The sequence below is a fragment of the Pseudomonas sp. DR48 genome (genome assembly GCF_019823085.1).
GTDB lineage: Bacteria > Pseudomonadota > Gammaproteobacteria > Pseudomonadales > Pseudomonadaceae > Aquipseudomonas.
This window is the reverse complement of the sequence record NZ_CP081946.1, coordinates 5,760,177-5,817,847: the sequence shown is the minus strand read 5'-3', so window position 1 is coordinate 5,817,847 and position 57,671 is coordinate 5,760,177. Positions and strand designations below refer to the sequence as shown.

Below are 57,671 nucleotides of genomic sequence, written 5' to 3'. Positions count from 1 at the left end.
TTCTCTGCGTGAGGACAGAGACTTCGTGGGAGGTGGGAGGGGGAGGTTGTGTTCAACTCATTGTGTGCGAGTCATTGCATGCCCATAGCTAAGCAGGAGGGACGTAAATGGATAGGTCGCTTCTTTGGGCCAATGGGCCCGGCTCACCTAATCAGCCGAGCATCTCCTTAACTGTGGATGCAACGTTCCTGGCATCATCGATTCCTCGGTGATAGGTACCATGCCAAACCAAATCCATCTATTTGCGAAGGAAGGGCTACCACCGGATAGCCCCACTTAAGACTGTCGAATGTACTCACGCGCGTCGCTTTCGACAAAACCTCAACCACGAAAAGATTGCTAACCAAGCCAACAAAATGTGAGGGCCGCTAGATTATGTGACTGCCGTTACTCAGCGCATCGGTTCATGCCGAAGGAGCTTCGCAAGAACTTCAGCAACGTGCTCGGGTTCAAGGCCGCTGACGTTGCGTATTTGACCTCTACAGCTAAAGCCGTCGGCCACCACCTGAGCATCCTCAGGAATTGCGTCCAAGTGAGGTTTGAATTCATTAAGCCCAATGGATTTAGCTACTGGCGCAGTTTTTTTGTGGTATCCGTACGCTCCTGCAACTCCACAGCATCCTGTGGCCATAACCTTCCCATCGCCGCCCAGAAGTTTCAATAGATCTTCCTCTGCACCCATACCTCCGCATGCCTTTTGGTGGCAGTGGCCATGAACACGTAGGCTCTGAGCGGACTCAGGAAGCTCGACCTTTTCTCTGACCAAAAACTCGCTGATCGTTTGGATAGACTTTGAAAGCTGTTTAGCTCGCAAGTCAGTCGGAAAGAGATCTGGCATTTCATCTCTGAATACCGATAAACAGCTTGGCTCTAGTACTACAATCGGAAGCTCATCGCTGAGAGCAGGCGCAAGCTGAGTCAAGATCGCCTCAAGATTCAACTTCGCTTGGTCGAGCATTCCCACGTCGTAGTAGGGGCGGCCGCAGCAGACGTGTTTTTCCATGAGCAGAACGGTGAACCCCAACTTTTCCAACACTTCCACTCCGGCCTCCAGCACCTTCGGTGTGAAACCATTGTTGAAGCTATCAACCCAGAGCAGAACCTCTTTTCTTTGACCTTGCTTGCCCTTACGACCCAGCAACCGCTTCGCAGTGGTGCTGGACAAAAAGCTCTGAGAGGCGATCACAGGAAACTTCACATCGGGAGCCAAACCAGCCATGCCCCCAATCATTCGGAAGAGACGGTTTTTCATCGCATAGTTCAATGGCGCAGCAATGTATGTGGCGAGGGGCAGCCATTGCCCGATCCGACCGATCACTGCGTCCATCAACGGGCGGCTTCGTTTGGCGTAATGCCGATACAAGAATTCAGACTTGTAACGAGCAATGTTCACGTTTGTGGGGCAATCGGTCTTGCATCCTTTGCAGCCAAGGCACAGTTCGAGCGAGTCCTTCACCTCTCTGCTGTCCCAGCCGTCTTGAATCACTTCGCCCTTGAGCATTTCAAAAAACAAGCGTGCCCGCCCCCTGGTCGAGTAGCGCTCATCACGGGTGGCTCGGAAGCTGGGACACATAGTCCCACCCTCGAGCGAACGGCATTTTCCCATACCGATGCAGCGTTCAGTCTCTCGGGCAAAGCCTTTTTCTCCCAGCTTTTCGTTGTAAGTAAATAGGCTTGGGATTTCCCGGCGCTGATAGTCTGGGCCCTGCCGAAGATTGCTGTCGACGCTCATAGCATCGATCAGTTTCCCAGGGTTCATCTTGTTCAGCGGATCCCAAATACCTTTGAATTTCCGGAAAGCTTCCATGATGACTGGCGAATACATGATGTGGAGATACTCGCCTTTGGCCTGACCATCACCATGTTCTCCCGAGAGCGAGCCTCCAAATTTCACTACAAGGTGAGCGGCTTCATCCAAAAAGGCGCGCCAGTCAGCGATACCTTTGTCCGACTTCAAGTCGAACGTTATTCGAGAGTGGATACAGCCATCACCAAAATGGCCGTAGAGATTAGTTTTGTATCCGTAACGGGAGACCAGCGCAGAAAACTCTCGCAGGTACGCCCCCAATTGGACGGGTTCGACTGCTGCGTCCTCCCAGCCCACCACCGGATCAGGCTCGTTAGGGTCTAGACCCAATGATGTGGCGGATGCACCTGTTTCTCGGATAGTCCAGATGCGGTTCATCAATCCGCTATCCGTAATTAGTCGTGCAGAAGGCGACCCGGGTAGATTGGCCTGGATAGCCATCAACTTCTGAGCAGCACTTATCGCGGCGTCCGTGGAGTCAGCCCCAAACTCCACCATTAACCAAGCCTGACCCTCAGGGAGCTCTGCGATGTCGTGGAGCTTCATTCCCCTCAGTCGTAATCCCCCCACGATCCCTTCGTCCAGGCCCTCCATTGCGATAGGGCTTAGGGGGAGAAGTTGGGGGACGGAATCGGCAGCGAATACGATGTCGGTGAATCCCAGCACGACGAGCACGCGATGGGTCGGATTTTTAACGAGTGTCGTCTCTGCTTGCAGGATGGTGACGCAGGTGCCCTCGACCCCAACCAGGGCGCGTGCAATATTGAAACCGTTTTCGGGCAGCAACTGGTCGAGGTTATAGCCAGATACCCGGCGCTTCAATTTGGGAAACCCAGCCCGGATTGCCTCTTCGTTTTCGTCAACCAGTGATTTCAGGGATTTGACAATCTCGGCTCTTCGTCCACCTGCTCGCATGTGCTCCGCATAGGCCGCTTCGTCTGTTGGCCCAACCCAAAATCGCGCGCCGTCATAGGTGAGGATTTCCAGACGCTCGATGTTTTCAACCGTCTTGCCGGCCATTACCGAGTGTGCGCCGCAAGAGTTGTTCCCAATCATTCCACCAAGGGTACAGCGGCTATGTGTCGCCGGATCAGGGCCGAAAGTAAGGCCTAACCCGACCGCTGCTCCTTTCAACTGATCGCAAATAACCCCAGGTTCGACTACAGCTGTTCGCCTTGACTGATCCATATGCACGATACGGTTTAGGTATTTAGACGCGTCAATGATTACAGCCGCGTTCACCGACTGCCCACACATTGATGTACCAGCGCCTCTTGGCAAGATGGGCAAATTGGCTTCTTTGCAGAATTTTACCGCTAAAACCAAATCATCCAACGTCTTGGGAATGACAACTGCAATGGGTAATTGGCGATAGTTTGAGGCTTCGGATGCATAAACGGCGCGAGTCGCCGAATCAAACCTAACTTCGCAAGTTGAGCTCTTTTCCAGGCCACCTCTTAGTCCTAGCAAAATATTGAGGTCGGGGCGAGCGGTAGCGGGCGATATCGAACGGGAAACTGGAGTAGTTTCTTCGTCTTTAGTCAGAGAGGCATTGTTTAGCATCTTCAGAACCTACAATCAGGGTAAATTGGCATATACGGCGCTTTATGGATAAGAGCCCGACGTCAATATTTCGCTATCCACCCAATGCAATCACTATGCCTGGATCAAGAGTTAGAAATAATGCGCCAGCTATCGTAAAAATATAATCGCTTGCATGTTGAATTCTCTCACGAGAAGTTCGAGTCTCGGAATCGACGATAGTTTTATGAACTTTAAGTGAAAGGTAGCGCTTGGAATGAGAGTATAAAGATGCAGGTCACCCAACCGGTTTGTGTTGCCGTAGGTCAAGTGACGGCGGGACTATTTACCTAGCAAGGCCATAGTCCCGCCTTGCAACTCAGAAACTAGCGAATACTGCCTCTACGGTTTCCAACAGACGGGTCGCATCTTTCTCTTGGAAGATCAAAGGCGGTCTGATTTTGAGGATGTTGGCATCAGCTCCGGTCGCGGAAATAAGAACGCGATGCTGTCTGAGTCGGTTGACAGCAGCCAGGGCTAGATCCATATCCGGTTGCTTTCCACCCCGATCCTTCACCAGCTCAACGCCGAAGTACAAGCCCGCACCGCGAACATCGCCGATTGCCTCGTAGCGGGTGCCGATATCACGCAGTCCTTCCAGGATGAACTGGCCCATTCTATGGGAGTTCTCCATGAGTTTTTCCTCTTGGATAACATCTAAGGTTGCCTGCGCTGCAGCAATGGCAACGCTATTGCCGCCAAAGGTATTGAAGTAGCGCATGTCACGACCAAATGCGGAGACAACATCCTCTCTGACAACCACGCCTGCTACAGGATAACCATTGCCCATCGGTTTACCCATGGTGACAATGTCCGGATCGACCCCATGGCGCTGGTAACCCCACATGTGGGTACCGCTTCGACCAAAACCGGATTGGACTTCGTCCGCAATGAACAGTCCACCCGCTGCCCGAACTACCTCTGCGACCGGAGCAAGCAGGTCTGTAGGTTCACTGTACAAACCGTCTGACGAGAATAGGGAATCAGCGATGAACGCAGCTAGCCCACCGCCATGACGCTCCATGTCCTCGATTTGACGTTTCACATTTGCCGCCATCCACTCGCCCATTCCCTCACGAGGGATTCGATAAGAGTCCGGCGCGGGTACGACCCTGACGAATGGATCAAGCTTCGACTTGCGGCCCAAGGATGGCGAGAACCCGGCAGTAACCGCCGAGTTACCGTGATATGCCTCAGCTGTGACAATCACGCCAGTCTTGCCGGTATGGTAGCGAGCAATACGCATTGCAAGATCGTTTGCTTCTGAACCCGTACAAGTGAACATAGTACGGCCTTCGCTACCAATACGGCCGTGATGGGTGTTCAGCAGTTGCTCAGCGTAGTTAAGCAAAGGTTTTTGAAGATATCGGGTGTGGGTGCACAGAGTCTGAACTTGCTGAGTTATTGCCTGTACTACACGAGGGTGGCTATGCCCTACAGATACCACGTTGTTGTAAGCATCGAGATATTCGTTACCTTGGCTGTCGTAAAGATAAGCACCTTGACCGCGCGCAATTTCTACAGGGTCAGAGTAGAACAGTCGGTAAGCTGGGCCCAGCAAATCCTTGCGCCGCTCGATGTGCTTCTGAGTGACAGCGTCCAAGTGTTGTACTGCGCTTGGATCCATGCCGTTGGCCATGTCGCCACGGTAGCCTTTCGGAATATTGCTCATGATCATATCTCTTTTGTTGATCTAAAAATTTCAGCTTCGAAGTGCTGAGCACGTTCGGAAGAGGGATGCGTTCTTGGATATCTCCTAGATCTCCAAGCCCGCTACCGTAAGTAATGCGGCTTTCGGATTATTAAATTAGACTTTGACTAATCATAAGCCGGTAGTCCTGGCTGCAGATGTGCTTACTCACGCCATTTGATCGCCCAGTGAAGACTCTAAATGCTTATATTTCTTCGGCTCAAAGACTTTGAGATACCAAGCCCCAATTACTCCAATGGCAAAAGACCCAAGCATCATCGCCTTGAAGATGTAATCCAAGACCCCTTGAACCCCGAGAAGCACATCAAAGCTAGTAAGTGCTACGTAGAGCAAAGGCAACAGCCCGGCGACACTAAGCAGAGGCGCAACGAACGTATGCCAGGGACGGTTATCAACTTTGTTTCGGCGGAAAAATACGAAAATTGCGATACTTGCTAATGTTTGGGTCATGATGATCCCCGCAGCGCCAACTCCTGTAAACCAGGTGAACAAAGTCTCGTATGGGCTCAATTGCATTATCGCAAAGAACGCGACAACTACAGCGACCATCACCGTTTGCACGTAACACGCAATGTGCGGAGAGCGCTGCACCGGATGAGTCAGTGCAAGTGCTTTAGAAATCAGTCCCTGACGCCCAAGTGCAAACAAATAGCGAGCCACGTTGTTGTGGAAGGTGACAATGGCTGCGAACAAACTTGTGATAACCAACACTTGGAAAACCTGTGATGCATATCCTCCAAGTACTTGATTGCTTACATAAAAAATCAGTTCGCCCGATTGCTGCTTCCCAATTTCTACGGCATGTTCTACACCCATTGCGTTGATCAAAAGCCACGCTGTGACGGAGTAAAATACACCCATGAAAATAACGGCCACGTAAGTCGCGATTGGTACTGTTCTTTTGGGATTACGAGCTTCCTCGCCGTAAATGGCAGTCCCCTCAAATCCTATAAAAGATGCGTGAGCAAACATCATAGCAACGCCAATTGCTCCAGAAAACGTTGCATTCAAGCTGAACGGTTCGAACGAGAACGTACTGACAGCAGGTGTGTTGTTGCTCATCAATATCCCAATGTCGAGGACGAGAATTACCGCGGTCTCCAATGTCAGCAATATCGCGAGAACTACAGCGCCAGCATGCAGTCTGCGCAGCCCCAACCATAGACATGCAGCCATTGATGCAAAGGAATATATCCACCATGGTAAATGTATTCCTGCACTTTTACTTAGTAGTTCATTCAAGTAATAGCCAATGCCACCATACAATCCTAATTGAATGGCGTTGTATGAGAAAATCGCCAATGAGGCGGCACCCAAACCAACAGGGCGACCTAGCCCTTTAGTGATATAAGCATAGAAAGCACCAGCATTAGTAATATGACGACTCATGGCGACGTAGCCGAAAGAGAAGAGCAGCAATATTAGGGCTACGGTCAAAAATGCCCCGGCAATGCCGATGCCGTTCCCAGAGCCAATAATGACCGGAAACAAGGCAACCACCACGGTTAGAGGCGCGGCTGCAGCGATAACAAAGAATACTATTCCCATAATGCCGACGCTGTTGCGCTGTAGACCTTGCGCAGAGGCGTTCGCCGATTTTTCGTCTATCGAATGGAGCATCGAGCCCCGATCCGCTTTGTTGCTAATATTGATCGACATGGGTGAAACCTCGTGTGTGATTTTATTGTAAATCGAGGCAGAACTAATTTTTTCTGTAAGGCACTTAAAAAGTGCCTTATCTCTAGTATTTCTTTTTTATAAGGCAATACTTACCCTGAATGTCTTTAGGTGCTAGGGCTCCTCATTAAAAAGTTCTGTTCGAGTGAGTTTTGTGGATACAAACTTAACGTCCATATATTCCTGCAAGCCCCACGGGCCGCCCTCTCGACCAAGCCCGCTGTCCTTCACACCGCCGAACGGGGCCTGTGCGGTAGATGGTGCGCCGTCGTTGATTCCAATCATCCCGTAGTCCAACGCTTCAGCTACTAGGTAGGCCCTGGTGAGGTCACGCGTCCAAAGGTAGGCTGCCAATCCATAGGGAGACGCGTTCGCTTTCCGCACCACCTCTGACTCGCAATCAAAGACGATCAACGGTGCAACTGGCCCGAAAGTTTCTTCGCTCATGATGAGCATTTCTTCGGTAACACCGATGAGCACTGTAGGCTGCACGAATAACCCATCGAGAGCTTTGCCGCCCGCCACCACGGAAGCTCCTTTCCCTATAGCATCTTTGATGTGCGCTAGTGCTTTGTCCCGACCTTGAGCGTCCACCAAAGGCCCGATACGAGTGTCCTCTGAGAGCGGATCACCGACCTTCAAGTCTGATACTGCATGTCCTAGCTTGTCGGCAAACTGATTTGCAATAGAGCGGTGAACGTATATTCGGTTGGTGCAAACGCAGGTCTGCCCCGCATTGCGGAATTTACAAGAAATGACTTCCGCGACGGCAGCATCCAGATCAGCGTCTTCAAAGATGATGAAGGGTGCATGCCCCCCTAGCTCCAGCGACACACGTTTCAGCGTGTTTGCCGACTGCCGATAGAGTGCTTTGCCGACCTCAGTGCTGCCTGTAAATGTGAGCTTCCGAATACGGGCATCATCAAACATGACTTTTGAAACCGCCACAGGGTCATTAGTTGTAATGACCTGTAATGTCCCGGCTGGGCCTCCGACTTTTTCCCAAAGCCAAGCTAGGTACAGTGCAGTCAAAGGTGACTGCTCTGCCGGCTTCACTATTGCGGTGCAACCGGCCCCGAGCGCAGGGGCGAGTTTGCGAGTGATCATCGCTGCTGGGAAATTCCAAGGAGTGATCGCGTAGACTGGGCCTACCGGTTGGTGCCAGCTAGCCAATCTCTTGTCGCCCGCGTGGCTAGGGATTACATCGCCTGCAGTACGTAGTACTTCACGAGCATAAAGCTCAATGAACGAAGCCGCGTACCGCACCTCACCGCGCGCTTCCTGGATAGGCTTCCCCATCTCCATGGAGATCGTGAGTGCCAGTCCCTCGATGTGTTCGAGCATTGCAGCATGCCATGCTTTCAGCAATTCACTTCGCAAATAGGGAGTAGTACGGCGCCAGACTTCAAAAGTGGAGCTAGCTTTTTCTACGGCCTGGTGTGCCACATCAGCGTCGGCTGCAGCGACATTCGCTATCACCTTGCCCTTCGACGGCGAATAAACTTGGAAGAAACGGTCAGTAACTCCCCAGGTTCCGCCGACGAAGAATGAGCATTCAATTGGGGCCGCGTTGTCATTTGGGAAAATTGGGAATTTCATTGGAATACCCTTCGCTTACTTGCTCAAGCGTTCAGTCAAACTACGGAAAATCCGGGAGCGGGCCACTTGATATCCGAGCTTCTGTCCCACTTCGGTTTTCAGTAAGCCATCCAAGAAGCCGCCTTGATTTTTCTTGATCTTGCGACCTGCCACGGTGTCAGAGTTACCTGCAAGGTCGGCCAAAATGCGCTGCGCCGCATTGTGGCCTGGCATTCCGCTGACACCGCCTCCAGGGTGACTTCCTGAACCACAGAGGTAATAGCCAGGTACAGGTGTACGGTAGTGAGCCGCTTCGGGAATCGGTCGCTGGTCGAACAGGTTATTCAAACCGATCATCGATTGATGAAAGATGTTCCCACCCGTGATGTTGTACTCGCGGTGCAAATCCAACGGGGTGATGACATGCCGAGCCAGGATGTGATTACGCATATTGGGGGCATACCGGAAGTAAATTTCGAGAACCTTGTCTGCCCATTCTTCCTTTCTGCTGTCCCAGTCACCATGCGCCAAGTCGAATGGCAGTTGCTGAACACCGAGAGACAACGTGTGAGTACCAGGTTTCGTAGCCAATCCTGGATGTGTCACTGATGGAATCAACGCTTCAACGACCATGTCGTCTGGAAACTCACCTTTCTGCTGAGCCTGCCATGCCTTCTCGTACAATGCTGGAGAGGGCCCGAGGATATTTAGACCTTGGTGTTGGGGGCCAGTAGATCCAGGTTCGAACCCGACGTAGTCGGGCAGGGCGTCTACAAGAAGGTGGATTCGAGCCATAGAGCCGCGCTGGTCAATGTTTTCAGCCGACGCGCGGACGTGTGGCTGCAGAGCTCCATCTGGCAGAAGGCCAACCAGGGATCGCGTAGGATCGGCGCCGGAAACAACTAGCGAGGCGCTTATCGTGTCCCCACTTGCTAGCTTTACACCGACAGCCTTTCCGTCCTCGACCAAGACTTTTGAGATAGCAGCAGACAGTCTAACTTCACCACCATGGGCGACCAGGCCATTGACCATGGACTGACTGATCATGCCCATACCACCTTCCGGCAACCCGTAACGGCCGAATGAACCTTCAAACTCGCCAAGCGCGTGATAACCGTATACGTACGCTGTACCTGGAGTGTTTGGGCTACCCCATGTGGACACAAGCCCCATGAACATCATGAAGCCACGCAGCCGGTCAGACTGGATGTACTTCTGAAGCAACTCTTCTGCCGAAGCTTCCATGAACTCGTCGTAGAGTTCGATCTCACCTGCTGTTTGGAAGATCTCGCGCAACTGCGCTTGGCTGGGAGGATCGCTCAGCTGAATTTCGTGCGTGAGATCGCCGAAGCGCTTTAGGCGAGTGGCAAAGCGCATGAAGCCTTCGCCATCAGCCTTATTGTGCTTTTCAACGGAGCGCAGGGTCTTGTCGATCTCCTGCCAGAGCATGACGTTGTCACCATCATCCCACAGGGCCATTTCCTGCATCGCAGGGGAAACCGAATTCAACCCGAAGCGTTTCAGTTCGAGATCGTCGACCACCTCAGAACGAAGCATCATCTGAATGTACGAGCACGAGGAGAAGGTTGCTCCGGGTATCAGCTCTTCAGAAGTGCAAGCGCCGCCAATGATGTTGCGAGCTTCTAGGACAACTGTCTTCAAGCCTGCCCGCGCAAGGTAGCTAGCGCAAACCAAGCCATTGTGTCCTGCTCCAATGATTACCGCGTCGAACGTTTCATGTGTCATTTTCATGATCCCCATCAGAACCATAATGTGAGCCAGTGCCCTTGGTGGAAGTGCCGAGCGCGGGCCGCTTGTTCCTGTCAGCTTGGCAGGATCAGCTTGAATACTTGGTGATCTGTGAACGTGTCGTCAGGATTACCCACAAAGTTGCCGGTGACGGTGCCCGATGCGCCTTCAAAAATCCCGCTACCGCCTAGCACCCGCCAAGTGATCGAACCGGTCACGTAGCCATTTGGTTGAGAAATGATCTTGCCTGGAACGGATGTTTCAACCGTTAGTTCACTGTCAATGCCTTTAAAATACACCTTGCCGCTTTCATAGCTGGTGTCGCCTATCACAGTCACAACAGTGTCGAACTGGGCATGCTTCGCTGGTACCTGAAGGGTGCCTTCGTCGTCCAACGCACTCTCATCAGTGGACGCAAGGACAAGCCCATCTGCTCTTGAGCGCACGACCCCTTGAGCATGACCAATCGGCTCGCCACGACCGGTGAAATAAATGACCATAGTGTAAGTTTTCATATAGCACCCTCAGATTGGCGGCAGGTGTTTCGAAGGCAGGCGGTTGCATCCTCACGGCGGATGGCGGACAGTCTTTCTAAGCCCTCCCAAGCAACTCCTGTATTTTTTAGAATATATTCACGATTCTCCGGATATCGTCTTGCTCGAAATTCTGTAATAGCTACAGCCACGCAGAGGCGTGTAATTATTAAGTCATACAGCAGATTGATTTCTTCGTCTTCCAATGGCAGGACGCTGTGGTAAGCACCGACCAGCTCTGCCACTTTACTAAGCGGGTTTGGCCCAGCTGTTTGATAGCTGGCGGCAATAGCAACATCGTTCACCAAAGCGGTATAAACCATGTCACCAAAATCCAGAATCCCCGATACGACATCCGTATCGTTTGGGTTCATCAGTATGTTGTGCGGGTTGTAGTCCGCATGAATGACCTGATGCCTAACTTTTTCAAGTTTGCCCAAAACATTCTCGACAAAATTATCCAGGCCTTGGCGGACAAGATTCCAGCGCGGCTCATCAACCGTGGTGCTGGCGTCTGGAAGCATTGCTCGGCAACTACCTGCCTGTTGAATATTCCATGCAAGTTCACGGATTGCACCCGGATGATGGAAGTCCTTCAGCGCAAGCCCGAGCTTAGCCAAACTGACACCGACATTGTGAAGCTGCCTAGTGGTGGTCGGCGTACGGGCCAGAGCCGGCCCTTCCAAAAATCGCGTCAAGCATGCGGTTCTTGGCGGGTTCTCGCCTGCCTCTACACTTATCACCAATGAACCATTGGTCAAAGGCACAACACCCGGTAACGGTAGGTCAGGTGCATGGCTGTCGATCCATTCCAGTGCAGACACTTGCAAGTCAATAACAGTCGGATCATCCGCGGGGTTAGATAACCGCAATATAAAACGCTCGCCCTGTTTACTGGAGATCAAGAAAAGCTCATCTCGCTCACAGCTAATACGCGAACTGTTGCTATGTAAACCCCAATGCTGATTCACCAGTAGGTCGATTTCAGCAAGTGCGGTGGGCGACACACTGGTCGTCATATTTTTATATGACTTCGCAACATTGCTTTGAGTCATCATAATCTCGCCAAATCTAATCTCAGGGCGAATGGGAGCACCAGCTGTAATAGCCAAGTGCTCCAATCGTTTAAGACGCAGGGTAGAAAGTTAGTGGTCAGTCTTCGAAGTTCATCATGACGTGACGGATCACGGTGTAGTCTTCCAAGCAATAAATTGACTGATCTTTACCGTAACCGGACATTTTCATCCCGCCGTGAGGCATTTCGCTCAGCAGGGTGAAATGTTGATTGACCCAAGTAGTACCATATTGAAGTCGGGCACTTACTTTGGCGGCTGTTTTCGCGTCACGTGTCCAGACAGAAGAGGCCAAGCCGTAACGACTGTCGTTAGCCCACGCCAAGACCTGATCCACGGTATCGAACTGAGTAACCGAGACGACTGGCCCGAAAACTTCCCGCTGAACGATTTCGTCTTCTTGGCGCGCACCGACTACCAAAGTAGGTTCGTAGTAGAAGCCATCGCGAGCCGGTGCTTTACCGCCTGTTACGATGGAGATATGTGATTGCTGCCGCGCACGGTCGACAAAACCGGCAACACGGTCACGCTGACGTTGGCTTACCAGCGGGCCGAGCTCAGTTCCTGCCTTATCCGTGTCACCCAAGCGAATAGATGTCACGGCTTCTTGCAGCTTGCTTACCAGGATGTCGTGTACGGAAGAGTGCACGTAGATTCGGCAAGCGGCACAGCAGTCCTGGCCAGCGTTGTAGAAACCAGCAGCGCGTACTGTCTCGACTACTTTATCCAGATCCGCGTCAGCCATCACGATGACTGGCGCTTTACCACCCAACTCCAAGTGAGTGCGCTTAAGGTTGCTGGCCGCGGCTTGAAGTACCTTCTGGCCGGTGGTTACATCGCCGGTCAAAGACATCATAGCTACGCCTGGATGATTACCAAGGTAGGCGCCTACGGTGTCACCACGACCTGCCACGATGTTAACAACGCCTGGTGGCAGCATTTCTGCCAGCAAAGCACCAAGTTTCAGTGCTGTGAGTGGAGTGTTCTCAGAAGGCTTCATTACCACGGTGTTCCCGACGGCGATTGGAGCGAAGATCTTCCAAGTGGCCATAGCGAGGGGGAAATTCCAAGGTGCAATGGCGCCAACGACACCGACTGGATCCCTACGGATGATGCTGGTGTGGTTCGGCACGTATTCCCCAGCCGCAAGGCCACTCAGAACTCGGGCTGCGCCGGCGAAGAAACGGATGTTGTCCACGACACCTGGAATCTCGTCCTCAAGCATGCGTTCGTAAGGCTTACCAACGTTCTGGGATTCAATGGTTGCGAAAGCAGCACCTTCCTGCTCGATTCGATCTGCGATCTTCAGGAGCAACGCGGCCCGCTTGCCTGGGGGAAGTTGCGACCAGGCTGGAAACGCTTGACGCGCAGCAGCAACTGCTTCGTCAACCTGTTGTTCCGACGCTTCGTTGACTTCACCAAGAACTTTGCCGGTCGCGGGGTTGAACAGGGTTTCCGCTTTGCCTTGACCGGGCACCGCGCGGCCGTTGATCAGCAGATCGGTGATGAAAACGGGTTGGTTGCTCATGATAAAACCTCTTAGAGACATCGAATCAGGCACGCAGTTCGTGCCTTCGTGTTGAGCCAATTTATGACAGAATGGCTAGATCCGGTATGTCCAATAGGGAATAGGTTGTATGTCCACTTTTGACCCCAATCTGCTTTCGGAACTGATCCTGCCAAGCTTACGTTCTGACCCAAAAATCTCGCTCCAGAAGCAGATTTACAAAGCGTTCCAGCAGGCCATTTTGTCTGGAGCCTTGGGCGCCGGGCACCGGCTGCCCTCTACTCGGCAGTTGGCGCTGGAGCTAGGGGTATCTCGGATCACGGTGACGCTCGCTTACGACAAGCTAAGCGCCGAAGGCTATATAGCCACCGCTAAAGGCAGTGGGACATTCGTGACGGATACACACCCACTGATTCATCGAGAGCTAACCGCTGCACACCCGGAAACGCGGGATCTTGATGAATGTGGCCTTTCCACACGAGCTAAGCGCCTGGTGCGAAGTACCCATGGAGGTAATCAGCAATCAGGAGCTTTCGTGCCGGGCATTTCGGACACTCTTCACTTCCCATTCCACCTGTGGCAGCGGATGCAGAATCGCTACACAAAAAAACCACATTCCGCTCTAACTGGGTATGGCACCGGCGGCGGTTACGCTCCCTTACGCCAAGCTCTTGCTGAGTACCTGCAAATTTCCCGTTCGGTTAAATGCACGCCCGAGCAAGTAATCATCACCATGGGCACGAATCAATCGCTGGATCTGTGTGCACTGATGTTGGCAGATGCGAAAGACGTCGCATTGATAGAGGAACCGTGCAACTGGAGCACTGCTTTGATTTGGCGCGCCGCGGATCTTCAGGTCGAAACCCTAGGGCTGGATGAAGACGGTTTGAGGCTGCAGGACTTCCCATTTGCAGACACCCAAGCTTCACATCATCCGAAATTGGTGTTCACGACGCCATCGCACCAATACCCAATGGGCGGCGCGATGAGCCTGCAAAGGCGTAGGCTTCTGATCGAGCTGGCGCGGCGGTATAACTTCTGGATCATTGAGGACGATTACGACAGCGAGTTCCGGTATGACACAAACCCACTGCCGTCCCTGCAAGGTCTTGACCACCACGAGCGGGTGATCTACTTGGGCACATTCAGCAAGGTAATGTACCCGGGGTTGCGCATGAGCTACCTGGTCGTCCCTCAATCGTTGGCGCAGTCGTTTTCGAGTGGACTCAACCAACTTTTTCGCCCCGGGCAGCTGAGCCTTCAGGCCGCAATGTCGGACTTCATTACAGAGGGATATTTTGCAAGCCATGTCAGGCGTATGCGGGGCATCTACGCAGAGCGCCAGCGCGAGCTCAAGCGATCACTCGATAGTCACTTCAGAGGCTCCATTCAGATCTCCGGAGGGAATGCAGGACTGCATCTGACTACCCGTTTCAACAACCCGGTGGACATAAGCCGGATGACTTCATTCTGTGATTCGAAGGGGGTTGCCCTCAGGGATTTATCGCTTTATTACCAAGGCAAGAGTCCGATGGCAGGCTACGTTTTAGGCTATGGCGGTATCGCGACAGATCAAGTGGAAGCGGCGGTTCAAATAATGGCTCAAGGATACGACCTAGCCACGCGTTAGCGTCGGTGCGGGGGGATCCATGACGCTGGGGACTCACCAGTCTTACTGGATGCGTGGACTTTAAGCCCAACAACGAATGCTTCGTCCGGACACCTGAGCGTGACTCGCCTTGATGCAGTCTTCGTGCCTGCACGTAGACCGCTGGCATCACTGTATGACCGGGAAGAAGGTTTCGATACGGTCTGTAGAAAGGACGGGCTCCAAGTAGACCATCTTCTCCCTCAGTGCGCATCAGGCGGCTACGGTAATAGGTGATACAAGCAGGTTGCTGGCTTACCGGCGTGGTATCAATTCAATGTTCTCGGCGAAAAATTGGACTTAATGAGTTTTTAGAATTGGACGTAGGCTCGGGCGACAGATTGTCATAGCTTGTGGCCATGAGCGAAGAGCTCAGTACTGCTTCGTTAGCCCGTACATACTCAGCTGATCTCATGGTGGCCGGTTATTAAGATACTGCCATCTACAAAAGTTGGTTTTAAGAAGAGCTACAGCTAGTACTGCATCGCACACCTTCCTGAGTGAATCTCAATCCGTCTTGAGTATCTATATTTTGGCCAACCTATCAATTAAAATCCGTATCGCGGGGCTAGCGGGGTTGTGCATGCTAGGAACCGTTGGTGTACTGGCTTCATTCTCCATTAAAAGTATTAACGATGTTGCGCTGTTTGCTAATGAATACAGTTCGAAAACCTTGGGCGATAGCGCTATCCAGTACATGCAGGAACTGGGTAAAGAGCAAGCCCAGGCCGTGAGTCAGCGCTTTTCATCTGCTCAAATTTTCGGTGATGCATTAATGCAGCAGGTTAGATATCACCGTCTATATAGCCAGAAGCTGGAGATGGATCCGGTATCGACCAGAAAAGGCTTGAGCGAGCTCCTTCTATATCAAGTTAAGTCGAATCCTACCTTGTTGGGTGTAGGTATTGGATTCGCACCCAATGCTCTAGACGGATCTGACGCAGCGTTCGTGAACAACAAAGATGCAGGGGGTAACGAATCGGGCCGATTTGCTTCATATGCGTCGACGCAAGTGCCTAGTTACATAATGAGCGATAAGGAGATGGCAGATGATGGTTCCCCAGGCACCTTCTGGTACACATGTGCGATGAAGAATGGAAAAGATTGCGTGACAAATCCGTATTCATTCACTAATCCGGAAGGCGTGACGACGTTGATGTCCACGGTCTCTATTCCGATTCTAGACGGAGAGAATCGCCTAGGTGCAATCTGCATCGACTTAAGCCTCAGTAGTCTTCAAAAGATAGTCGATGACTCAAGCCAGAGGCTCTACGGCGGCGAGTCAAAAATAACCTTTATCAGTGCGGATGGCGTAGTGGCAGCGCGCAGTGGGGAGCCCTTATCTGCAGGGAAGAAATTTCTGCAAGTCGATCAGGTCACAGGTGAACAAATCACTAAGCAACTTGGTAATGCAGAGCTTGCGGTGGTTAAGGCTGTAGGCCAGACAGCGGTGATGGCGCCGTTTGCCCCTATCCCAGGCGGTGGTAATTGGACAGTGGTGATCCAAGTTCCTGATTCACTACTCTTTGCATCCTCTAATTCACTACGTGAAAAGCTGAGCGAGGCAAGTAAAGCGGCGACCACTTTACAGGCTGTTGTCGGTTTGGCCGCAGCATTGCTAAGTATACTAATCCTATGGATGATGGCGGGTACGATCACCCGACCAATCTTGCGCGTAGCTAGCGTTTTCAAGGACATAGCTAGCGGCGGTGGTGATCTAACGCGTCGGGTAGATTACGATCGAAATGACGAAGTTGGAAATCTTACCACTGCCTTCAATGAGTTTCTGGATAAGCTTCAGCCCATCATCCGACAAGTGAGCCTCTCTGCTGATAGCACCCGAAAAACCGCCAGCGATGCAGCCGACATTGCTACTCAAACCAGTGCGAGGATGCAAGATCAGTTGCGGGAGATTGATCAAGCGGCTGCCGCATCCCAGGAGATGAGCGCAACCTCCCAAGACGTAGCTCGTAACGCAGCTTTGGCGGCAAACGCAGTGCGGCAAGTTGATGCTGCAACGAGGCAGGGGCAAACCACCGTAAACCAAACAACCGAATCAATCGCAAAGCTCGCATCTAAACTTGATCTAGCTGTTCAGCAAGCCGAAAGCTTATCTGCAACCAGTTTGAAAATAGGTGGTGTGCTTGACGTAATTCATTCCATAGCTGAACAGACAAACTTATTAGCTCTCAATGCTGCTATCGAGGCTGCAAGAGCTGGTGAATCTGGTAGAGGGTTTGCTGTTGTAGCCGATGAGGTGAGGCACCTGGCGAAGCGTACTCAAGACTCAGTCGCAGAAATTCAAGTGGTAATTGAAAAATTACAATATGGTACCGGAAGCGTGGTTTCCTCGATACGTGACAGCCACACACAAGCCGGAGAAAGCGTCAAAACTGTTGAGGTCACTGTTCAAAAATTCCAGGATATCAACCAAGGAGTAGAGGTTATTAGTGATATGGCGCTTCAGATTGCGAGTGCAGCGGAAGAGCAAAGTGCGGTGTCAGAAGAGGTCAGTCGAAACATCTCGGCGATACGAGACGTTGCACAGTCGCTGACTATTAAGGCTGGGGACTCTGCTAGCATGAGTCAGTCCCTTAGTCGCCTCGCAACTGAACAGAAGGCGCTTATGTCAAATTTTCAAGCTTAATCTGATGATCCAATAGGATGGTGCTATGAAAGGGTTCCAGCGAAGTCGTAACCAGGAAATGGAGCGTTTGTTGGATGAGATTGGTAGGCTCTAAAATCAGTTCTCTTCTGCAATTGCAGCGGTGTTAGGCGGCTCGCATAGCCGAGCTCGAACGGCGTCCTGAATCGCTCGACCAACTGAAAACTGAATTGCGCTAAGTCAGATTCTGAAAAAGAAAAATTTGTTCAATCAGCTATTAGCAAGCCTAGATAGTAGTGTGAGCGAAATGAAAACGTTGATTACCACTAGCGTTTTAGTCTGGCTGATATTGCGTCTTGAAGGCTGACCATGAGTCACTATGCCAGTGAGCGGTTAGATGCGATGATCTCTGAATCGGGTCAGAGCAATACTCAGTCATACCAGCAGGAAGCCTGCAACTGTTGGGTCTCATGCTTTTGAAGCGACAAAGGTCTTTACCTGCGGTACTCAACCGTTTCTCAGCGTATGGAGTGTGCCCGAAGGTAACGCCGATCGAGCACTTATACATTCTGATTCTGCTCTACAGATTTTCAATCTGCTTACGTTCAGCGCAATCGACTAAAAATACGGGACGCAATGCGCTCTAATAAAGTGAAAGCTCGCGACATTACGCCCTCAGGTTTTACAGTTAACTCTTGCTGGTCTTCTAGCCCTGCATCTACTGAATTGAGGCGGGTGCCGTCTATAGCGAAGCTGAAGCCGTTAGGCATTTCGTCCTGTACATGATATCCCCTGATACCGACGACAGAATTGAGTGAGTGCATAGACACCTCGAATGCATGAAATGGTAAAAAGGGTGACATAGGTTGTATAGCAAAACTTCTGCCAAGTGTTCCACTTAGTGATTCAGTTATCTTGATTTGCGAAACGTTGTGAGATCCGTTTAGGATTGCCAATCCTCAAAAAGCAAGACACCGGCATAAGGCCCGTGTTGTGTCATTGCGTCGTATTCACCTGACCAAGTGATCTTTGTTATCGAGCCAGGCGATCTGGTCATTGGCGATGACGATGGCTTGCTGTGCGTACCGTTTGATCTTCTGAACATAAGGCTTACCGAGCGAGCTGCATCCAAGTGGCTGGAGCAATTGGATTGTCCGCCTGGAACCGCTCATCTTGTTCTTACCCGATTAGAGCATGAGGCACCAAACAACTGGCAGCTGGAGCTGAGTCGGCAGAGCATGAAGTTGCTAGTCCGGTAGGCCGGTTATGAGCTCGTGATCTTGCTGACAAACCCTGCCGCGTGCCAACCGCTACAAGCGGCTTAGGGATGTTGCATGGGAGGTGAGCGCTGTGCGAACAGCGCTCAGGATGCAAGAGGCGCTACGGGAGGCCTGTCTAGCGCTTGCCCATTCGACACCGACACGGCAAATCGTTGAATACGGCAGTGCCTTCGAAGAAGCGTTCTGGCTGCCCGGTGATCTCGAGCAAGCCAACAGAATGTATCGTCGGGGCGTTGGCAGCCTGATTCACTACGATGTTCAAAACGGAGGTCAGCTGATCCACACCTTGCGGGTGTTCCTGGAGCGGAATCGCTCGTGGCGAAAGTCCTCGCAGAGTCTCAATGCTCACAAGCAGACGTTGATTTATCGTGTGCGCCGGATTGAGGAAATCACCGGGCGATCGTTGGACGACACGGAAGGCGTGGTCGAGTTTTGGATTGCGTTGCGTTCGATGGACATAGCCGCAGAATCACATCCATAGGCCATCGTGTGTAGGTGAGCAGGGGAGACCGATCAACAGGCCGAACTCCCCTGAGAGAAGCTAGCCGGCACCAATTTTTTCAAATGGCAATCCGAGTCCTTTCGGTTGTAGTGCGGGAGTTAGCGTCTTAGACGCTTCAACAATCGCATTCAGCATATATGGCTCCATAGGACTTGCCTTCCGCAGCTTGGTGTCAACGTGGAGCATCATATGTTCCCCTGTCGCCACTGTGATATCTCTACTGACATCCACGACATACGTGTACAGGTGCAATCGAACATCATCGAACCCGATGATTTCCGTAAACACCTCAAGAGAGGTGCCAACTGTGCATTCTTTCAGATTTCGCTGCTGACCCTGGACGTTGAAAAAGCTATAGCCTTTGAGTCGATACTCTTCTGTGAAGCCTACCTTCCTGAGGAACACCTCTCCTGCATCGGCCATGACTTTGTAATACTGCCATTCAGTCATGTGACCGTTGTAGTCGATCCAGTCTTCAGGAATCGTCATTTCCAATGCCTTAAAGGCATTACCCTGCGGTAGGTCGTTTGCAGCGACCTCTGGGAGAAGGGTGCTCATCATCAATCCACCCCTAGGATGTCATTGTCCATTTCGATGAAGTCGCCCTTGGAAACATTTATCTTCGCAACGACCCCGGCAACTTCGGCAATGATGGACTGCTCCATTTTCATCGATTCCATGATCGCTACGACGTCGCCTGCCGAGATCATATCGCCTTCGCTTACAAGCATTTCCAGGATGAGGCCCGAAAGCGGTGCTTTGATACCTACTCGATAGGTGGGCGCTTCTTCCTCTTCCACCTTAAACGCCTGTGCATCGTTAACTGGAGGCTCCCGGCCTGGAACGTTTACTTGTTTGTAAGCTAACGCCGCCTCGCATAGCGTAGGGAGCTCTGCGTCAATCCAGCGGGTATAAACTTGAAAATCTTCAGGTGACGCTGCGACGAACTCCGCTCGGTCGAGGATAGTTCTGTGAAGCGGTAGGATGGTTTTGATCCCTTCAACTGAAAGCTCAGCCAACGCACGTCGTGAACGTGAAATTGCTTCTTCACGGGTGCTACCTGTGACGATGATTTTACCGACCAACGAGTCGTAATACGGCGGGACTGTGTCGCCTTCGAGGTAGCCGAAATCGATACGCACGCCAGGCCCTGCAGGTAATTGCAGTCGTTTTATTTTCCCAGGAGCAGGGGAGAAATCTGCCCACAGGTCTTCTGCGTTCAGACGAAACTCAATCGAATGTTGCTTGATGGTTGGCAACACGATGTCCAGTCTTTCACCCTCTGCGATCTTGAACATCTGACAGATGATGTCTACACCCGTGATCTGCTCGGTGACTGGATGTTCCACCTGGACACGCGTGTTCACCTCAAGGAAATAAATATCACCCTCAGGGGTAACCAGGTATTCGACCGTAGCGGCCCCTTGGTAGTCGACCGCCTTAAGAATCGCGATCGAGGACTCGGTGAGTTGGGACACCTGGCGATCACTCAAAAACGGAGCAGGTGCCTCCTCGATGAGCTTTTGTTGGCGACGCTGCAGACTACAGTCCCTAGTGGAAAGCACCACAACATTGCCGTACTGATCGGCAAGACACTGCGTCTCCACATGGCGTGCACGCTCCAGATATCTCTCTATAAAACACTCAGGTCGGCCAAATGCGATTGTCGCTTCGCGAACTGCGGCTGCAAACTGTGGCTCCAGCTCCTCAAAGCCACGAGCGACTCGCATACCACGACCACCTCCGCCGTTCTGGGCCTTGATGATTACGGGGAATCCGTGTTCCTCAGCAAATGCCTTGGCTTGCTCGATAGTGAGATGCCCGTCGTCTACGGACGGGAGTAATGGTGCCCCCACTTTTTTGGCGATGCCACGGGCTGCAACTTTGTCACCTAAAAGATCGATTGCTGAAGCAGACGGCCCAATCCATTTAAGGCCAGCGGCCTCTACGGCTGCCGCGAACTCTGCGTTTTCAGACAGTAGTCCATAGCCTGGGTGCACCGCGTCCGCGCCGGATCTCGCAGCGATATCAAGGATGGCTTGCTGATTGAGGTAGGTCTGAAGCGGTGAGGTTCCGCTTAATGCGTGCACTTCATCCGCTAGTCTGGCAAACAAAGCTTGGCTGTCCGCTTCAGATGCAATGGCGATAGAAACGTAGCCGGCGTCTCGGCAAGCTCGGATGATACGAACGGCAATTTCGCCTCGGTTGGCCACTAGAATCTTTTTCACCGTACTCTCCTACAAGTCAGTTGTTAACAAGAACCGAAGCGCTGTGCTTCCAGGTAATCCAGGCGGGTTGGCCAGGGGTAGGGATATCTGCTTTTGCACATTCCACAGTCATGTTGCCGCCGTTGCCCGTGCTGATCGTCACTAGGCTCCGGCTTCCCAAAAAGAGCTCTCTTTCAACAACTACTTGAATAGGAGTTACAAATTCTTGGGATGCCACGTTCGAGGCTTGGAAGCGCAAATCTTCAGGCCGAACAACAACTGCCAGGTCGCCTTGGCCTATCTGAGCTTGAGAGTTCGCTATCTCTAAAGCGCCCAATGCCGTAACCGCACTGACGCGGCCGTTACCCAGACGATTTACGGCGCTCACATCAATCAGGTTCGCCTCACCCAAAAATTTGGCAACAAACCGCGAAACCGGTCGGAAGTAGAGATCACTAGGGGAGGAGTACTGCAGAATCTCACCATGGTTCATGATCGCCACGCGGTCGGAGAGAATGAAAGCCTCCTCCTGATCGTGCGTCACATAAACGGCCGTGATACCTGTGCGCTGCTGCACATCCCGCAGGTCTGCGCCGAGCTGCTGACGAAGCCTTCGATCCAAGGCACCCATTGGTTCATCTAGAAGTAGAAGGGATGGTCGATATGAGAGTGCACGGCCAATCGCGATGCGCTGTTGCTGACCGCCACTAAGTTCACCCACCAGTCGTTCAGCGGCGTGGGTGAGCTCGATGAGTTCCAATACCTCTTTGACCCGTGCTTTTCGATCAGCGGTTGACCATTTATGCAGCGTCAACGGGTATTCGATGTTTTCCGCCACATTCATATGGGGAAAGAGAGCGTAGTTTTGAAACACAAAGCCGATGTTTCGAGACTGCACAGTGAGTTTGGTGACGTCAGAGCCACCTATGAAAATTTTTCCCGTAGTCGGCGTGATCAAACCTGCAATGGTGCGCAGCAGAGTCGTTTTACCAGAGCCTGATGGGCCTAAGAGGGTGCAGAACTCTCCGTCTGCGATTTGCAGGCTGGTCTCTTTCAGCCCGACATGACCGTTGAGAAATGTTAGGCCGACACCTTGAATATCGATGCTATTGGCTTTCGCTTTCATCTGGGCTGGAGCAAGTGAAGCTGCTGGATTTTCGGGCGAGCGCTGAAGCGCTGTTTGAGAAACTGCCATGGATCCTCTCCGCTTATTGGATTGTGATTTTTGAGGATGGATACGCATGGGGGCACTTGGCACCTGCTCCCCACCTTGATCCTTTGTACCTTGGGCTCCTGATTTATTCAAGACAGCTGTATTAAAAAAAACCGTAGATGCTTGCTGGTAACGATTTTATTTGGTACATCTGTAATACATAAACGGTCATCAACGGTCGCGAGGGTGGGGTTATGAAGCAGATTTTCAAACAATTACAAACAGTTGGGATTTCTTCCCTCTTCTGCTGCGGGGTGGCTCACAGTGCGTTTGCAGCCCCGGTTCTTCCAGATGCGGTTCGCTCTCAGCTTTCTGGTACGGTGGTTTGGCACGACGCTTCTGGTGGGGCCACTACCCGATCCAGGGATGAGACAGTCATTAAGGATTTCACTGAGGAGACAGGCGTCAAGGCTAAAGCCGACTTCAACTCAGATATGACCAAATTCTTTGCGACGATGGATAACGGTGGGAAAGTGCCTTGGAGTCTGGTTGAGTTTCCGACAAAGGGCGACTTCTTGAAGGCGAGAGACGCTGGCTACCTTGAAAAGCTCGATCCTTCGATCGTCGATACCTCCAAGCTGCGCCCTGGCTCATATGATGAGTATGGGGTTGATGTTTTGCGGTATGGCATCGTGTTTACTTACAACACGAAGAAATTCACCGCTGAAAATGCACCCACTAGCATCCGCGATCTCTACGATACGAAACGCTACCCCGGCAAGCGCTGCCTGTTCAAATACCCGCAGTTTGGTGCCGTTATTGAGTCGGCTTTGCTGGCAGATGGGGTAAGCCCTGAAAAGTTGTATCCTCTTAACCTCGACCAGGCCTTCAAAAAGCTCGACAGTATCAAATCCGATATTGTGTGGTGGTCGAACGGAGATGATGCAGTGCGCTTGCTTTCTAGTGGTGAGTGTTCAATGGGGGTTGCCTGGAGCGGCAGGGTGTACGGCGCTGTCGTCAAAGACAAAACGCCACTTGCCATTAAGTGGCAAGATTCTCTCTACGCAGAAGCCGTCTATGCCGTGCCCAAAAATGCCCCGAATGCGAAGGCAGGCCAAGCCATGATTGCGCATTACATTACAGATATTGAAGGACAAAAAGCTCTTGTCCAGTCGATCCCTTACACCACCGACATCAAGGCACTTGATGAGAATTCTTACGGCCCTGCTCTGATCCCATGGATTGTTGCTGGTGAAAATCAGAAAGTGGCAATTCATGAAGACGCTGAATACTACTCAAAAAATATAACCGAACTCGTTGACCGGTTTAATCGCTGGATTTCTCTAAAGTAAGAGGCTGCTGCACATGCCAAGAATTGTAGATCATGAAGAACGGCGTCGTGAAATTTGCGATGTTTTGCTTGACCTCATTGCTGAGGTCGGGGTGCCTAACGCAACCATTAGAGGGGTGGCGGGTCGTTCGCGATGGTCTGTTGGTGTGATTGCTCATTACTTTGCTAATCGACAAGATTTACTTTTGGGTGGATTGCGTCGTGCGGCTGAAATCCTTGCAGAGCACAACACTTCCATTATGCAGAGCTTGCAAGGATTGCAAGCTCTAGAGCAGATTTTGGAGGGAAGTATCCCGCTGGATAAGCGACGGTTAGCGCTCGCTCGCATTTTCTTCTTTTTTTATGTCGAAGCCATGAATGATGAAAAATTGCGGAAAGAAGTTGAAAGCTATCTATTCGGCTGGAGGAAGTCGGTAGCCCGAGCAATTCATCAAGCTCAAGCGAAAGGCGATTTGCCTGCGGAGTTGGACGCGATACAAGTATGCGCAGACCTAGTGGGGCTAGCTGATGGTATGAGCATACATGCGCTATTAGATAGTCGGGTAATGCTGCGTTTGCGTGAGCAATCGCCAGTTCGCTTTTGGATTCGTCGTTTAAGTGATCGGTCTACGACTAGCCTGGATGACTTTTCACTTCCAGTCCCGGGAATTAGCGTAGTCTCCTAAAAGTAATTATATCTTCGCGAGATCTGCAACATGGCATATGCAAGTACATCGGAACTTGGATGGACGGTCTCGTCAATTCTAGGCGATTTCGGGCCCCAGGCTTTGCATAAAAAAAATGCATTGGCATTAGTCTGGGAACATGGTTCGAGAACATATGAAGAACTCAGAAATAGAGTTCTGCGGATCGCGCAAGCATTGCGTCAAAATGGGCTGCAAACAGGTGATCGCGTGGCCTCGCTCCTCTTTAATCGCGGGGAAATCTTTGAGCTCTATTTCGCATGTGCCCATGCAGGTTTGACGTTCGTGCCGATTGGTTTTCGGCTGACAGCCCCGGAGATTGCGTCAGTCATCGAAGACGCCGAGGCAAAATTTATCTTCACCGAAACAGAGCTGAACCATGTGTTAGATCAGGCTGTAAAGTCACTTTCTTATCAGCCGTTAAAGTTGGTTCTTGATTCAGATAAAGGCGGCGCCGCTTATGAGAAGTTTGTAACTTCTACCTCGCCTATTAATAAACCGATCGCCACCGACGTCCAGATGATCCTGTATACATCAGGCACTACAGGAAAACCTAAAGGCGTCGTCATGCGTGGTACGGCGGTGATGTGGGCAGCTCTACAGCAAGTCGCACAATTCAAATCATTAGACAACAAAGCAGTTATGCTGCTCAATGCCCCGATGTACAACACTGCCGCGATGAACGAGAGTTCAATCCCGACATTTTTGGTTGGGGGCACAGTTGCTATACTTCCTAGTCGGGGATGGACGGCAGAAAGATTTTCCTATTTCGTAAATAAATGGAAAGTTACTCATGCGCTTGTGTTTCCTTCCATGTTCAAACTTCTGTTCGAGCACGATAATACTTCTACATTGCATCTTGAAACTATGAAATGGTGGTATACGGGGGGAGAGAATTGTCCGCCTGCATTAGTGGCTGAGGTTATGAACCGTTGGTCGCACGTACATCTCGCAATCGCTTACGGTTCAACCGAATCGGGAATACCAACTCTGATCGAGGGTGACGATATCGTTGCCCATCCGGGTTCTGTAGGTCGCTGCACACCCGGTCAAAGCATCAGGCTTCTAGACGCCGAAGGCAATGATGTTCCAACGGGTGATGTTGGTGACGTCTGGACGTCCGGGCCGGCTGTAATGCAGAACTATTGGCGAGCACCCGCTCTAGATGCTGAGACCGTTAAAGACGGTTGGTTGAAGATTGGCGATCTGGCACGAATGGATGAGGACGGGTGGATCTACATCGTAGGTCGTAGCAAGGATTTGATTATTTCCAAAGGTCAAAATATCTATCCTGCAGAAATCGAAAATGCGATCCGCCATTTCCCTGCTGTATTAGACGTTGCTGTAGTTGGTCTTCCTGACGAAGAGTACGGTGAAACAGTCTGCGCAGCTGTTGTGCTACGAACGGGAATGACAGCAACAAAAGAAGAGATTTTATCATACGTACTACAGCGATTAGCATCTTATAAGAAACCTAAATACATCGTATTTGTTGAGGGTTTCCCTATCAAGAACTCGACCAAAGTTGACAAAAACGAACTGGCCAAAATTTGTGCCGAAATACTCTTTGTCTGAGCGAAGGAGACCCTCATGTCCATTGAACATCTGCCTGAGTGGGCACCACTACTCGAAGATCTCGAACGCCGTCGTGAAATCGCCCTGGCTGGCAGCGGCCCTAAAAAGATCGAGCGTGAACATCGTTATGGCCGCTCCACCGCGCGTGAACGAATTCATAAACTTGCCGATCCTGACACATTTCTCGAGTTTGGCACATTTGTGCTTACTCCTACCGAGGACGGCTCACCGTTAGCGTCAACCTTCATCTGCGGGATTTGCGACATCGATGGGAGAACTGTAGCCATAGGCGCCGAAGACTATAGCGTCGAGGGCGGAGGCACCGGAGTTCATCTAGCGCGTTACAAGGGGGGTTGGGGGGGATTTGTCGAGGAGTTCGCGCTCGGCTACAAGATCCCATTCGTAATGCTTATTAATGGTGTGGGCGGTTCAATTCTGCTCCAGGATGAGATTGGCTACCCAGAGCTTCAGTCGTCCAATCCGACTTTCCCCATGTTCGATTTGTTGGAGCACGTGCCCGTAATCGCTGCTGTACTTGGCCCTACTGCCGGTAGTTCTGCAGCGCGCGCCAATATTTCTCATTTTTCGGTGATGACTAAGGATAACGGGTGCCTCTTTGCAGGTGGGCCACCTATGGTCAAACAGGCGCTGGGACTCGAAGTAGATAAGTTTGCACTTGGTGGTGCAGACGTCCACACGCGCTCCTCAGGTCTAATCGACAACCAGGTTGCAAATGAGGACGAAGCGCTCGCTACGGTAAAGCGAGTGCTGAGCTACCTGCCAAATAACGTTTCTAGATATGCCGCGATAGTCAGCAAGTGGGAGTCATCGGATCAGGATAGACTCCTAAGCATAGTTTCTCCCAGTATGCGCCGGGCCTATGACTCGCATGCAATGATCAACTGCATCGTGGATAACGAAAGTTTCTTTGAGATCGCCCCTGACTATGGTCGCTCTCTTAGAACAGGTTTCGCCCGCATTGAAGGACATGCAGTAGGCATCCTGGCCTCCGACTGCCGCTTTATGGCTGGATCTTTAGATGTCCCGTCTTCGCTCAAACAGCAGAAATTCGTTGAGCTCTGTGATCGTTTCAACATTCCAATTGCTTACTTTGTCGACGTCCCCGGATTCTTGGTCGGGCCTAAGGCGGAGGAAGCGGGGGTGCTCAGATTTGGTGCTCTTGCGTTGAAAGCCATTCAACAGGCGAAGGTGCCAGTTTATACCGTACAGGTTCGAAGGTCGTTCGGCTTGGGGGGCGTAGCAACTGGCTGTCGTAACCCTTTGAGTGTCCGTCTTTGCTGGCCGAGCGCTGCATGGGGTGACATGCCGATTGAGGGTGGTGTTGAAGCCGCCTTCAAAGCTGAGCTTGACGCTGCAAAGCCTGAAGAGCGAGCAGCTCTCAAGCAGGCGCTTGCGAAGCGTTTCGAAGAGCAGACGTCAATCTGGCGCACCATCGAGAAGTTTGGGGCGGAGGAAATGATCGACCCTAGAGATACAAGGAAATATCTCGCTCGTCTAGTTCGCTTGGCCTATCAGGTTCCTTTGCCAGCTTTTCGGCCGTGAGGTACAGATTATGATTATGAGATCTTCTATGGCCACGCCTCGCGCGGCCATATCGAGGTTAGCGCTTCTCGCGGCGCCGCTAGCGATCCTCTTTATTTCCCTGATATGGCCGCTTTCCAACGTCTTGTTGAGAAGTATTAATGAGAAGGGAAGGGCGGCCTTAGAAGGGAATATATATTTCGGGCATTACTTCGCGCTGGCACAGGATGAGCTGTTGCGGCAAGTGGCGATACAGAGTTTGAACTTGGCCTGGATGTCTACGGCAATCGTCGTGTTACTGGCATTCCCAGCCGCGTATGTTATTTCGCGGCTGTCCAAACAACTTGCATCGCTCATAATGGTTCTGATCCTGATGCCTTTCTGGGTATCCATTATTGTCAGACTGTTCGCTTTTACGACAATTTTGGGGAACGAGGGTATCGTTAATACCATCGCTCAGCAGTTTGGCGCTGGGCCTTTCCCTTTGATTTACAACAGTTTCGCAACGGTAGTGGGCATGGTTGCTTACTTGCTCCCATACATGATTTTGATTCTTGTCTCTTCCATGAGTGCAATTGATACATCGTTGTTGACCGCTGGTAGAACTATGGGGGCGTCTGAGAAGCGTGTGTTTCTCGATATTTACTTCCCCCAAGTAAAGCCAGCGCTACTGGGAGGCGCCGTAATAGTTTTCGTTCTCGCTCTCGGGTTCTTCTTGACCCCTGCAATTTTGGGAGGCCCGGAAAACATCACCATTCCTGTCTTTATCCAGCAGCAGGTTCAGGTGTACCAGTGGGGAAAGGCTTCGGCGATGGGGATTGTTCTCCTGATCGTTTCTATCTTGGGCTACATGGTGGCGCTCCGTATCGGTGGTAGGGGCATGCTATCACCGGTACAGCAAGGTTCGAGGGGAGCTGTGGCAAGAGAACCACTTAAAGCCACGAGTGTAACTGCACTCTGCCTGTCGATCCTCGTTATAGACCTGGTGCTTCTGATTCTCCCGCTGTTAGTGGTGATTCCAACAGCATTCACGGAAACAACACAGATTCAGTTTCCACCTGTTGGATTCACAATGAAATGGTTTGAGGAGGTTATCCATTCTGATATCTGGATTGATTCTTTCTTAAAAAGTATCCGAGTTGCGATAGCAACAGGTATTTGTGCAACCTTGTGCGGATTAGCTTTGGCACGAGTAGTGACGCAGACGGGATCAGCGGCACTTAAAGCCGGTATCCAGGTAATGGCAATTACGCCGTTGATTGTGCCAGTCATTCTATTAGGTATCGGTATTTTCGATATTCAAAGTCGTACTGGCCTGCTCGGCACAGACGTGGGGCTCGTGATTGCACATACCATCTTGTGCATGCCCCTGACATTCTTGGTGCTCGGTAACGCCATTTCAGCTGTGGACAGTTCACTTGAGCAGGCCGCTTGGACTATGGGGGCAGGGAACTTTAAGGCATTTCTAGGTGTGGTAATTCCAAGTATTACGACAGCCTTAGTTGGTTCGATGATTATCTCGTTCGTGACATCCTGGGATGAAGCGGTCTTGGCGATGTTTCAGACGGATATCGATAAAACGCTTCCGGTAACCATCTACTCCTTCTTGAAGAGCGGGATTACACCTGCTGTATCAGCAGTTGCAACAATCGTCATCGTGCCCGTGCTTGTTGCGATTACTTTCATTGCTTGTAAATCTTTACTCGGTCTTCGTCGACATAAGTAATTGGAGAAACATATGGCCAGAGAATTTCCTAGTGGTGTTTGCAGCATCGTTGGGGCCTTTGAGTCGCCGAGACGCAAGGCCCCCGGCATTCATCCTTACCAGATTCATGCTGAAGTCATTGCTGGTGCGCTTGCAGATGCTGGGTTGACCTTGGCGGATGTGGATGGCTTCGCTACCACCGCCATCTTTCCTGCTGAAGCTGGCTGGCAGCTGAGCGCAGTTGAAGTTGCGGAGTACGTGGGTATCCAGCCTTCGTGGGTCTGCAGTACCGACATTGGTGGCGCAGCTCCTTTAAGTCATGTCGGGAACGCGGTCGCAGCCATTCAGGCAGGCCTATGCGAAGTGGTTGTGGTCAGCTACGCGTCTGCGGGAAGATCCTGGCCGCTCCATGCCACTGATTTCAATACCGGTCAGACCGGCCCTGGGCAGTTCGAAGTCCCCTATGGCATGTCTACGATCAGCGCTTACGCGCTAGCAGCGGCGCGTCACATGCACGTATATGGTACACGACCTGAACAACTGGCTCAGGTTGCCGTTCAGTCCCGAGCAAATGCGCACAGTAATCCCCATGCCATGTACCGCGATCTCATAACTGTGGATGACGTTTTGTCCTCGACGATGATTTCGAGTCCTTTACACAAGCTTGATTGTTGTGTGGTCACAGATTCGGGGGGTGCCATCGTTGTCACCTCCCGGGAGCGCGCGAAAGATACCCGTCGTGGCGGGCCTTCCGTACTCGGTTTCGGCGAAGCAATTAGCCACACGCAGATGAACCAGATGGCTGATCTCACAACGACCTGCGCCGAGCAGGCGGGGCGGCGCGCGTTTGCGAGCGCCGGTCTCAAACCTGCTGATATCCGTGTCGCTCAACTTTACGATTCTTTCACTATCACCGTAATCCTGACATTAGAAGCTCTCGGGTTCGTGCCAAAAGGCGAAGCTGGAGCATTCATCAGTGATGGTGGTATCAGCCCTGAGGGGCGTCTACCTATCAATACGGACGGGGGCGGGCTGTCTTCCAATCATTCGGGCCGTCGCGGTATGTACGCAATCATCGAAGCGGTTAGACAGTTGCGAGGTGAAAGTCCTGGTGTGCAACTTGCCTCACCTGAGTTTTGTCTTGTCAATGGTACTGGTGGATGGCTATCCGCCGTTGCAACACTCATTCTCGGGAGGGATGTCTAATGAACCTTAAAGACGTTTGGCCGGTTGAGGATGACAGCTCTTCAGCGTGGTTTGAAGCAGTACGCAACGACAAACTCTTGCTGCAGAAAGATGCGTTGACTGGCGCCGTCCAGTTTTACCCTCGTGCTTGCGTGATTGGATCTCCAGAGCGGACGCCGGTGTGGTTTGAGGCAAGCGGCAATGCCACGCTTTACTCATTCACTGTTGTTCATCGCTCTTTTCATCCTCAGTTTGCGGCGCTCACACCGTTCGTAATCGCATTGTTAGAACTAGAAGAAGGTGTGCGGATGACCGCTTGGATCGTAGACGTTCCTCATGAGAGTCTCAAAATCGACATGCCGCTTAAAGTTGTTTTTCGCGAGATTCTTCCTGGCTTAAAACTGCCCTGCTTTACTGAGGTTTAGAAAATGGAAGTGACATTTGATTCAATTCAGATTGGAGCGACGTACCGATCTGCCGGACGTACCATCATCGACGCAGATATTGTTAACTTTGCCGGCTTGAGTGGTGATTTCAATCCATTGCATATGGATGAAGTTTGGGTGCGTGAGAACACCAACTTCCCATCTCGTATTGCGCACGGGCTACTTGTGCATTCAATAGGGGAAGGGCTTGCATGCCCTGGCGTTACAGATTGGAAGATTCTTGCATTTCTCGAGACACAACGTCGGATGGTAAAGCCGGTTCTACCTGGCGACCGAATTGTCCAGCAATACACCGTGGCGGCCAAAGCGCCTAGCACTAAAAATCCTTCAAAAGGAGTTGTCGAAGTTCATGTCTCTGTTTTGAATCAGGCAGGTGAGGTTGTTCAAGAAGGTTACAACAAATACCTGATCGGAGGAGCAGAGTGATGCGTGGACTTAAAGACAAAGTAATTATTGTTACCGGGGCGGCACAGGGAATCGGCCAAGCTATCGCTGAGCGCCTTTTTGAGGAGGGCGCGAAAGTTGTCATTGCAGACCGTAATAAATCGGGCGCCGATGATGTTGCACACTCGATCCAGAGTCGCAATGGTGAAGCACTGTCAGTCGACCTTGATGTTAGTAGTCGCGAGAGCTGGGTGGGTGCGATTCAAGCCGTTGTGGGCCACTACGGTCGTGTTGATGGCCTGGTGAACAACGCTGGTCTCACGCGCGATAGCACCCTGCTCAAAATGAGTGACGACGATTGGGAGTCGGTAATCGGCGTAAACCTGAAGGGTACCTGGCTGGGCTGCCAACTCACAGTACCTGAGTTGAAAAAGCAGGGTGGTGCGATTGTGAACCTCTCTTCCGAGTCTCGCTGGGGGGCATTTGGTCAATCCAACTATTCCGCTGCAAAATCGGGGCTTATTGGTCTTACCCGAACCGTCGCATTGGAACATGCTCGCCACAGTATCAGGGTAAATGCCGTAGCTCCTGGCACGACACTAACCCCGATGGTCGAGGCAGTGCCTGAAGAGATTCGTGCTGGCTGGATGTCGTCAATTCCATTGCGGCGCGAAGCAGATCCGTCGGAAATTGCTTCGGCAGTCGTATTTCTGCTCTCGGACGACGCAAGTTATATAACTGGTCAAATACTAGGTGTCAACGGTGGTTCGGCGTTGTAAAACTTATGGTTGATTATGCTTGAATCAAGTAGTACGGGAGTGTTCTTGTACGTCGATACGGATGTGATGAAGTAATTGTGACAGTTTAAGTGTATTGTATCGAATTGAGACTTTCAATTTTGTAAATTTATCGATGCTTTGACGAAGGCTGCCATAAGTTGCAAATTTGTAATGCGCGCCTATCTGATAATGTATACATATCGTTCATAGATGAAAATTTTGAGAGGCTCTGCTCGACATTTTTGCATTCGCTGAAGCGCAGTTGTACGCCGCAAGTGCAGGTTCAATAATACTAGCATCAGCGACTGTTTCTATATTTGTATCATCATATAATCGCCTTATAACATTGTACAAAAACAGTCTTTATTTTCTGACGAAGTCACAATTGATTGGTTACCTTTTTCAGCTGAAATTAGACATATCGATAGACTCACATACAGGCCAATAAAAATGAAGCGTTCGCTGTGGTTGGAGGAGATTTCCTCCGAGCTGACTCCTTTGCCTTCGCTGGAAGGCAATCATGTGGCGGATATCGCCATTGTAGGTGGTGGTTTCGTGGGCCTATGGACTGCGTTGCAGATTGTCGAGCTAGATCCTGAGTGCAAAGTAGTCATCATTGAGCGCGACATCTGCGGCGGTGGCGCTTCCGGTCGTAACGGGGGCTTCGTGATGTCCTGGTGGCCGAAGGTCAGCTCATTGTCGGCGCAATGCGGTAAAGATGAAGCGGTGCGCCTGGCCCGTGCCTCTGCGGCTGCCATTGGGGAGATCGAGCGGTTCTGCATCGACAATAACATTGATGCACACTTCCGCCGCGCAGGGTGGCTCTGGACGGCCACTACTAATGCTCAACGTGGTGCATGGAAGGATGTGGTCAACACCTGCCAGCGCCTCGGTGAATCTGTTTTCCTGCCGCTTTCGAACAAAGAGGTCGCCCAGCGTGCTGGCTCCAGTAAGCACCTTGAAGGCGTACTTGAAGTCAGCAATGCCACAGTACAACCCGCAAGACTGGTTCGCGGTCTACGCCGTGTAGCGCTTGAAAAGGGCATTAGAATTTTCGAGAACACCTCGATGGACAGCCTTGATCGCTCGGCTCCAGCAGTCCTAAAGACTCCCAAGGGCTCGATCACCGCCAACCGCGTCGTGCTTGCCCACAATGCGTGGGCTGCCCAGATACCTGAACTGCGTCGAATAATTCTTCCGGTTACGAGCACGATCGTTGCCACTGCACCTATCCCGGATCGTCTGAAAAAAATTGGTTGGACAGGTGGAGAGGCAATCACTGACTCCCAGCTCATGGTTGATTACTACCGTACCACTAAGGATGGCCGTATCGCATTCGGCAAGGGTACCGGCATGATTAGTTACGCTAGCCGCGTGGGTGGGGGGTATGACCACGATCCAAATTTGAGCGAAGACACCGAGCGCGATTTCCGCCGCACCTATCCGGAGCTCAGCGATGTACCAATCACCCACTCCTGGTGTGGCCCAATAGATCGTACCTACGACAGCTTGCCCGTCTTTGGAAACCTGGGTGGTACCGGGCATATTTTCTACGGAGTAGGCTGGAGCGGAAACGGGGTTGGCCCGAGCCGCCTTGGCGGGCGTATCCTGGCCAGCTTGGCTCTTGGATTGAAGAATGAATGGAGCCAGTGTGGTTTGGTAGGACGTGAACCTAAACAATTTCCTCTGGAGCCTTTCCGCTACTTTGGTGGCTTGATGGTTCGCGGTGCAGTGCAGCGTAAAGAGGCCGCCGAGGCTGTAGATGAAATCCCGGCTTGGCTTGATCGCAAACTCGCAGGTCTAGCTCCGGCGGGCCTTGAAGATAAAAACCTCTGAGATTGGAGCTGTTAATGCCTCAACCCATCATTCTGTCCAATGCTGTCGGTTTTGAACTGCCTGGATCCAAACCCGTTTCGCAGCCCTACGGTGATCTGTTGTCGGAAACCTCCACTTATTCGGTGGAGGGGCCGGATCAGCTTCTGACAGGAATCTGGGAGTGCACGCCGGGAAGGTGGCGCCGGCAGGTGCTTTCGCGAGAGTTCAGCCATTTTGTGGCTGGTCATTGTTTCTTTATCCCTGATGAGGGAGAGTCGATCGAGCTCCGTGCCGGTGACGCTGTCCTGTTCCCTGCAAATTGCAGTGGCGAATGGGATATTCGTGAGACTGTCCGTAAGAGCTTTTTGATCATGCCGTAATTGTTGGGAGTGATCATCCCCTAGTTTGTCTCCGGCCTTACCACCCGGAATTCATTGCCGCCCCCAGGGCGGTTTTTTTTCGCAAATTGGATGAAGTTCGATTCCCGGCAGGCAATTCAGCCATCAATCTCCACGGGCATGAGGCCATTATAGATCTCATTCCATGACTGGATTGCGCTTCGCATCTTGATGCGTTTGCCGAGTGCGACATCCCTCAGTACCTGGCAGACCTCGCGGGCGGTGAGAGGAGAGGTTGTGTTCAAGTTATTCTGCGTCTGAGTCATCTCTTGTCTAAGCTGAGCTGCGGGGTGACCTATAGGAGAGGTCGCCTCTTCGGGCCAATAGGCCCGGCTCACCTAATCAGCCGAGCATCTTCTCCTTAATGATGGATGCAACGTTACTGGCATCATCGATTCCCCGGTGATAGGTACCTTGCCAACCATGTTCAGCGACTCTACCGTCTGCTTAAGTGATTTAGGCCGATCATATATGCCCTCTTGATTATGTAAGCTGTCCAATCTATGAGTTGAGAGCGGTTGATTTTACAGATCGGGATAATCATTAAGCCTAAGACTAAGGGACGTCGAGTCTTCCGGCTCGCTCTTAGGCACACGTATCACTCCGGATTCAGCATCTGCCCGCAGTTGCTCAAGCTCTTTGTAAAATGCCTTGTCCTGAACCGTGGGTTTGCTGGTGTAGGGTTTTCGGTCAGGTACAGGCTGGGCCGCATAGGTCGTTACTGCGTCTGGGTCGTGCTGTAGTTTCTCTTGGACTTGCGACTCCAGCATTGCACGGAGTGCGTCTTTGTCGGGACGAGTCAGCAATTTCTTACTCCTATTAGAAATCCAGGCACCCACTGATCAACTGATCCAGTGGCCGGTAGGGAAACATTCAATCGATCGTGTCGCGAGTTTGGGCTGCAGATACAGCCACAGGACTTCGGATCGAAGAGAAGAAGCGGATCATCAATTTCTTCCAACACGGCGATTGTGTCAAATTGGGTAGATGCGTGGGATGATTTCGTAATCGCCAGGAACGCTGGATGTATTGCTCATGGACTTATGTATGGCTGCTTGCTGTACGTAAGGATATGCTGCCCCCCCGACTCATGTATGCCAATAAAAAAACCAACCATAGTGACGTTATGAGCCAATCAGAGACGCGTGCGACTGCCCTAGCGCTGTATCCAGAGGACTCCCGCGAGGCGGCGGCTCTGCTGAAACAGGCCGTACCACTAATGGTGCGTCACAACATTCCACCAAATCCCGTCCACTATGCTCTCTGGTACACCTACAGCAAAGGTCAGGAGCCAGAGCTTAATCGCCATCTGGACAGGATGGTCAAAGACTTCGACTATTTCCCTGCAGAATCCGCTACGAAGCTTTTTCGCGACTACATCATTCGTGACGAATTGGAGGAGGCGCGGGCAGGGCAACAACAAGCGATCAAACTGGTCGACAATATGGAGCGCGATGTCTCGCGTAGCATGAATGGCAGCGTCAACTTTCAAACCAGTCTTTGGCATTGCCTGGAAATGCTCGAAGAGCCGGTTGACAAGAGGTTACCGGCCATACTCAACGAACTGCAACAAAGCACCCAGCTCATGCAGGATCAGCAAGCGCTATTTCTTTCTCAATTGCACTCTGCACAAAAGGAGATAAAGAGCCTAAGAGAAAAACTGGAGCTAGCGCAATTGGACGCGACGCTGGATGGCCTGACTAAGGTGTTGAACCGATCCACTTTCACTCGTCTGTTGGAGCAATTGCTGAAAGACGCACCTCAAGGGGTGGCGTTGATCATGCTGGATATCGATCATTTCAAGCAGTTCAATGATCAGTATGGTCACCCGTTGGGCGACCGCGTACTTGTGCATGTTGGTCAGGTGTTACGGAACTCGCTCCCACCTCAGGCCCAGGTGGCACGCTATGGTGGTGAAGAATTCTGCGTAGTCCTGCAGGAATGTTTTGAGCTCGCCAGTGCTCACACATTTGCAGAGCAATTGCGCCTAAAAATTCAGTCGCTGCGGATTAAGGCACGTGGCACGGATAAGGTGCTCGACACTGTAACTGCGTCCTTTGGTGTCGCCCTTGCCAAAGCTGGTGACGATGTGGAAAGCCTTCTGACTCGTGCTGATGATGCGCTCTATCGAGCCAAGCGCAGCGGGCGCAACCGAGTGAACTGAAACTGGGGTTCGGACACTTGCTGCAAGCGCAAAAGCGCTAGGAGCGCTAGGAGCGCTAAAGAACTCCCCATAACGGTGTAGATCCCAAGCGCGCATACTAAATAGCGACAAGTTGACCCTGAACCGCCAGAAAAGTGAGGGGGCTCAGGTTTTTCTCGGGTGGACCACCGAACGACATTGGTTGTTACCGCCGCAAACGAGTGACATCAGTTAAACGCTCGGCTGTATCGATGAGGCGTGCTTGAACGCCTCAAAAGCGATATCTGTATATCCGGCTCGATTTCTTGTACTGACGGGGCAAAACTTTCATGCATACATCAGGGACCGAAGTCAGAAAGGACGTCCAACGAGAAGAGCCTGAACGTCTGCAAAAATCGAAAAGTGGTGGCGCGTGACCTCAAGCACATGTGACCGTCCGCCAATAACCGGAGTCCCTTAACTCATTGATTAATTACCGTTTCCGTTTATTTTTTAGCGGTTTACCGGAAAATCAACAGAATATTCAGCCGTTTTTCCGAGTATTAAGTATGCGTACCGCGCCAACCATTAAAGCCACTATTGAATAGAAAAAAGCGACACAGCATATTCTCCCCCGTGTGAAGAGGTGGATCAGACACACACAAAAGCACCGTCAGCGACCTCCAAAAAATGCCCGACGTCCGGATCTTGTTACTCACCGAGAACTTCAAAAAGCAACAGAGAAAAAGCACCTGGTGCAGTTGTTACGCGTGGGCAGAAAACAACCGGCTACGTCGAGTACAGACGCAGCCAGTTAAATGTACAGGTGATCAATGAAGACACGCTGTTGGTTTGATTCTGTCGACGTGTGGGACGCGGATTGGGCGATATATGTGCGAGAGATGCTGAGCTCAATAGAGATTGTGTCGCAAGGTTATTCGACCAACATCTACCGCGTCGCTGGAAGGTTCAATTGACTAAATAGCGTTAGAAATAGACCAATGAAGAGACTAAAATCTAACATTCGTATTGTACGGATAGAACTGCCTCAAGAAGCCAAAGTGATAGAAGATCTTTATTGCTAGACTTTAACATTGGAATTTATCAATGGCTGATTTGACATGGCTGTAGGGGCATCGTTGCTCCTACAAATACTGAATAGGGTTTCCTCAGCGTTTGTTGAGATTGAGAGGTTATATTGTTTGATTTGGTTTTGAACCAATCTCATCGCTTGATTGGATGAAAATTTCCAAGGGCTTAGCAACGGACTAAGGTATTCGGGCGGAATATCTAATAATGCATCAAGGAAGTAATCCGAACCAATTGATAAATTTATTTTCAATGCGCTGTATTTTTTATGATCTATCACCATTTGTTTTGGTTGGTAAGGATCCCAAGGAGAACACCTGAAAAAATGGCTGTAACCCTTAGGGTTTTCCATCCATGTGTCAAGGACTTTTAGGTTTTCACGAATATGAATATTTAGTAAGCTGGCTGATTGCCTGCTGGGCCTGCTGTTAAGCAGGCTATAAGCAATTACGATTTTGTTTATGGTTGCGTAGAGAATATACACTTCTACACTTGGAATGCCGAAGTTGTCTGTAATGACAAGGCCAAGGTTTAAATACTGAAGATTTATCTTATAAAAATTCTCAGCCATTTTTGAACCCGTCGATAAAATTTAGATACTGACTAGCGGTGATAAATGGTATTAGATCTATCAGTCGACGTAAAATACCAGAGTGCTCTAAGTCGACAAAAACATTACTGTGCTTACCTATGTCGTATGCGGACCATCCATATAACAATCCAAACTCATTCGAAATAAATGCTAATGTTTGCAAATCACGATCTGAATAAAACCCGATGATGCACCCTGTTAATATAAGCGCGCACATCCGTTCGAACGCCGAGCATGAAAATGGACCTATCATCATTAATGCGCGACCTCCAAAGTATTTAAACGCGCCGCGCTGGGGTGATGATCGCGAAAGAGTTCTACAAGCGAGCCCTCTCGGTTCGCCAGCGCAAAGAAATAACTCGATCAAAAATTTGAGTGCCTTTTGAGTCTTATGATCAGCAAACGTTGTTGATATTTCCAAGCTATTTATAAATTTCTGAAACTTAAGCGCAAGCAAAACAACAATTTGAAGATTTGGCTCATTTAGCCTGCACTTGTGAGTTTGAGTAAAATCGCTGGACAAAACATGGATGTGATAGCGGTCTCCATATGGTAGCTCGTTTAACAAGCACTTATGGATGTCACAAATAGGGTTGGCGAGATATCTCCATCTTTTTTTGTAAACAAGACATTGTTGATCGGCCAAAGAATCGACCAAGCACGCCTTGCATGCAAACTGAGTGGCAGAATATGGAATTATCCATTCAGAATGTGAACGGAAGTGATTCCAAATTTCTTCGGGGTTTGCATTAATTACATTGTGTACAGCTGTGGAGGTTAAAATTTCTTTGGAAAAGTCAGGGTCCTGACTCGGGTAGCACTTAAGCTTGGATCTAGTAAGGGCCTGTATACTTTCGACAGAGATGCAGCGGTGCGAAAGCTTTATTTCGCATCTGTTAATCCATGATGTGAAAGACTCATCATTAACTGGATTCAATACTGAATAAATATGCATTGTTCTGAAGTGTAGCCTTTAAGGGTGGGAATTCATTCGATAGTGGAGCCTGGGCGGGGCCAGTAAGCAGTGCGTGTATGGCATGTTCCTTTAGAAGGTAAAACAGATTTCCAGTGTTACCTGAACATAGTTTGAAAATGGTTTCAGCATGGGATCTGAGATCAATATTTATTGTATGCTTTTCGGAGAGAGTATTTTCAAGGATCCCCATAAAAGATGAAAAACCTACGCCATTTTCCCATTCTTGTATGCAATGAATAGACGTCAGTATATCGTCAGTGCATGTTGCTCCATAAGCACGCTTCGTCGTGCCAATAATTATATTTATAGACATCGGTGTGCGCGCTAAACTTAGGCAGGCGTTTATCAATTGCTGCTTTTTTACCCGCGTAATTACACCCTCTAAAAAGTCATTTAGGATGATGCAGTCAATTTTAGCGTGACGAATTAAGTTTAATATGAAATATGGGATTATTTGATTTTTCGTAGATTGTAGTTTCGCTCCTTGGTAAGTGAATCCGTAATACTCTAGTAATGCTTCCCATGGATTATTTCCATCGCTGAAGGCGCGGGGACTAAGCACTATTGTATTGATCGACCTACGGAGAAGGATGTCTTGGCACATTTTTGTCGCAGTTGAGACGCCACAGCCAGATTCTCCGAGGATAATATGTAATGAGCCTCTTCCAGTGTTTACCGAAAGCATTGAATCTATCGCAGCCACAACATTTTTTACTTGAGGAGTTGGTAAATTGAACTCCTCGTAAATTCGATTAATTTCATTTATTAGATGAGATTGAGGCATTGAATTTCATCGCTTTTTATGGCGCAATAGAGAAACTCCATATTTCGCAGCTAAAAATGGAGCATTATCTATAATGGGGAGAGTGATCTTTTCTAACCCTAACGATATAGCTTCGGCAGCGCATACCTGAATGATTTTTACCACGTTATCCATGACGCCATTCGCGTGCTTGAGTATTGCAGTAGCCAAATCTTGACTGTGCAAGAATGACGGAAGTTTTAATGGAAGAGTGCGTTCATACGCGGCAATAAATGCCCTAAAATCTTCATCCAATTTCCACTTTTCTAACGGCCATTGCAAGTAGCGCCTTTCTAATTGAGGGTCTAGACGGAGAGCTTCGCTGGCCTTGTCTACGCCAAAAGCAAAGACACAAAGATTGTATTGATCGCCGGACAAATTTTTTAGTAATGAAAGATTAATTTTCTGTTGCATTGTCGATAAGGTTACAGCGTCATGAATTTCATCAATGACAATCCCCTTGACATTATTTCGCTCGACGGTACGCGCAAATTCTTTGGAAGCATTATATCCGCTGTACTTTTTGGTTACCTCCATCCCGAATGCCTCCAATAGAAGCTCCCTGAGATTATAGTTATTCGGGTTTTGCCTGAAGCTCATAAATACCAATTTTTCGGTTTGATTTTTATTTGATTCTTTTACGCGATTTATGATGCTTGTTTTTCCATAACCTCCGCTGCCCCATACCAACATACATGGTGCTTGAACCTTGTTTTCAGTCCGAAGCATAAAGTGCATGGCATTCATTATTGCTTGGGCGTTGGGGTATTCAATGAATACATCTTGCAGGCATATCATGAGTCGTTCTTCTGTGGAAAGGTCTAATAAGTGGCGTCTGGATTGACGTACGTGGCTTGTGTCTGTTGGTTGATTAGTCATTTTGGTCGAATAGTTGGGGGATTAATGAGAAGTTTACTTCCGGTTCCGAAGCGACTGAATCTTCGCAATTGCTAATATGGACATTCCACACGGCGTTAGGAATTCCATGCTTATTTCTGTCTCTGTGATGCATAACTCCCTCTTGGTGTGCTTTTGCTAATTTGGCACTGCGTGTGTCGCGCTGGCTATTTTTTACCAATGCATTATTGGTCCGAATCTGCCTGAGTGCGTCGTCATCAGTTACTGTGCCGACTGGTATCTGCTTATTGAACTCACGGTCGCAGCGGTAGTCTTCGTAACTTGAAAACTCACTAACTAAAGACACTTGCGGAACTCGCACATACACCCCTTCGATATTGACCCATACTACGGTCAAATCAAACGGATCGAACTTTACAATTACCTTGCCTCTTCCTTGGACTCGATTTAATTTTGGCGTGTAATATCGCCTAGTATTGAGTGTTATTCCATTGTTTCTCACGGGTTTTATTTTTTCTGGTAAGAAATCCAAATAGAGCGTTTGCGGATTTACGACCAATTCGGGCGTAGTTATTTGCTTTTCGCGAAATGCCTGTTCCCATGCATCTTTTGGGGATTTTTTTAACTGAGAATGAACGGTGCCGTGATAGATAAGCACTTGTCCTGCGAACCAGGTGCAAAACTCCTTAAAAGTTAAAGCAGAATGTTTTTCACTGTCATAGTCACCGCGCTGCTGTGTGTTGGAGAAGGTAGTTCCTGGTAGAAAATGCACTGCAGAGGTCATGAAAGTCCCGATCAAACGTTCAATATGACCGCCCATATGCTTTTTGCCAATGATTCGCCACTCGGGATTTATTTTATATTTGCGCAATGTAGCTTCAAGTATCGGAGATCGAAATTCAGACGCGTTATCCATCAACAATCTTTCGGGAAAACCAAAGTATGGATAATGATTTGATTCACTAGCTAACTGAAAATAACCATTGCTTTTAGGGAGGATTGCCATTCCCATTGCTTGCTGAACAGAGATAAGTGAAGGAGCAAACATTGTCAGGTAATAACCTAGGATGACGCGCGTGTGCACGTCTATAATTACTGTGAGCCAAGGTCTTCCTATAACTTGCGTGCGATCATGTTCTGCGCGAAGTATTAAATCTACTCGTGTGTGGTCCATTTGTGCTACTTGAAGAGGGCAGTCTGTAAAGACGATTCCAGGGCGAGATTGATAGATCTGATTCGTCGCATCACTGCCGTGCTTTTTTAGAAATGTTTCTTTTTCATCTATGCTCTTGATTATTTTTTTTACAGTTGCAAGACTTGGGCACATCAACCCAAGTGCATGGCATGCACTTTGTACTTGCCGCCATACATTTGCGTACGAAGCTGATTTTCCGTGATAGTGTTTGTCATAGCATTCTTTAATGACGTGTATAGTTTCAGTATCAGTTCGCATACTGCCTGGTTGAGGGCCGGGATTATTTTTTATTAGTGTGACGGGGCCTAAGTCTGGGCTGTACCTTTTAACGAGTTCATAGAATGCGCTTTTTTTTACGCCTAACAATGATGCGGCGTCTTTTGCTGTACGTAATTTATTAATAAATAATTCAATAACGGATGACCTTTCGCCCGCTAGTATCATTTGCGAGGCGCTGCGTTCCGTTATGTGAGTTACGTTACGTTTATTGTATTCAGCGCTGTCGCGAGATTGTGGGATAGGTTGGATATTCGCGAGATCGACTACTGATACGGTCCCAATACCATATTCAGTGACCGTAACGGTTCCCTGCGATCCTACCTCCATTACTACGGATAACTTACCATTGGCCACCACAAGGTGACCGCACTCAATTGCGATCCTCAAAAATATCTCCCTTTAGGGCCTTTACCTTTCAAGTTGATGCTCGGCACTAAATGTGTACGGTACGGTCTGTATTCACCGCACCATTGATACCGGCCCCGTCGGCGAAATACTATCGATCGACCGTGCATGATTCCTAGGGTCTAACAAAAAAATGACTCTCATGTCCGAACTCAATAAATACAGGGGTTTGAAGCACGAAAAAGTTTGTGCATTGGCGACGTGAAGAAAGCCTTGATTCGGTACGGTGGATTGCAGAATGATACTCACGCATTTTATGAGGAAGTGGCATTCAAATGGGGCGTAAGAACAAAACACTTTTGCAGACGCTGAAAGCAGCGGTCTTAGCTGAAAGACTTACAGAACTTGCGGGCATCCAACCCAATGGTTATCAATTGTCACGTTGGTATGAACGGAGACTAGGACTTGCCCATGGTTCGCAAGAGAAGCGCTCATGGGACATGTTTTTAAAAGGCCAAATGCCTCAGCATGACAAACTGGCGATAATTATCGATTTAGAGCCGAAATTGCGCGACTTATTGAACCATCCATTCTGGATGATTATGGACGAATCAAGTGCTCACCTTGATATTCACCAAGTGCTCCAGAAGGAGGTATATCCAGCAAATAAATTATATTTGAAAGTTCTTTGGGATGACTTGAGCTTGATGCCTGTACTAGATCGCATCACGTTCCTAGTGGCCATGATAATTTTTCCAAAACCATACGAAATATGGACTGCATACATCACCGATTGGCTAGCTGAGAGCTATGCTCAGCTTATTTTAGAGTCGTTATGGAAGCCCTTCGCTGATTTTTTATTGGAAGTAGTGATGGTGCGGTGTGAAAGCAATCAAGCGTTTTCCCCTACACGATTATGTTCATCTATCAGTGCGGAAAAACTTCAATCGTGGAGCATTGTCTCTGAGGATTATGCGACGTACCAATCCGGCCAGGCTCCCACAGCATGGGCGGCGTGGTGCAGCGCCATCTGGCGCCTCAATTGGTCCGAGCGAGAATTATTTATGCAATATATAAATAATCGTGCCTCATTCCGTTCCGGCGACAAAACATCTCCTGAAAAGAAAATTTATAAACGAGTGCGCGACCTACGATACAAACTCCTACAAAAAAGTCCGAAGCTAACAATCTGCGTTTTAGATCGCTATGTTTAAATTTTTGCCGTGACATTCAATGCATCAATGACCTGTCGTTGAAAATATTTTAATGAGCTAAGTTCATTTTTTACCTTAATATTTTCTTGTTTCAGGTCTGCAATTATTTTGCAGAGCTCGTCTATTAGTTCTGGGTATTCCTTGGTAGTGCCATATTTGTGCAATATTTTTAGCAGGCGAGCGAAATCGTTGTGCTGACTCCATAGACTCGATGAATCCTGAGATTGGAATTGACCATTGTTTATCTCCTCGTTAGATTTAGAGCGTTCCGCGGATTGATTTAGTTCTTTAGATTTTAAAGCTCGTAGGTGTTTAACTATCGTGGTTTTTGAACCGTGATTACCCATTTCTGTACGAACCGCTTCCAGCGTCGCTTTTACACCTTTTTTTCCAAACTTATTAATGCCCGTTTAACTAAGGCTTCGCTAATAATGGGCTTCATGACCTAATCCACTACAAAATTATAAAAGCAGCTTATCATATGCGCATTTCTGCGCGAGTGGGAATCGATATCCGGGCTGCGTTGATCCCTAGCGTCGTGATAACTAAATTTGCATCTGGTCCAGTTCTGGGTGATGGCTAATGTAATGCATTTTTAGCTGTTGCTGATGGAGTAGTGTAACGCGCATGTTTCAGATTACAGTATCTCCTCTCTTTTTAGGTTCCTCCGTTAACAGGCGTACCCCACGCATGACTGGAATCACCTCTAAGCAGATGAAGCCCTGATCTCGTTTCGAGGCAACTGTTAACAAATGTACGCTCTTTGATTTGAGGCGCGTAATAGTCATCTCGCGCTTGGGTTTCACCCGTGAGGATCTTAATAGTCACCTTTCAGAGCTAAATGCTAGCAGCCTCGTGCCCAACAGAAGACTCTAGCTGGCAACCTTTCCGCGCTTGCGAACGCCCTAGGCATTTAGAAATCTGTCAGAGATGTTATCGGTGTCGATGCGATTTACCGAGCACTGAAAGACGATGGCTGACCGTGTTGAACGCCAGCGACCCCAACCTGGCCTTGACCCGGGCGGTGACGAGTGCCGCGTCGATTGACGGGGGTAGCAGGAGCGCCCAGCCGCCGTCGGCCAGCGGCCGTGCCAGATGGTCAACGACAAACTGAATCGCCACCGCCGGCGGCAGCGGCGCGTTGCTCAATGCCTGGCCATAACGCAGTTGCAGCCAGGCCGAGCAAATAGGTGAGGGCGCTGCGGTAACTGCGCACGGTGTTGGCCGCGGTGCCGGCGGTGATAAAGGCCGCCGCCGCTTCCTGGGCATTGAGTGCGAGGAAATGTGGGGTCGAGCGGGGTTTCGTCGACCAAAGTTAACTGATCAGGCTGGCAATATGCAGGGCGTCGTCCATGTGCAAGCTCCAACAGGCTTTTAAGAAAAGGCTATTAGTCAGTTGGGTGGTCCCGGTGGGCCGTACAACATTTGGAAAAACCAGACGATGAAGCCGTAGCCGCCGACGATAGCGACCGATAGCAACGGAAAGAGGCAGACGACAAGAAAGAGAAACAGCCGGGTTTCCTTGCTGCGTTCAGGTTTGCGTTCTTCAGCCCATGACATTGGGGAATCTCCAGCCGAACCTTCGTTCATACTAGGTCACGATGTTTAGGCAGGCCGCCTATCGGGTATTTCTCTCGACCAACGGTAAAAACGATCGCTCCTGCGCGCTCGATAATAGTCCTGTCATACTGAGTGATCGTCCCCCCTGGCTTGCCTCCCATGTTCTTCTGAACTGGATGATGCCGCCCGGTGAGTATGGGTTTTGTGGCTTTCTTGATCGATGTCAACCGTATGGATCGGACGGCTCTGTAGTCTCCAGAGACCGACATCCCGTGCGCTTGTGCCATAACGGGTTGCCTTGACTCAAGGCGAAACCACCATGATCTATCCGCTGATTCTGACCTTGCACCTGTTTGCCGCGCTGATCTTCATCGGCACGGTGTTCTTCGAAGTCCTGTTCCTGGAAAGCATCCGCAAACAGTTACCCGCCAGGGTGATGCTGCTGGTGGAGCAGGGCATCGGTCGCCGGGCTCGCTCGCTGATGCCGTGGGTGCTGCTGGTGTTGTTCGGTGCGGGGCTGGGCATGGTCTGGTTACGCTACTTGCCAGCCCTGGCCTCACCACTGACCTCATCGTTCGGCACACTGCTGGCGTTGAAAATCGCGGTGGCCGTGAGCGTGCTGCTGCATTTCCTCGGCGCCATGTTTTTGTTTAAAAGCGGGCGGATGAGCCCACGATACCTGCACTTCATCCATGGCAGCCTGTTCTGCCACATGGTCGTTATCGTGCTGCTGGCCAAGGGAATGTTTTACCTGACGTGGTAATCGGGGCTGACCGGTGGTCCGTTGTGCAGACACTTTGCTTGCGCTTGACGCAAATCAAGGAGCATTGATGGTTAAACCCGGAGACTGAAAGTCCGCAGCCAGTCTCGGAGACCGTCATGCTCGATTTATTTCACAGCCCAGGCGAGATCGCTCGGTGCGATCAAGGAGTGCTTGACCCTAACTGTCATGCCGACACGCGAAAATTTCATGACGGTATTGGCTCTCTGGACCTGCTTCGTGCACTGCGCGTCAGCCGCCAGAAGTGCCGTCCGCTGTCCCTGAACGTGCAACTGCCTTCCAGTCTCAAGCCGTCTTCATGTTCCCCGCGTGATATCGCTGGTGAGCACAACGGTATTGAGCAATATCTTCAGCATCTGGAACGTGAAATCGACCTCGTCGGTTGTCACCTCGGCGCGGAGCAACGGGTCGAGCAGTTTCATCTAGGGGGTGGAACACCCACGCCTGCCCATCTGCAACGGTTGATGAGTCATCTGCGTGGCCGGTTCAATTTTCTCGAACACGAAGGCGGCGACTATAGCGTCGAGGTAGACCTTTACCACACCGACTGGTCGACCATGGGATTGCTGCGTGACCAGGGATTCAATCATGTGAGCATCGGCGTGCCGGATATCGACGCCGACTGTGACAGATCGGTGGCCTGCTACCAGAACCCAGCGCCGATCCAGTCGCTCATGGATGCCGCGCGCACCTTTGGTTTTCGATCCATCAACGTCGATCTGGGCTTCGGCCATGCCTGGCAGACGCCTGACAGTTTTGCGCTGAAGCTGGCGAGCATTATCGAGCTGGAGCCGGACCGGCTGATGGTGTTCGATTATGCCCGGCCACCACGGCGCTATCGTCCGGTGCTCGGTGACAAAGTCAGAGAGCTGTGCAGCAAGGACGATAAAGGCGCGATGCGCCAGATCTGTTTCGAACAATTGCTTTGCGCGGGTTATCACTACATCGGTCTGGGGCAGTTTGTCCGGCCTGATGATGATCTGGCTGTCGCTCAGGAGCGAGGCCGGTTACGCCGTACCTGTGAGGGCTTCTCCCGTTATGGCTATTGCGATCATGTTGGATTTGGCTTGGGCGCCATCAGCCAGATCGACGATTTGTACACGCAAAACACCGACGAGATTGAACGCTATCAGCAGCAACTGGACATGCGGCAATTGCCGACGTGTCGAGGCTGGCGCTTCGAGGCGGGGGATCAGATCAAGCAAATGGTCATGGAGCGTCTGGCCTGTGATCAGGAGCTGGATATCCGCGCCATCGAGCGGCGCTATGGTCTGGTTTTTTCAAAGTACTTCTCCACCGTCTGGCCATTGCTGGAGCAATTGAGTCGGGACGGGTTGATCGAATTATCAGACCGTTTCATCAGCATCCTTCCCGCCGGTCGGCCGGAAGTGGATGCCATCTGCAACCTGTTTGAAAAGGATTTGGGCGGTGCGAAGCATTAACCCCATTGCGAGTTGATCGATCATGAACACGACATTTGATTTCAATCGCGCCCTAGTCGAAAAATACGACCGCCCGGGGCCGCGCTATACCTCTTACCCCACGGCCCCCCAGTTTCATCAGGCGTTTGCCGTTGACGACTATCAGCGTGCTGCCCGTGACAGCAATCAGGTGGCCGCGCCGAAACCGTTGTCTGTGTACATCCACATTCCGTTCTGCAAAAGCCTTTGTTACTACTGCGCCTGCAACAAAATCATTACCCAGAAAGCCCATCGCGCCGTTGAGTACCTGAAGTACCTCAAGCGTGAAATCGCGATGCAGGCGGCCTTGTTCGAGGGCGCGCGCAAACTCACTCAGTTGCACCTGGGGGGCGGTACGCCGACCTATTTGACCAGCGAGCAGCTGGCAGACCTGATGGACTGCCTGCACCAGGCGTTCAACATGGATGACAGCGATGACCATGAGTTTTCCATCGAGGTCGACCCGCGCACCATCAGCACCGAGCAGATTCAATCGTTGCGCCAGTTGGGCTTCAACCGCCTGAGCTTCGGCGTGCAGGATTTCGACCCCGACGTGCAGGCGGCGGTCAATCGCCTCCAAAGTGAGGAGCAGATTTATGCGCTGGTCGCGGCGGCGCGTGAAGCGCAATTCAAGTCGATCAGCGTCGACCTTATCTACGGTCTGCCTCTGCAAACCGTACAGAGTTTCGACGTCACCCTCACCAAGATCATCGCGCTGCGCCCGGACCGGATTGCCGCCTACAGCTACGCGCATTTGCCGGAGATGGTCCGCGCGCAACGGCTGATTCGCCCCGCCGACATGCCGCCACCCGAGCGCAAGCTGGAATTGCTCGAGCTGACCATCCGCCGTCTGACCGAGGCCGGTTACGTCTATATCGGCATGGATCATTTCGCCTTGCCGGAGGACGAGCTGGCGCTGGCTCGGGCCAATGGCACCCTGCAGCGTAACTTTCAGGGCTATTCCACCCATGCCGACTGCGATTTGATCGGCCTAGGGGTGTCGTCGATCGGCAAGGTCGGCGACAGCTACAGCCAAAGCGTCAAAGAGCTTTCGCAGTACTACGCGCGTATCGATCAAGGGTTGTTGCCGGTGCATCGCGGTTACCGCTTGAACGCCGACGACCTGCTGCGCCGCGAGGTGATCAGCGACCTGATGTGCCATGGACGTATCGCGTTCGACAAGTATGAGGCGCGGCATGGCATTCGCTTCACCGAGTATTTTGCCGAGGCGCTGGCGCAGCTGGGCGAGCATGTGCGCGATGGGTTGCTGCAGATTCACCGCGACGAATTGGTGCTGTTGCCACGAGGGCATTTGATGATGCGCAGTGCCGCGATGGCGTTTGACGCCTATCTGGGTGGTGAGCAAAAAGGTCAGTTTTCACGCACGGTTTGAGGCAGCGTGTGCTCAATGGACTCAAGTTGATCTCAATCAAGGGCAGGGGGCGCAACGCTCCCTAACATGACCGAAAGCCCTTTCGAATCAGCGAGCCCATGACAATCCATCAGCCTTCGATACACGGCAACCTGCGCGCCTGGGGCGTCGGGCTGGTGGTCATGCTGACACTGATGCTCGCCACCTTCGAGGCGGTGCAAGCCAAGCAGTACGGCGACATCGAGCAGCAGCGCATCGAGAAAACCTTCCCTCAGACCGATTCCGTTTCCGCCCCCGAAGGCCGGTTCAAGGTGCGCACACTGTCCGCCGCCGGCAAGGTCATCGGTTATGTGTTCCAGAGCCTGGACGTGGTGGATATTCCGGCCTACTCGGGCAAACCGATCAACACCCAAGTGATTCTCGACACGACCGGCACGATTCAGGATGCCTATGTGCTGGAGCACCACGAGCCGATTCTGTTGATTGGCATTCCTGAGGCAAAACTTCACGGCTTCAGCGCCAAGTACAAAGGCATCAAGGTCAGTCAGCGGGTCGTCGTCGGCCATTCCAGCGACCCGAACGCCGTCACAGTCGATGCCATCGCCGGTGCAACGGTCACCGCCATGGTAGTGAACGAGGTCATCATGCGCGCCGCCCATGAAGTGGCCGTATCGCTCAAGCTGGTCGAGGACTCGGCCGGTGTGGCGCGCAAGCCCGCCATCGTGCGCCAGGACTATTTCGAGCCTGCCACCTGGGAACAACTGACCGGCAACGGAGCCATCCGCCGCTTGAACCTGACCCGTGGCCAGGTCGATGCCGCCTTCAAGGGTACCGAAGCTGAAGGTCTCGACAATGCGCCCGCCGATCAGGTGGATGAGACCTTTATCGAGCTGTACACCGCCGACCTGAATCCGCCGACCATCGGCCGCGCGCTGCTGGGCGACAATCAATATCGCTTCCTCATGCAAGACCTCAAGCCCGGCGAGCAGGCCATCGCGGTGCTGGGTCGTGGGCTGTTTTCCTATAAGGGCTCGGGGTATGTGCGCGGCGGGATTTTCGATCGGGTGCAATTGCGTCAGTTCGGCAACGTCATCAGCTTTCGCGACATGGACCATCAGCGGCTTTCCGACGTGTTTGCCAAGGGCATGCCGGAATTCACTGAGATGTCGATTTTCATTGTGCGCGAACCGGCGAAGTTCGATCCGGGATCGCCCTGGTCTCTTGAGCTATTGGTACGTCGCCAGACCGGCCCGGTCAGCGGCACGTTCAGCAGCTTCGAACTGGCCTATCAATTGCCCGAGCCCTACCTTGAACGGCCACTGCCCAGCGCCGAAGAACTGGCCGCCCTCGAGGAAGCCAGTCGGCCAATGTGGTTGAACATCTGGTACCAGAAACACTTCCAGATCGCCGTACTCGGCACCGCGTTGCTGCTGCTGACGGCGATCCTGTTTTTGCAGGATAAGTTCACCCGCCGGCCGCATTTTCTACACTGGCTGCGTCGCGGTTACCTGGTCTTTACCGTGGTGTTTCTTGGCTGGTATGCGCTGGGGCAGTTGTCGGTGGTCAATGTCCTGACCTTTGTGCATGCGCTATTCGAGCACTTTCGCTGGGAGCTGTTTCTCACTGATCCGCTGATCTTCATGCTCTGGGTCTTCACTGCAGCGAGCATCCTGCTGTGGGGCCGCGGTGTGTTCTGCGGCTGGCTGTGCCCGTTCGGCGCCTTGCAAGAGTTGATCAACGAGGCCGCACGCAAGCTGAAAATCCCTCAATACGAATTGCCGTTCGCGGTGCATGAGCGCTTGTGGGCGATTAAATACATCATTTTGCTGCTGCTGTTCGGCATCTCTCTGGAGTCGATGTCCACCGCCGAGCTGTTCGCCGAGGTGGAGCCGTTCAAGACCGCCATCACCCTCAGGTTCGACCGCCAGTGGTGGTTCGTGCTCTACGCCGTGGCGCTGCTGGTCATCAACCTCTTCACGCGCAAAGTCTATTGCCGCTACATCTGCCCGTTGGGTGCAGCGCTGGCGATTCCGAGCAAATTTCGCCTGTTCGACTGGCTCAAACGCCGCAAGGACTGCGGTACGCCTTGCCAACTGTGCGCCAAGGAATGCGAGATCCAGGCGATTCATCCCGACGGCCGGATCAATGCCAACGAGTGCCACTACTGCCTCGATTGCCAGATGACTTACCAGAACGACAACAAATGCCCGCCGCTGATCAACAAGCGCAAGAAGCGCGGCAAAGCGGCCCCCGCCGTTGTGCAACTGATACCTGTCGTGGAAGTGACCGCTCTGGAATGAACCCCGCGAGCGCCTGTCCGCAGTGACCGTTTTTATCCCTTCAAGGAAAACACCTGATGAACGACACAGAATCCAAAAAAACCACTGAAGTGCCGGAAACGACCGGCTTCAGTCGTCGCGGCTTCCTGGGCACCAGTGCGTTAACCGGCGCGGTACTGGCCGGTGCCACGGCCATAGGTGGCGCGGTCTTCACCCGTGAGACCTGGGCGGCGGCGGCCAAGGACGCGCAACTGAAAACCCACGTCGGGCCGGGCGAACTGGATCAGTACTACGGTTTCTGGAGCGGCGGCCATCAGGGTGAAGTGCGGATCATGGGCATTCCGTCGATGCGTGAGTTGTTGCGCATCCCGGTGTTCAACGTCGATTCAGCCACCGGCTGGGGCCTGACCAACGAAAGCAAACGGATCATGGGCGACAGCGCCCATTTCCAGAATGGCGACTGCCACCACCCGCATTTGTCCATGGTCGACGGCAAGTACGACGGCAAGTACCTGTTCATCAACGACAAGGCCAACAGCCGCGTCGCGCGTATCCGTCTGGACATCATGAAGTGCGACAAGATGCTCACCGTGCCCAATGTGCAGGCGGTTCATGGCCTGCGCCTGCAAAAGGTGCCGCACACGAAGTACGTGTTCGCCAATGCCGAATTCGTCATACCGCACCCCAATGACGGCAGCACCTTCGACCTGCAGGACAAGAACAGCTACACCATGTTCAACGCCATCGATGCCGAGAAAATGGAGATGGCGTTCCAGGTCATTGTCGACGGCAACCTGGATAACACCGACGCCGACTACACCGGCAAGTACGCGGCGTCGACCTGCTACAACTCGGAGAAGGCCTACGACCTGGGCGGCATGATGCGCAATGAGCGCGACTGGGTGGTGGTGTTCAACATCGAGCGCATCGAAGCGGCGATCAAGGCTGGCAAGTTCATCACCTTGGACGGCTCCAAAGTCCCGGTGGTTGACGGCCGCAAAAACGAGGGCAAGGACAGCGCGTTCACGCGTTACATCCCGGTGCCGAAGAACCCCCACGGGATCAACATGACGCCCGATGGCAAGTACTTCATTGCCGCCGGCAAACTCTCGCCCACTTGCACGATCATCGCCACTGCGAAGCTGGATGATCTGTTCGACGACAAACTCAAGGACCCGCGTGACGCGGTGGTCGGCGAGCCGGAACTGGGTCTGGGCCCGCTGCACACCACCTACGACGGCCGCGGTAATGCCTACACCACGCTGTTTATTGACAGCCAGGTGGTGAAGTGGAACGTCGAGGAGGCGATTCGCGCTTACACCGGCGAGAAGGTCAACTACATCAAGCAGAAACTCGACGTGCAGTACCAGCCGGGCCACAACCATGCGTCGCTGACCGAAACCCGTGAGGCCGACGGCCAATGGCTGATGGTGCTCAGCAAGTTTTCCAAAGACCGCTTCCTGCCGACCGGCCCGCTGCATCCGGAAAACGATCAGTTGATCGACATCTCTGGCGAAGAAATGAAACTGGTGCACGACGGTCCGGCGTTCGCCGAACCCCACGACTGCGTCATGGCCCGTCGCGACCAGATCCGGACCAAAAAAATCTGGGACCGTAACGACCCGTTTTTTGCCGAAACCGTGGTCATCGCCGCCAAAGACGGGATCAAACTGGAAACCGATAACAAGGTCATCCGCGACGGTAACAAAGTCCGCGTCTACATGACCTCGATGGCCCCGGCCTACGGCCTGCCGGAATTCACCGTCAAGCAGGGCAACGAAGTCACGGTGACCATCACCAACATCGACCAGATTGAAGACGTGACCCACGGCTTTGTCATGACCAACCATGGCGCGAGCATGGAAATCAGCCCGCAGCAGACGTCCTCGATCACCTTCACCGCCGACAAGGCTGGCCTGCACTGGTACTACTGCAGCTGGTTCTGCCATGCGCTGCACATGGAAATGGTCGGCCGCATGAAGGTCGAGAAGGCCTGACATTGCCCATCGACAGGAGCCAAGCAATGACTGATAGCAAGGGAAACCCGGTGAAGGTCATTGCGCTTGCGCTCCTGCTGATGTCCGGCAGCGCGCTGGCGGTGCAACCCATCACCACGTTGCCGTTGACGGTGGACGCCGAGCAACGCTGGCACCTGCCGGCGGGGGACTACCGTGGCTCGTTCAGTGTCGATCAACCGATGCAGATTGTCTGCGAGCCGGGCGCGGTATTTCAGGGCGAGGGGCAGGGCAACGGCTTGATCATCAGTGCGCCGGATGTCGGTATCGAGGGTTGCACGTTTCTGGACTGGGGGCACGACCTCACCGCCATGAATGCGGCGTTGTTCATCCAGCCCAAGGCCCATGGCGCGGTGATTAAAGGCAACCGCATGCAAGGCCAGGGTTTCGGTATCTGGGTCGACGGCACTCAGGATGTAAGCCTGATCGACAATCGCATTCAGGGTGATCCGACAATGCGCTCGCAGGATCGTGGCAACGGCATTCATCTGTATGCGGTGCATGGCGCCAAGGTCATTGGCAACCAGGTGCGCGACACCCGCGATGGCATCTACATCGACACCTCTAACGGCAACCTGCTGCAGGGCAATACCCTGGAAGACCTGCGCTACGGCGTGCATTACATGTTCGCCAACGATAACCAACTGATCGGCAATATCACCCGCCGCACCCGCACTGGCTATGCCTTGATGCAAAGCCGCAAGCTCACGGTGATCGGCAATCGCTCCGAACAGGATCAGAACTACGGGATCCTGATGAACTACATCACTTATTCAACCTTGTGTGACAACTTCGTCACTGACGTGCGCGACGGCTCGACCGGCGACAGCATGATCAGCGGTGCCGAGGGCAAGGCGCTGTTCATCTACAACTCGCTGTTCAACAGCATCGAACACAACCACTTCGAGCACAGCGCCGTGGGCATCCACCTCACCGCCGGCTCGGAAGATAACCGTATCGCCGACAACGCTTTTGTCGGCAACCAGCGGCAGGTCAAATACGTCGCCACCCGCTTGCAGGAATGGTCAGCGGATGGCCGGGGCAATTACTGGAGCGATTACCTGGGCTGGGACCGCAACAACGACGGCCTCGGCGATATCGCCTACGAACCCAATGACAACGTTGACCGTCTGCTGTGGCTGTACCCGCAAGTGCGGCTGTTGATGAACAGCCCCAGCATCGAGTTGCTGCGCTGGGTGCAACGGGCCTTTCCGGTGATGAAATCGCCGGGGGTGCTGGACAGCCATCCGCTGATGAAGTCATCCACTCAAACCCTGATCCAGGAGCCCACCTCATGAACGTCATCGATATCGAAGGCGTCAGCCAGCGTTATGGGCACGCCACGGTGTTGCATAAGCTCAACCTCAGCCTGGCGGAAGGTGAAGTGCTGGGCTTGTTCGGGCACAACGGCGCGGGCAAGACCACCAGCATGAAACTGGTGCTTGGCCTGCTCCAGCCCAGCGAAGGGCAGGTCAGGGTGTTCGGCCGTTTACCCAGTGATCCCCACGTGCGGCGCTTGCTCGGTTATCTACCGGAAAACGTCACGTTTTACCCGCAGCTGAGCGGTGTTGAGACCTTGCGCCATTTCGCGCGACTCAAAGGCGCCGCGTTCTCTCAAGTGGACGAACTGCTGGAGGAAGTCGGCCTGGCCGGTGCGGCGCATCGACGGGTCAAGACCTACTCCAAAGGCATGCGTCAACGCCTGGGGCTGGCGCAAGCGCTGCTCGGCGAGCCGCGTTTGTTGTTGCTCGACGAACCGACGGTCGGCCTCGATCCCATCGCGACCCAGGACCTGTATCGGCTGCTCGATCGCCTGCGCAGCCAGGGCACCAGCATCATTCTTTGCTCCCACGTGTTGCCGGGCGTCGAGGCGCACATCAACCGCGCCGCGATTCTGACCCAGGGCCGCCTGCTGGCCCTCGGCAGTCTGCGCAGTTTGCGTGAGGAAGCCGGATTGCCGACGCTGATTCGCGCCAACGGCCTCAAGCACGCCGGGCCCTTGCAGCAACGCTGGAACAACGCCGGGCACGTCACCGAGCGCTGGGGCGTCGAAGGGCTTGAAGTGGCCGCGCTCAATAGCAGTAAGGTGGGGCTGTTGCGCCAACTGTTCAATGAAGACGAACCGGCCGACGTGGAAATCCATCAGCCATCGCTGGAAGATATTTACCGCTACTACATGAGCCGGGCCGGTGCGGCGCCGATCGGGGAGGCCGTATGAACGCTGTCTGGAACATGGCTCGCAAGGAATTCAGTGATGGTTTGCGCAATCGCTGGTTGTTGGCGATCAGTGTGTTGTTCGCGGTGCTGGCCATCGGCATCGCGTGGCTGGGCGCCGCGGCTTCCGGGCAATTGGGTTTCACCTCGGTGCCGGCCACTATCGCCAGCCTCGCCAGTCTGGCAACGTTTTTGATGCCGTTGATTGCGTTGCTGTTGGCCTATGACGCCATCGTCGGCGAGGACGAAAGCGGCACGTTGCTGCTGTTGCTGACGTACCCGTTGGGTCGCGGGCAGATTTTGCTGGGCAAGTTTGTCGGCCACGGGTTGATCCTGGCGCTGGCGACACTGATCGGTTTCGGCTGCGCCATGCTGGCCATCGCGGTGCTGGTGGACGATGTCGAACTGAGCCTGCTGCTCTGGGCTTTTGGCCGGTTCATGGCGTCGTCGACGTTGCTGGGTTGGGGCTTTCTGGGACTGGCCTATGTGCTGAGCAGTGTGTCGGCCGAGAAATCCACGGCGGCCGGGCTGGCGTTGGGTGTCTGGTTCTTCTTTGTGCTGGTGTTCGACCTGGCACTGCTGGCGCTGTTGGTGCTCAGCGAAGGGCAGTTCAACCCCAAAGTGCTGCCCTGGTTGCTGCTGCTCAATCCCGCTGACATCTACCGCTTGATCAACCTCTCCGGTTTTGAGCCCGGCGCGGGCACCACGGGTGTGCTGACCCTGGGCAGCGATTTGCCGATGCCGGGCTCGATGCTCTGGCTGTGCCTGTCGCTGTGGGTGGCGGCGCCATTGGGCTCGGCCTGGCTGTTGTTTCGTCGCCGGGCGACATGAATTTTCACTTTGGTTTTTAGGAGCAGTTGACGATGAATACGTTTTATCTGACGACGATGCGCGCGGTGGCGGGCCTGATGATGTGCCTGTTTCTGACGGCCTGTGACAACCCGGCGCAAGCCACCTACAGCAATGCGGCCGCAGCCTTTCATCCCAGTGATGAATGCCACGTCTGCGGGATGATCATCAACGGATTCCCCGGACCCAAGGGCGAAGTCGTCGAGCCGAACGGGGTCAAGAAGTTCTGCTCCACGGCAGAAATGATCGGTTGGTGGTTGCAGCCGGAAAATCATCATGGCAATGCCAAACTGTATGTCCACGACATGGGCCGCAGCCCGTGGAACGCGCCGGATGACGCGCACCTGATCGATGCCAAAGACGCGTTTTACGTGGTCGGCACCCAACTCAAAGGCGCCATGGGCGTGGTGCTGGCGTCGTTCTCCAGTCGTGAGGCCGCTGAAAAGCTTGCCGCTGAACAGGGCGGTCGCTTGCTGCGCTTCAGCGAGATCACTCCGGCGCTGTTGCAGCAACACTAACGCCGTAGAGAAAATCTGATCGCCGTCAAGTCGGTATTTCTTCATCTGCTCAAAGATAGGGGCTCGCTATGTCCCCAGTGCTTGGCATCCGTGATGCCCAGGAGTAAATGATGAAAACCGAGTTTCAGGATCGTTTGGCGGTGGTCACGGGTGCCAGCTCCGGGATTGGCCTGGCACTGTGCGCCGCGCTGTTACCGCGCGGCGTCAAGGTGCTGGCGATGTCACGGACCCTGGGTGAACTGCCGGCGTTGCAGCAGATCTACGGCGAACGGTTGCAATGGTTTGCCGGGGACGTCACGAATCAGCAAGACCTGCGCGAGCTGGCCGAGCGCGCTGCGGCGATTGGCCCCGTGGACTATCTGGTGCCTAACGCGGGGATTGCCGAAATGGCTGACAGCCTGGATATGCAGGCCTTTCAGCGCCAGTGGGCGGTCAACGGTGCCGGGGCGTTGAATACGCTGGCGGCGTTGCGGGGTGAATTGGCGAGCCCGGCTTCGGTGGTGTTTGTCGGGAGTTTTCTGACCGGTTCGAGCTTTCCGGGGTTGGCTGCGTGCATTGCCAGCAAGGCTGCGCTGGCGGCTCAGGCGCGGACGCTGGCGGTGGAATTTGCGAGTTTTGATGTGCGCATTAATCTGGTCTCGCCGGGGCCGACGGCTACCTCGATGTGGGATCACTTG

Annotated in this window: 44 protein-coding genes and 2 pseudogenes (1 of these 46 only partly in view); 27 read left to right on the top strand and 19 right to left on the bottom strand. The window is 52.1% G+C overall.

All coding sequences use genetic code 11. The features are described from left to right. Positions 1-391 precede the first annotated feature (391 nt). The 8 genes from K5K95_RS26280 to K5K95_RS26245 form a co-directional block, all read right to left on the bottom strand. Positions 392-3,370, bottom strand: coding sequence for an FAD-binding and (Fe-S)-binding domain-containing protein (locus K5K95_RS26280; protein WP_222586792.1), 2,979 nt, complete (start codon positions 3,368-3,370; stop codon positions 392-394). Between the two features lie 337 nt (positions 3,371-3,707). Further along, positions 3,708-5,066 carry an aspartate aminotransferase family protein gene (locus tag K5K95_RS26275; RefSeq protein WP_222586791.1) on the bottom strand — a complete coding sequence of 453 codons (1,359 nt, stop codon included), beginning with the start codon at positions 5,064-5,066 and terminating at the stop codon, positions 3,708-3,710. 180 nt (positions 5,067-5,246) lie between these two features. Next, entirely contained in the window at positions 5,247-6,758 is a 1,512-nt protein-coding gene (locus K5K95_RS26270) for an APC family permease (protein ID WP_222586790.1), read from the bottom strand. Between the two features lie 132 nt (positions 6,759-6,890). Continuing rightward, the gene (locus tag K5K95_RS26265; RefSeq protein WP_222586789.1) at positions 6,891-8,375 is read right to left on the bottom strand and encodes an NAD-dependent succinate-semialdehyde dehydrogenase; all 1,485 of its coding nucleotides are present in this window, start codon (positions 8,373-8,375) and stop codon (positions 6,891-6,893) included. A 15-nt stretch (positions 8,376-8,390) separates the two neighbouring features. Continuing rightward, positions 8,391-10,106 carry a phytoene desaturase family protein gene (locus tag K5K95_RS26260; protein ID WP_222586788.1) on the bottom strand — a complete coding sequence of 572 codons (1,716 nt, stop codon included), beginning with the start codon at positions 10,104-10,106 and terminating at the stop codon, positions 8,391-8,393. A gap of 71 nt (positions 10,107-10,177) precedes the next feature. After that, on the bottom strand, positions 10,178-10,618 hold the full coding sequence (locus K5K95_RS26255) for a hypothetical protein (protein ID WP_222586787.1): 441 nt from the start codon (positions 10,616-10,618) through the stop codon (positions 10,178-10,180). Continuing rightward, the gene (locus K5K95_RS26250) at positions 10,615-11,748 is read right to left on the bottom strand and encodes a phosphotransferase (RefSeq protein WP_222586786.1); all 1,134 of its coding nucleotides are present in this window, start codon (positions 11,746-11,748) and stop codon (positions 10,615-10,617) included. Before K5K95_RS26250 ends, K5K95_RS26255 begins: the two co-directional genes overlap by 4 nt. A gap of 40 nt (positions 11,749-11,788) precedes the next feature. Further along, a complete protein-coding gene (locus K5K95_RS26245) occupies positions 11,789-13,237 on the bottom strand; it encodes a gamma-aminobutyraldehyde dehydrogenase (protein WP_222586785.1) in 1,449 nt (482 codons plus the stop codon). Between the two features lie 109 nt (positions 13,238-13,346). On the opposite strand from K5K95_RS26245, the gene K5K95_RS26240 reads away from it, so the two are divergent. The 4 genes and pseudogenes from K5K95_RS26240 to K5K95_RS26230 all read left to right on the top strand — a co-directional run bounded on the left by K5K95_RS26240 (position 13,347) and on the right by K5K95_RS26230 (position 19,230). Continuing rightward, the gene (locus K5K95_RS26240; protein WP_261398074.1) at positions 13,347-14,846 is read left to right on the top strand and encodes a PLP-dependent aminotransferase family protein; all 1,500 of its coding nucleotides are present in this window, start codon (positions 13,347-13,349) and stop codon (positions 14,844-14,846) included. Between the two features lie 601 nt (positions 14,847-15,447). Further along, positions 15,448-16,605: pseudogene (locus tag K5K95_RS33690) on the top strand (hypothetical protein); the annotation flags it as partial. A gap of 150 nt (positions 16,606-16,755) precedes the next feature. Beyond that, positions 16,756-17,511 (top strand): methyl-accepting chemotaxis protein, encoded by a 756-nt coding sequence (locus K5K95_RS33685; protein WP_409999741.1) that lies wholly within the window; start codon positions 16,756-16,758, stop codon positions 17,509-17,511. A 1,326-nt stretch (positions 17,512-18,837) separates the two neighbouring features. Beyond that, on the top strand, positions 18,838-19,230 hold the full coding sequence (locus K5K95_RS26230; protein WP_222586783.1) for a helix-turn-helix domain-containing protein: 393 nt from the start codon (positions 18,838-18,840) through the stop codon (positions 19,228-19,230). A gap of 60 nt (positions 19,231-19,290) precedes the next feature. Here the strand turns inward: K5K95_RS26230 and K5K95_RS26225 are convergent, their stop codons facing one another. Genes K5K95_RS26225 through K5K95_RS26215 form a run of 3 tightly spaced genes read right to left on the bottom strand, consistent with a single transcriptional unit; the run spans position 19,291 to position 22,653 of the window. Beyond that, positions 19,291-19,812, bottom strand: a complete 522-nt coding sequence (locus tag K5K95_RS26225; RefSeq protein WP_222586782.1) for a thioesterase family protein — start codon at positions 19,810-19,812, stop codon at positions 19,291-19,293. Then, a complete protein-coding gene (locus tag K5K95_RS26220) occupies positions 19,812-21,479 on the bottom strand; it encodes an acetyl/propionyl/methylcrotonyl-CoA carboxylase subunit alpha (protein WP_222586781.1) in 1,668 nt (555 codons plus the stop codon). Before K5K95_RS26220 ends, K5K95_RS26225 begins: the two co-directional genes overlap by 1 nt. Positions 21,480-21,495: 16 nt before the next feature. Continuing rightward, positions 21,496-22,653 carry an ABC transporter ATP-binding protein gene (locus tag K5K95_RS26215; protein ID WP_222586780.1) on the bottom strand — a complete coding sequence of 386 codons (1,158 nt, stop codon included), beginning with the start codon at positions 22,651-22,653 and terminating at the stop codon, positions 21,496-21,498. Positions 22,654-22,865: 212 nt separating this feature from the next. On the opposite strand from K5K95_RS26215, the gene K5K95_RS26210 reads away from it, so the two are divergent. From K5K95_RS26210 to K5K95_RS26160, 11 genes are all read left to right on the top strand, one after another. Then, positions 22,866-23,963, top strand: a complete 1,098-nt coding sequence (locus tag K5K95_RS26210; RefSeq protein ID WP_222586779.1) for an extracellular solute-binding protein — start codon at positions 22,866-22,868, stop codon at positions 23,961-23,963. Positions 23,964-23,976: 13 nt separating this feature from the next. Next, positions 23,977-24,627, top strand: coding sequence for a TetR/AcrR family transcriptional regulator (locus tag K5K95_RS26205; RefSeq protein WP_222586778.1), 651 nt, complete (start codon positions 23,977-23,979; stop codon positions 24,625-24,627). Positions 24,628-24,657: 30 nt separating this feature from the next. Then, positions 24,658-26,220 (top strand): class I adenylate-forming enzyme family protein, encoded by a 1,563-nt coding sequence (locus tag K5K95_RS26200; RefSeq protein WP_222586777.1) that lies wholly within the window; start codon positions 24,658-24,660, stop codon positions 26,218-26,220. A gap of 15 nt (positions 26,221-26,235) precedes the next feature. After that, a complete protein-coding gene (locus K5K95_RS26195; protein WP_222586776.1) occupies positions 26,236-27,783 on the top strand; it encodes an acyl-CoA carboxylase subunit beta in 1,548 nt (515 codons plus the stop codon). A 28-nt stretch (positions 27,784-27,811) separates the two neighbouring features. Next, positions 27,812-29,488 carry an ABC transporter permease subunit gene (locus tag K5K95_RS26190; protein WP_222586775.1) on the top strand — a complete coding sequence of 559 codons (1,677 nt, stop codon included), beginning with the start codon at positions 27,812-27,814 and terminating at the stop codon, positions 29,486-29,488. A 12-nt stretch (positions 29,489-29,500) separates the two neighbouring features. Further along, a complete protein-coding gene (locus K5K95_RS26185) occupies positions 29,501-30,673 on the top strand; it encodes a thiolase C-terminal domain-containing protein (protein ID WP_222586774.1) in 1,173 nt (390 codons plus the stop codon). After that, the gene (locus tag K5K95_RS26180) at positions 30,673-31,077 is read left to right on the top strand and encodes a Zn-ribbon domain-containing OB-fold protein (protein WP_222586773.1); all 405 of its coding nucleotides are present in this window, start codon (positions 30,673-30,675) and stop codon (positions 31,075-31,077) included. The genes K5K95_RS26185 and K5K95_RS26180 overlap by 1 nt, the downstream gene beginning before the upstream one ends. Positions 31,078-31,080: 3 nt before the next feature. Beyond that, positions 31,081-31,524: a MaoC family dehydratase gene (locus K5K95_RS26175; RefSeq protein WP_222586772.1), complete on the top strand. Its 444-nt coding sequence runs from the start codon at positions 31,081-31,083 to the stop codon at positions 31,522-31,524. Then, positions 31,524-32,261 (top strand): SDR family NAD(P)-dependent oxidoreductase, encoded by a 738-nt coding sequence (locus K5K95_RS26170; RefSeq protein ID WP_222586771.1) that lies wholly within the window; start codon positions 31,524-31,526, stop codon positions 32,259-32,261. The genes K5K95_RS26175 and K5K95_RS26170 overlap by 1 nt, the downstream gene beginning before the upstream one ends. A 450-nt stretch (positions 32,262-32,711) precedes the next feature. Next, positions 32,712-34,097 carry an NAD(P)/FAD-dependent oxidoreductase gene (locus tag K5K95_RS26165; RefSeq protein WP_222586770.1) on the top strand — a complete coding sequence of 462 codons (1,386 nt, stop codon included), beginning with the start codon at positions 32,712-32,714 and terminating at the stop codon, positions 34,095-34,097. Between the two features lie 14 nt (positions 34,098-34,111). Then, positions 34,112-34,456 carry a cupin domain-containing protein gene (locus tag K5K95_RS26160; protein ID WP_222586769.1) on the top strand — a complete coding sequence of 115 codons (345 nt, stop codon included), beginning with the start codon at positions 34,112-34,114 and terminating at the stop codon, positions 34,454-34,456. A 542-nt stretch (positions 34,457-34,998) separates the two neighbouring features. Here the strand turns inward: K5K95_RS26160 and K5K95_RS26155 are convergent. After that, the gene (locus tag K5K95_RS26155; protein ID WP_222586768.1) at positions 34,999-35,280 is read right to left on the bottom strand and encodes a hypothetical protein; all 282 of its coding nucleotides are present in this window, start codon (positions 35,278-35,280) and stop codon (positions 34,999-35,001) included. Between the two features lie 320 nt (positions 35,281-35,600). On the opposite strand from K5K95_RS26155, the gene K5K95_RS26150 reads away from it, so the two are divergent. Continuing rightward, on the top strand, positions 35,601-36,638 hold the full coding sequence (locus K5K95_RS26150; RefSeq protein WP_222590433.1) for a GGDEF domain-containing protein: 1,038 nt from the start codon (positions 35,601-35,603) through the stop codon (positions 36,636-36,638). 1,039 nt (positions 36,639-37,677) lie between these two features. On the opposite strand, the gene K5K95_RS26145 is transcribed toward K5K95_RS26150, so the two are convergent. From K5K95_RS26145 to K5K95_RS26130, 4 genes are all read right to left on the bottom strand, one after another. Then, positions 37,678-38,256 (bottom strand): hypothetical protein, encoded by a 579-nt coding sequence (locus K5K95_RS26145; RefSeq protein ID WP_222586767.1) that lies wholly within the window; start codon positions 38,254-38,256, stop codon positions 37,678-37,680. 944 nt (positions 38,257-39,200) lie between these two features. Next, positions 39,201-40,037 (bottom strand): hypothetical protein, encoded by an 837-nt coding sequence (locus K5K95_RS26140; RefSeq protein WP_222586766.1) that lies wholly within the window; start codon positions 40,035-40,037, stop codon positions 39,201-39,203. A 6-nt stretch (positions 40,038-40,043) separates the two neighbouring features. Further along, positions 40,044-40,853: a TniB family NTP-binding protein gene (locus tag K5K95_RS26135; protein WP_218473725.1), complete on the bottom strand. Its 810-nt coding sequence runs from the start codon at positions 40,851-40,853 to the stop codon at positions 40,044-40,046. A 73-nt stretch (positions 40,854-40,926) separates the two neighbouring features. Beyond that, entirely contained in the window at positions 40,927-42,774 is a 1,848-nt protein-coding gene (locus K5K95_RS26130; protein WP_222586765.1) for a Mu transposase C-terminal domain-containing protein, read from the bottom strand. A 293-nt stretch (positions 42,775-43,067) separates the two neighbouring features. Between K5K95_RS26130 and K5K95_RS26125 the strand changes: the two genes are divergently transcribed. Then, positions 43,068-43,946, top strand: coding sequence for a hypothetical protein (locus tag K5K95_RS26125; RefSeq protein WP_222586764.1), 879 nt, complete (start codon positions 43,068-43,070; stop codon positions 43,944-43,946). Here K5K95_RS26125 and K5K95_RS26120 read toward each other — a convergent pair. From K5K95_RS26120 to napE, 3 genes and pseudogenes are all read right to left on the bottom strand, one after another. Further along, a complete protein-coding gene (locus K5K95_RS26120) occupies positions 43,943-44,293 on the bottom strand; it encodes a hypothetical protein (RefSeq protein ID WP_222590432.1) in 351 nt (116 codons plus the stop codon). The genes K5K95_RS26125 and K5K95_RS26120 overlap by 4 nt on opposite strands. A gap of 595 nt (positions 44,294-44,888) precedes the next feature. Beyond that, positions 44,889-45,259 (bottom strand): annotated as a pseudogene (locus tag K5K95_RS26115) (integrase); the annotation flags it as partial. Between the two features lie 79 nt (positions 45,260-45,338). Further along, positions 45,339-45,506: a periplasmic nitrate reductase, NapE protein gene (gene napE, locus K5K95_RS26110; protein ID WP_046027232.1), complete on the bottom strand. Its 168-nt coding sequence runs from the start codon at positions 45,504-45,506 to the stop codon at positions 45,339-45,341. A 319-nt stretch (positions 45,507-45,825) separates the two neighbouring features. Here napE and K5K95_RS26105 point away from each other — a divergent pair, with 319 nt between their 5' ends. The 10 genes from K5K95_RS26105 to K5K95_RS26060 all read left to right on the top strand — a co-directional run. Then, complete coding sequence (locus tag K5K95_RS26105) at positions 45,826-46,269, top strand: CopD family copper resistance protein (protein ID WP_046027234.1); 444 nt, start codon at positions 45,826-45,828, stop codon at positions 46,267-46,269. A 116-nt stretch (positions 46,270-46,385) separates the two neighbouring features. Next, positions 46,386-47,729, top strand: coding sequence for a coproporphyrinogen III oxidase (locus K5K95_RS26100; RefSeq protein ID WP_222586763.1), 1,344 nt, complete (start codon positions 46,386-46,388; stop codon positions 47,727-47,729). 22 nt (positions 47,730-47,751) lie between these two features. Next, the gene (gene hemN / locus K5K95_RS26095; protein ID WP_046027236.1) at positions 47,752-49,140 is read left to right on the top strand and encodes an oxygen-independent coproporphyrinogen III oxidase; all 1,389 of its coding nucleotides are present in this window, start codon (positions 47,752-47,754) and stop codon (positions 49,138-49,140) included. Positions 49,141-49,301: 161 nt separating this feature from the next. Further along, the gene (gene nosR / locus K5K95_RS26090) at positions 49,302-51,419 is read left to right on the top strand and encodes a transcriptional regulator NosR (protein WP_409999740.1); all 2,118 of its coding nucleotides are present in this window, start codon (positions 49,302-49,304) and stop codon (positions 51,417-51,419) included. Positions 51,420-51,472: 53 nt separating this feature from the next. Next, positions 51,473-53,395, top strand: a complete 1,923-nt coding sequence (nosZ, locus tag K5K95_RS26085; RefSeq protein WP_409999739.1) for a TAT-dependent nitrous-oxide reductase — start codon at positions 51,473-51,475, stop codon at positions 53,393-53,395. 26 nt (positions 53,396-53,421) lie between these two features. Further along, positions 53,422-54,711: a nitrous oxide reductase family maturation protein NosD gene (locus tag K5K95_RS26080; RefSeq protein ID WP_222586760.1), complete on the top strand. Its 1,290-nt coding sequence runs from the start codon at positions 53,422-53,424 to the stop codon at positions 54,709-54,711. Further along, complete coding sequence (locus tag K5K95_RS26075) at positions 54,708-55,631, top strand: ABC transporter ATP-binding protein (RefSeq protein ID WP_046027240.1); 924 nt, start codon at positions 54,708-54,710, stop codon at positions 55,629-55,631. Before K5K95_RS26080 ends, K5K95_RS26075 begins: the two co-directional genes overlap by 4 nt. Then, positions 55,628-56,458 (top strand): ABC transporter permease, encoded by an 831-nt coding sequence (locus K5K95_RS26070; protein ID WP_222586759.1) that lies wholly within the window; start codon positions 55,628-55,630, stop codon positions 56,456-56,458. Before K5K95_RS26075 ends, K5K95_RS26070 begins: the two co-directional genes overlap by 4 nt. A gap of 32 nt (positions 56,459-56,490) precedes the next feature. After that, positions 56,491-56,994, top strand: a complete 504-nt coding sequence (locus tag K5K95_RS26065) for a nitrous oxide reductase accessory protein NosL (RefSeq protein ID WP_222586758.1) — start codon at positions 56,491-56,493, stop codon at positions 56,992-56,994. 110 nt (positions 56,995-57,104) lie between these two features. Further along, positions 57,105-57,671: the 5' portion of an SDR family NAD(P)-dependent oxidoreductase gene (locus K5K95_RS26060; protein WP_222586757.1), read on the top strand. The gene runs 177 nt beyond the window's last position; the window shows 567 of its 744 coding nt (coding positions 1-567); it begins with the start codon at positions 57,105-57,107; its stop codon lies beyond the right edge, outside the window.

Coding starts and splice junctions, on each gene's coding strand:
- K5K95_RS26255 (WP_222586787.1), bottom strand. CDS start 10,618: ATGAAAACTTACACTATGGTCATTTATTTCACCGGTCGTGGCGAGCCG.
- K5K95_RS26080 (WP_222586760.1), top strand. CDS start 53,422: ATGACTGATAGCAAGGGAAACCCGGTGAAGGTCATTGCGCTTGCGCTC.
- K5K95_RS26240 (WP_261398074.1), top strand. CDS start 13,347: ATGTCCACTTTTGACCCCAATCTGCTTTCGGAACTGATCCTGCCAAGC.
- K5K95_RS26075 (WP_046027240.1), top strand. CDS start 54,708: ATGAACGTCATCGATATCGAAGGCGTCAGCCAGCGTTATGGGCACGCC.
- K5K95_RS26135 (WP_218473725.1), bottom strand. CDS start 40,853: ATGATATGCCTGCAAGATGTATTCATTGAATACCCCAACGCCCAAGCA.
- K5K95_RS26100 (WP_222586763.1), top strand. CDS start 46,386: ATGCTCGATTTATTTCACAGCCCAGGCGAGATCGCTCGGTGCGATCAA.
- K5K95_RS26265 (WP_222586789.1), bottom strand. CDS start 8,375: ATGAAATTCCCAATTTTCCCAAATGACAACGCGGCCCCAATTGAATGC.
- K5K95_RS26150 (WP_222590433.1), top strand. CDS start 35,601: ATGAGCCAATCAGAGACGCGTGCGACTGCCCTAGCGCTGTATCCAGAG.
- K5K95_RS26200 (WP_222586777.1), top strand. CDS start 24,658: ATGGCATATGCAAGTACATCGGAACTTGGATGGACGGTCTCGTCAATT.
- K5K95_RS26260 (WP_222586788.1), bottom strand. CDS start 10,106: ATGAAAATGACACATGAAACGTTCGACGCGGTAATCATTGGAGCAGGA.
- K5K95_RS26275 (WP_222586791.1), bottom strand. CDS start 5,066: ATGATCATGAGCAATATTCCGAAAGGCTACCGTGGCGACATGGCCAAC.
- K5K95_RS26210 (WP_222586779.1), top strand. CDS start 22,866: ATGAAGCAGATTTTCAAACAATTACAAACAGTTGGGATTTCTTCCCTC.
- K5K95_RS26280 (WP_222586792.1), bottom strand. CDS start 3,370: ATGCTAAACAATGCCTCTCTGACTAAAGACGAAGAAACTACTCCAGTT.
- K5K95_RS26205 (WP_222586778.1), top strand. CDS start 23,977: ATGCCAAGAATTGTAGATCATGAAGAACGGCGTCGTGAAATTTGCGAT.
- K5K95_RS26170 (WP_222586771.1), top strand. CDS start 31,524: ATGCGTGGACTTAAAGACAAAGTAATTATTGTTACCGGGGCGGCACAG.
- hemN (WP_046027236.1), top strand. CDS start 47,752: ATGAACACGACATTTGATTTCAATCGCGCCCTAGTCGAAAAATACGAC.
- K5K95_RS26270 (WP_222586790.1), bottom strand. CDS start 6,758: ATGTCGATCAATATTAGCAACAAAGCGGATCGGGGCTCGATGCTCCAT.
- K5K95_RS26175 (WP_222586772.1), top strand. CDS start 31,081: ATGGAAGTGACATTTGATTCAATTCAGATTGGAGCGACGTACCGATCT.
- K5K95_RS26215 (WP_222586780.1), bottom strand. CDS start 22,653: ATGGCAGTTTCTCAAACAGCGCTTCAGCGCTCGCCCGAAAATCCAGCA.
- K5K95_RS26245 (WP_222586785.1), bottom strand. CDS start 13,237: ATGAGCAACCAACCCGTTTTCATCACCGATCTGCTGATCAACGGCCGC.
- K5K95_RS26195 (WP_222586776.1), top strand. CDS start 26,236: ATGTCCATTGAACATCTGCCTGAGTGGGCACCACTACTCGAAGATCTC.
- napE (WP_046027232.1), bottom strand. CDS start 45,506: ATGTCATGGGCTGAAGAACGCAAACCTGAACGCAGCAAGGAAACCCGG.
- K5K95_RS26145 (WP_222586767.1), bottom strand. CDS start 38,256: ATGGCTGAGAATTTTTATAAGATAAATCTTCAGTATTTAAACCTTGGC.
- K5K95_RS26185 (WP_222586774.1), top strand. CDS start 29,501: ATGGCCAGAGAATTTCCTAGTGGTGTTTGCAGCATCGTTGGGGCCTTT.
- K5K95_RS26120 (WP_222590432.1), bottom strand. CDS start 44,293: ATGGGTAATCACGGTTCAAAAACCACGATAGTTAAACACCTACGAGCT.
- K5K95_RS26165 (WP_222586770.1), top strand. CDS start 32,712: ATGAAGCGTTCGCTGTGGTTGGAGGAGATTTCCTCCGAGCTGACTCCT.
- K5K95_RS26190 (WP_222586775.1), top strand. CDS start 27,812: ATGGCCACGCCTCGCGCGGCCATATCGAGGTTAGCGCTTCTCGCGGCG.
- K5K95_RS26180 (WP_222586773.1), top strand. CDS start 30,673: ATGAACCTTAAAGACGTTTGGCCGGTTGAGGATGACAGCTCTTCAGCG.
- K5K95_RS26225 (WP_222586782.1), bottom strand. CDS start 19,812: ATGATGAGCACCCTTCTCCCAGAGGTCGCTGCAAACGACCTACCGCAG.
- K5K95_RS26160 (WP_222586769.1), top strand. CDS start 34,112: ATGCCTCAACCCATCATTCTGTCCAATGCTGTCGGTTTTGAACTGCCT.
- K5K95_RS26065 (WP_222586758.1), top strand. CDS start 56,491: ATGAATACGTTTTATCTGACGACGATGCGCGCGGTGGCGGGCCTGATG.
- K5K95_RS26105 (WP_046027234.1), top strand. CDS start 45,826: ATGATCTATCCGCTGATTCTGACCTTGCACCTGTTTGCCGCGCTGATC.
- nosR (WP_409999740.1), top strand. CDS start 49,302: ATGCTGACACTGATGCTCGCCACCTTCGAGGCGGTGCAAGCCAAGCAG.
- K5K95_RS26230 (WP_222586783.1), top strand. CDS start 18,838: ATGCAAGAGGCGCTACGGGAGGCCTGTCTAGCGCTTGCCCATTCGACA.
- K5K95_RS26140 (WP_222586766.1), bottom strand. CDS start 40,037: ATGCCTCAATCTCATCTAATAAATGAAATTAATCGAATTTACGAGGAG.
- K5K95_RS26070 (WP_222586759.1), top strand. CDS start 55,628: ATGAACGCTGTCTGGAACATGGCTCGCAAGGAATTCAGTGATGGTTTG.
- K5K95_RS26125 (WP_222586764.1), top strand. CDS start 43,068: ATGGGGCGTAAGAACAAAACACTTTTGCAGACGCTGAAAGCAGCGGTC.
- K5K95_RS33685 (WP_409999741.1), top strand. CDS start 16,756: ATGCAAGATCAGTTGCGGGAGATTGATCAAGCGGCTGCCGCATCCCAG.